Origin of the sequence: Paenibacillus roseus (genome assembly GCF_016424485.1) — a bacterium.
Lineage (GTDB): Bacteria > Bacillota > Bacilli > Paenibacillales > Paenibacillaceae > Paenibacillus_D > Paenibacillus_D roseus.
This window is the reverse complement of the sequence record NZ_JAELUP010000117.1, coordinates 1-57,671: the sequence shown is the minus strand read 5'-3', so window position 1 is coordinate 57,671 and position 57,671 is coordinate 1. Positions and strand designations below refer to the sequence as shown.

Annotated in this window: 44 protein-coding genes, 1 rRNA gene and 3 pseudogenes (1 of these 48 running past the window's edge); 43 read left to right on the top strand and 5 right to left on the bottom strand. The window is 51.2% G+C overall.

Annotated features, from left to right (window positions below; all coding sequences use genetic code 11):
• The 23 genes and pseudogenes from JFN88_RS23055 to JFN88_RS22950 form a co-directional block, all read left to right on the top strand.
• Nucleotides 1–1,609: the 3' portion of an SDR family NAD(P)-dependent oxidoreductase gene (locus tag JFN88_RS23055; RefSeq protein WP_199021702.1), read on the top strand. It extends 6,059 nt beyond the left edge of the window; the window shows 1,609 of its 7,668 coding nt (coding positions 6,060–7,668); its start codon lies off the left edge, out of view; it ends in the stop codon at nt 1,607–1,609.
• 4 nt (nt 1,610–1,613) lie between these two features.
• A complete protein-coding gene (locus JFN88_RS23050; RefSeq protein WP_199021701.1) occupies nt 1,614–5,615 on the top strand; it encodes a type I polyketide synthase in 4,002 nt (1,333 codons plus the stop codon).
• 17 nt (nt 5,616–5,632) lie between these two features.
• Nucleotides 5,633–13,438 (top strand): SDR family NAD(P)-dependent oxidoreductase, encoded by a 7,806-nt coding sequence (locus JFN88_RS23045; RefSeq protein WP_199021700.1) that lies wholly within the window; start codon nt 5,633–5,635, stop codon nt 13,436–13,438.
• A gap of 40 nt (nt 13,439–13,478) precedes the next feature.
• Entirely contained in the window at nt 13,479–18,710 is a 5,232-nt protein-coding gene (locus JFN88_RS23040) for an SDR family NAD(P)-dependent oxidoreductase (protein WP_199021699.1), read from the top strand.
• A gap of 40 nt (nt 18,711–18,750) precedes the next feature.
• A complete protein-coding gene (locus tag JFN88_RS23035; protein ID WP_199021698.1) occupies nt 18,751–22,368 on the top strand; it encodes a non-ribosomal peptide synthetase in 3,618 nt (1,205 codons plus the stop codon).
• 44 nt (nt 22,369–22,412) lie between these two features.
• Nucleotides 22,413–23,255 (top strand): 3-hydroxyacyl-CoA dehydrogenase family protein, encoded by an 843-nt coding sequence (locus JFN88_RS23030; protein ID WP_199021697.1) that lies wholly within the window; start codon nt 22,413–22,415, stop codon nt 23,253–23,255.
• Between the two features lie 24 nt (nt 23,256–23,279).
• A complete protein-coding gene (locus tag JFN88_RS23025; RefSeq protein ID WP_233168347.1) occupies nt 23,280–23,534 on the top strand; it encodes an acyl carrier protein in 255 nt (84 codons plus the stop codon).
• Nucleotides 23,535–23,548: 14 nt separating this feature from the next.
• Nucleotides 23,549–24,721, top strand: a complete 1,173-nt coding sequence (locus tag JFN88_RS23020; RefSeq protein ID WP_199021696.1) for an acyl-CoA dehydrogenase family protein — start codon at nt 23,549–23,551, stop codon at nt 24,719–24,721.
• Nucleotides 24,722–24,734: 13 nt separating this feature from the next.
• A complete protein-coding gene (locus JFN88_RS23015; protein WP_199021695.1) occupies nt 24,735–25,796 on the top strand; it encodes an HAD-IIIC family phosphatase in 1,062 nt (353 codons plus the stop codon).
• A gap of 57 nt (nt 25,797–25,853) precedes the next feature.
• Nucleotides 25,854–27,137 (top strand): ACP S-malonyltransferase, encoded by a 1,284-nt coding sequence (fabD, locus tag JFN88_RS23010; protein WP_199021694.1) that lies wholly within the window; start codon nt 25,854–25,856, stop codon nt 27,135–27,137.
• A complete protein-coding gene (locus tag JFN88_RS23005) occupies nt 27,134–27,829 on the top strand; it encodes a 4'-phosphopantetheinyl transferase family protein (RefSeq protein WP_199021693.1) in 696 nt (231 codons plus the stop codon). The genes fabD and JFN88_RS23005 overlap by 4 nt, the downstream gene beginning before the upstream one ends.
• Before the next feature lie 43 nt (nt 27,830–27,872).
• A complete protein-coding gene (locus JFN88_RS23000; RefSeq protein ID WP_199021692.1) occupies nt 27,873–28,640 on the top strand; it encodes an SDR family oxidoreductase in 768 nt (255 codons plus the stop codon).
• 181 nt (nt 28,641–28,821) lie between these two features.
• Entirely contained in the window at nt 28,822–29,169 is a 348-nt protein-coding gene (locus JFN88_RS22995) for a helix-turn-helix domain-containing protein (RefSeq protein WP_199021691.1), read from the top strand.
• A 58-nt stretch (nt 29,170–29,227) separates the two neighbouring features.
• Complete coding sequence (locus tag JFN88_RS22990) at nt 29,228–29,812, top strand: sensor histidine kinase (protein ID WP_199021690.1); 585 nt, start codon at nt 29,228–29,230, stop codon at nt 29,810–29,812.
• Entirely contained in the window at nt 29,809–30,066 is a 258-nt protein-coding gene (locus JFN88_RS22985; protein WP_199021689.1) for a sensor histidine kinase, read from the top strand. The genes JFN88_RS22990 and JFN88_RS22985 overlap by 4 nt, the downstream gene beginning before the upstream one ends.
• Nucleotides 30,063–30,386, top strand: a pseudogene (locus JFN88_RS25530) (response regulator transcription factor); the annotation flags it as partial. The gene JFN88_RS22985 and the pseudogene JFN88_RS25530, both read left to right, overlap by 4 nt.
• A 98-nt stretch (nt 30,387–30,484) precedes the next feature.
• Complete coding sequence (locus JFN88_RS25525; protein WP_369123020.1) at nt 30,485–30,586, top strand: hypothetical protein; 102 nt, start codon at nt 30,485–30,487, stop codon at nt 30,584–30,586.
• Nucleotides 30,587–31,129: 543 nt separating this feature from the next.
• Entirely contained in the window at nt 31,130–31,711 is a 582-nt protein-coding gene (locus JFN88_RS22975) for a TetR/AcrR family transcriptional regulator (protein ID WP_199021687.1), read from the top strand.
• A 57-nt stretch (nt 31,712–31,768) separates the two neighbouring features.
• Complete coding sequence (locus JFN88_RS22970) at nt 31,769–32,239, top strand: HXXEE domain-containing protein (RefSeq protein ID WP_199021686.1); 471 nt, start codon at nt 31,769–31,771, stop codon at nt 32,237–32,239.
• A 5-nt stretch (nt 32,240–32,244) separates the two neighbouring features.
• Complete coding sequence (locus JFN88_RS22965) at nt 32,245–32,607, top strand: DoxX family protein (protein ID WP_199021685.1); 363 nt, start codon at nt 32,245–32,247, stop codon at nt 32,605–32,607.
• 619 nt (nt 32,608–33,226) lie between these two features.
• Complete coding sequence (locus tag JFN88_RS22960) at nt 33,227–33,394, top strand: hypothetical protein (RefSeq protein ID WP_199021684.1); 168 nt, start codon at nt 33,227–33,229, stop codon at nt 33,392–33,394.
• 172 nt (nt 33,395–33,566) lie between these two features.
• Entirely contained in the window at nt 33,567–33,770 is a 204-nt protein-coding gene (locus JFN88_RS22955; RefSeq protein WP_199021683.1) for a recombinase family protein, read from the top strand.
• A 46-nt stretch (nt 33,771–33,816) separates the two neighbouring features.
• The gene (locus tag JFN88_RS22950) at nt 33,817–35,679 is read left to right on the top strand and encodes a recombinase family protein (protein WP_199021682.1); all 1,863 of its coding nucleotides are present in this window, start codon (nt 33,817–33,819) and stop codon (nt 35,677–35,679) included.
• Between the two features lie 8 nt (nt 35,680–35,687).
• Here the strand turns inward: JFN88_RS22950 and JFN88_RS24725 are convergent.
• Together JFN88_RS24725 and JFN88_RS22945 are read right to left on the bottom strand one after the other, a co-directional pair.
• Nucleotides 35,688–35,774: pseudogene (locus JFN88_RS24725) on the bottom strand (helix-turn-helix domain-containing protein); the annotation flags it as partial.
• A gap of 236 nt (nt 35,775–36,010) precedes the next feature.
• Nucleotides 36,011–36,610: a biotin transporter BioY gene (locus tag JFN88_RS22945; RefSeq protein ID WP_199021681.1), complete on the bottom strand. Its 600-nt coding sequence runs from the start codon at nt 36,608–36,610 to the stop codon at nt 36,011–36,013.
• A gap of 83 nt (nt 36,611–36,693) precedes the next feature.
• On the opposite strand from JFN88_RS22945, the gene JFN88_RS22940 reads away from it, so the two are divergent.
• From JFN88_RS22940 to JFN88_RS22890, 11 genes are all read left to right on the top strand, one after another.
• The gene (locus JFN88_RS22940; RefSeq protein WP_199021680.1) at nt 36,694–39,045 is read left to right on the top strand and encodes an ATP-binding cassette domain-containing protein; all 2,352 of its coding nucleotides are present in this window, start codon (nt 36,694–36,696) and stop codon (nt 39,043–39,045) included.
• A gap of 113 nt (nt 39,046–39,158) precedes the next feature.
• Entirely contained in the window at nt 39,159–39,680 is a 522-nt protein-coding gene (lepB, locus tag JFN88_RS22935) for a signal peptidase I (protein ID WP_199021679.1), read from the top strand.
• Nucleotides 39,681–39,739: 59 nt separating this feature from the next.
• Entirely contained in the window at nt 39,740–40,756 is a 1,017-nt protein-coding gene (locus tag JFN88_RS22930) for a DUF4184 family protein (protein WP_199021678.1), read from the top strand.
• 257 nt (nt 40,757–41,013) lie between these two features.
• Nucleotides 41,014–41,817, top strand: coding sequence for an undecaprenyl-diphosphate phosphatase (locus tag JFN88_RS22925; RefSeq protein ID WP_199021677.1), 804 nt, complete (start codon nt 41,014–41,016; stop codon nt 41,815–41,817).
• Nucleotides 41,818–42,204: 387 nt separating this feature from the next.
• Nucleotides 42,205–42,516 carry a YbjQ family protein gene (locus tag JFN88_RS22920; RefSeq protein ID WP_199021676.1) on the top strand — a complete coding sequence of 104 codons (312 nt, stop codon included), beginning with the start codon at nt 42,205–42,207 and terminating at the stop codon, nt 42,514–42,516.
• A 19-nt stretch (nt 42,517–42,535) separates the two neighbouring features.
• A complete protein-coding gene (locus JFN88_RS22915; RefSeq protein WP_199021675.1) occupies nt 42,536–42,850 on the top strand; it encodes a rhodanese-like domain-containing protein in 315 nt (104 codons plus the stop codon).
• Nucleotides 42,851–42,861: 11 nt separating this feature from the next.
• Nucleotides 42,862–43,584: an adenosylcobinamide amidohydrolase gene (locus tag JFN88_RS22910; protein WP_199021674.1), complete on the top strand. Its 723-nt coding sequence runs from the start codon at nt 42,862–42,864 to the stop codon at nt 43,582–43,584.
• A 210-nt stretch (nt 43,585–43,794) separates the two neighbouring features.
• Nucleotides 43,795–44,496: a response regulator transcription factor gene (locus JFN88_RS22905; protein ID WP_199021673.1), complete on the top strand. Its 702-nt coding sequence runs from the start codon at nt 43,795–43,797 to the stop codon at nt 44,494–44,496.
• Nucleotides 44,486–45,577, top strand: a complete 1,092-nt coding sequence (locus JFN88_RS22900) for a sensor histidine kinase (protein ID WP_233168345.1) — start codon at nt 44,486–44,488, stop codon at nt 45,575–45,577. Before JFN88_RS22905 ends, JFN88_RS22900 begins: the two co-directional genes overlap by 11 nt.
• Before the next feature lie 150 nt (nt 45,578–45,727).
• On the top strand, nt 45,728–45,880 hold the full coding sequence (locus tag JFN88_RS22895; protein ID WP_199021672.1) for a hypothetical protein: 153 nt from the start codon (nt 45,728–45,730) through the stop codon (nt 45,878–45,880).
• Between the two features lie 149 nt (nt 45,881–46,029).
• Nucleotides 46,030–46,266 carry a hypothetical protein gene (locus tag JFN88_RS22890; protein ID WP_199021671.1) on the top strand — a complete coding sequence of 79 codons (237 nt, stop codon included), beginning with the start codon at nt 46,030–46,032 and terminating at the stop codon, nt 46,264–46,266.
• 402 nt (nt 46,267–46,668) lie between these two features.
• Here the strand turns inward: JFN88_RS22890 and JFN88_RS22885 are convergent, their stop codons facing one another.
• Nucleotides 46,669–46,944 (bottom strand): hypothetical protein, encoded by a 276-nt coding sequence (locus JFN88_RS22885; protein WP_199021670.1) that lies wholly within the window; start codon nt 46,942–46,944, stop codon nt 46,669–46,671.
• Between the two features lie 446 nt (nt 46,945–47,390).
• Between JFN88_RS22885 and hrpB the strand changes: the two genes are divergently transcribed.
• Nucleotides 47,391–49,886, top strand: a complete 2,496-nt coding sequence (hrpB, locus tag JFN88_RS22880) for an ATP-dependent helicase HrpB (protein WP_199021669.1) — start codon at nt 47,391–47,393, stop codon at nt 49,884–49,886.
• Between the two features lie 13 nt (nt 49,887–49,899).
• On the opposite strand, the gene JFN88_RS22875 is transcribed toward hrpB, so the two are convergent.
• Entirely contained in the window at nt 49,900–51,450 is a 1,551-nt protein-coding gene (locus JFN88_RS22875) for a DEAD/DEAH box helicase (RefSeq protein ID WP_199021668.1), read from the bottom strand.
• Between the two features lie 291 nt (nt 51,451–51,741).
• Between JFN88_RS22875 and JFN88_RS22870 the strand changes: the two genes are divergently transcribed.
• The 4 genes and pseudogenes from JFN88_RS22870 to JFN88_RS22855 all read left to right on the top strand — a co-directional run bounded on the left by JFN88_RS22870 (nt 51,742) and on the right by JFN88_RS22855 (nt 53,791).
• Nucleotides 51,742–51,894 (top strand): hypothetical protein, encoded by a 153-nt coding sequence (locus JFN88_RS22870; protein WP_199021667.1) that lies wholly within the window; start codon nt 51,742–51,744, stop codon nt 51,892–51,894.
• Nucleotides 51,894–52,108 (top strand): annotated as a pseudogene (locus tag JFN88_RS22865) (spore germination protein). The gene JFN88_RS22870 and the pseudogene JFN88_RS22865 overlap by 1 nt, the downstream one beginning before the upstream one ends.
• A gap of 198 nt (nt 52,109–52,306) precedes the next feature.
• Nucleotides 52,307–52,573 carry a restriction endonuclease gene (locus JFN88_RS22860; protein WP_233168343.1) on the top strand — a complete coding sequence of 89 codons (267 nt, stop codon included), beginning with the start codon at nt 52,307–52,309 and terminating at the stop codon, nt 52,571–52,573.
• 123 nt (nt 52,574–52,696) lie between these two features.
• Entirely contained in the window at nt 52,697–53,791 is a 1,095-nt protein-coding gene (locus tag JFN88_RS22855) for a DUF3900 domain-containing protein (RefSeq protein ID WP_199021666.1), read from the top strand.
• Between the two features lie 67 nt (nt 53,792–53,858).
• On the opposite strand, the gene JFN88_RS22850 is transcribed toward JFN88_RS22855, so the two are convergent.
• Nucleotides 53,859–54,152 carry a DUF3817 domain-containing protein gene (locus JFN88_RS22850; protein WP_199021665.1) on the bottom strand — a complete coding sequence of 98 codons (294 nt, stop codon included), beginning with the start codon at nt 54,150–54,152 and terminating at the stop codon, nt 53,859–53,861.
• Between the two features lie 423 nt (nt 54,153–54,575).
• Here JFN88_RS22850 and JFN88_RS22845 point away from each other — a divergent pair, with 423 nt between their 5' ends.
• The 4 genes from JFN88_RS22845 to JFN88_RS22830 all read left to right on the top strand — a co-directional run.
• Nucleotides 54,576–54,845, top strand: a complete 270-nt coding sequence (locus tag JFN88_RS22845; RefSeq protein ID WP_199021664.1) for a hypothetical protein — start codon at nt 54,576–54,578, stop codon at nt 54,843–54,845.
• Between the two features lie 55 nt (nt 54,846–54,900).
• Complete coding sequence (locus JFN88_RS22840) at nt 54,901–56,622, top strand: response regulator (protein ID WP_199021663.1); 1,722 nt, start codon at nt 54,901–54,903, stop codon at nt 56,620–56,622.
• A 134-nt stretch (nt 56,623–56,756) separates the two neighbouring features.
• The gene (locus JFN88_RS22835) at nt 56,757–57,140 is read left to right on the top strand and encodes a WGxxGxxG family protein (protein ID WP_199021662.1); all 384 of its coding nucleotides are present in this window, start codon (nt 56,757–56,759) and stop codon (nt 57,138–57,140) included.
• 459 nt (nt 57,141–57,599) lie between these two features.
• Nucleotides 57,600–57,671, top strand: a 16S ribosomal RNA gene (locus tag JFN88_RS22830); the annotation flags it as partial.

Genomic DNA, 57,671 nt, shown 5'->3' with positions numbered 1-57,671 from the left:
AACTTTGAGTCTGTTCATCCTCATGAAGGCCTGGATAGCAAGCGGCTTCGAGCAAGAGACCGAAGTCATCGTACTGGCCCAGGACACTTACGGTATTACGGGGGAAGAACAGCTTCTCCGACCGGAGAATGCCCCGCTGTTCGGGCTAGCCAAATCGCTCCCGAAGGAGCATCCGAATATCAGATGCCGAGGCATCGATATCGATGAAGCATTGGATCTTGAGGAGTTGCTGTCCGAAATAACTGGAAGTTCCGACTCCAGATTGGTCGCTTACCGCAACGGCAAACGTTATGTAGAGCTGTTTCATCCGCTGAGCGCTCGCGCTGAACCGGAGGCGGGAGAGCTGACCGTACGGTCGGGAGGCGTTTATCTGATTACTGGCGGCACAGGCGGAATCGGAATGGAGACGGCGCGGTGGCTTAGCGGCAAGGGGCGGATCAAGCTGGTGCTCGTCAATCGTTCGCCAATGCCTGAGCGTAGACATTGGGACAGCATACTGGAGCGCAATGAGGATCGCAAGCTTTGCGGGAAAATTGTCTCTATCCGGGACATTGAAGCTGGCGGCTCCGAAGTTATTCTGTACCGATGCGATGTCTCGGATGAAGCAAAGACCGCATCCATGCTGGAAGATATACGTCTGCGACACGGGGACATTAAAGGCATTGTTCATGGTGCGGGAATTGTCCGAACAGAGCCAATCATTGACAAGAGCCTGGACACGTTCCGGCACACCGTCAGCGCCAAAATCTTCGGGACGTGGCTGCTGGACCGGCTGACACAGCAGGATCAGCTTGATTTCTTTATTCTTTATTCCTCGGTTGCAACGATGTTTGAGACAGGGGATCAAAGCGACTATCTCGCGGCCAATGCTTACCTCGATGCTTATTGCGCGGTCCCTTCGACTGACGGAAGACGTAAAGTGACGATAAATTGGACGACTTGGCGGGACAAAGGGATGGCTTCCGATAATAACTTCCAGACGGATACGATTTTCAAAACGATCCATTCCGCCCTGGCGATGGAACTGCTTGACCAGGTCTGGCACATACCGGAGAACAGGGTGTTAATCGGGGAATTGAATATCGAAAGCAGGATGGCCTTGTGGTTAGCCAACTACGGCATTCAGCTTTCCACTGATATTGAAGCCAGCTTGGATACACTTCGCAATCGCTTGGCGCAAGAGTCGGTAAAGACGCCAAGGAGCGCAGGATATGCAGCTGTAAAACTGATCGGCGGAGACTATGATTCTTTCAGCGAGACCGAGCAGCAAGTGGCGCAAGCGTGCAAGGAGGTGCTTGGGTTCGCGGAGATCGACATTTATGAGAATTTTTTTGAGATGGGTGCAGACTCACTCATGATCCGTCAAATCTATCAGAAGCTTTCAAAGGTTTATGTCGAGGAACTAGCCATTACGGATTTGTTCGAATACCCGACTGTACACAAGCTGTCCCGTCACCTCGACAGGGAGCAATCAGAGATGGATGCGGCTCAGCAAGGCAATCGGGCGGCGCTTCAGGATGACGACTTAAACCGGATGTTTGATGAACTTGACAGCGGGGCCATGGATATCGAGCAGGTATTGTCGAAGCTCAGCTCCAAAGAGAGGTGAGGATATGGAGAAGGCATACAAGTATTTGGTAGAGCGTGTTCAGGACAAATCAATAGATCGTCAGGTGGCGATCGACTTAATCAAGCTGCTGGAAACTGAAACAAAAACGGATGTTGGCGACATTGCGATTATCGGAATGGCATCAAAGCTTCCATCCGCAAGCACGATCAAGGAATTTTGGAATATCGTCGAGAACCAGGTGAACTGCATTGCCGACTTCCCGGAGACGCGCAGCCAGGACATTTCCCGCTATCTCGTTTTCAAAGGGTTGTCGGAGGGGGGCATTCGGTATAACAAAAGCGCCTATTTGTCGGAAATCGATAAATTTGATTATCAATTTTTTAAGCTGTCTCCCCGTGAAGCAAGCTTGATGGACCCTTGCCAGCGTCTGTTTCTAGAGACGAGTTGGCAGGCGATTGAGGATGCCGGATACGGGGGGAGCCGACTGGAAGGCTCAAAGACCGGTGTGTTCGTCGGTTATGCGAGTAATTTCCGCGACATGTATGCCAAGATCATCGAGGACATCGATCCGGAGGCGCTGTCGATTGGCTTGGTGGGCAATCTGACGGCGGTTATATCGGGCAGGCTTTCCTATCTGCTTGATTTGAAGGGGACGAGCATGGTCATCGATACCGCCTGTTCCTCCTCGCTTGTTGCCATCGACGCGGCTTGTCAGGCGCTTCGCAGCGGTTCTTGCGAAATGGCCATTGCTGGTGGAATTAACATCAACACGATGCCATTGAATAAGGATTACATGCAGACCGGCATTGAATCGACCGATGGCGTATCGCGCGCGTTCGACAACTATGCCGACGGGTCCGGGGTAGGGGAAGGCATTGGAGCCATCATCTTGAAGCCGCTGAAGGAAGCGCTCAAGGATCATGACCATATCTACGCCGTCATTAAAGGCAGCGCGACAAATCAGGATGGAAGGTCGGCAGGGCTTACCGCACCGAATCCGCAAGCGCAGAGCGAGGTCATCCTGCAGGCATGGGAGAATGCAGGCATTGATCCCGAGACGATTGCCTACATCGAGACGCACGGTACTGGCACCAACCTTGGGGACCCAATTGAAATCCAGGGCATTCACGGTGCTTTCAGAAAGCATACGGGCAACAAGCAGTTTTGCGCAGTCAGCTCCGTAAAAACGAATATCGGACATTTAAGCGAGGCAGCCGGAATCGTGAGCGTGATGAAAGCCGTTATGGCCTTGCAGACGAAACAGCTGCCGCCCACGCTCCATTTTAATGAGCCGAACCGTTCGATCCCGTTCGAGGATTCGTCCGTATACGTGAACACGAAACTACGCCCTTGGGAATCCGGCAGCGAACCGCGCCGATGCGGAGTCAGCGCATTCGGCATTAGCGGAACCAACTGCCATATCGTGCTGGAAGAGGCGCCTGCTTCGGCCCTCGCGGTGCGGGAGCAATTGTTTCCACGGCTGTTTACACTATCAGCCAAATCCAGGCAGGCGCTGCTGGAGTCAATAAGCCTGTACGCGGACTATTTGAAGGATCATGACGAGCTGCATATCGACGATGTTTGTTATACCTCAAATGTCGGCAGAGGCCACTATTCGCACCGGCTGGCATTGATGCCTTCAAGCATTAACGAGTTGTACGAGCAGCTTTCTCGCGTACATCTCGACCTGGTGGAAGGAGCCGATTACGGGGTTCACCGTGTTGTTGACTCTGCCAAGGGAGCGCATAATGCGCATGATTTGACGGTAAAGGAGAAGGAGCGGCTGAGCGCTGAAGCAGCGGATTCAGTGACCGCTTATTGGGATTCGCCCGCTGCGTCCGGCAGCCGGATCGAACAGCTTGCGGGGCTATATCTAAGGGGGGCTGATGTGGATTGGGACAGGCTTGCGGGCAAGGTAAAGCCGTTCAAAGTCCCGCTGCCTACTTATCCGTTTGAACGGAGCAGATGCTGGATCGATGTTCCGCAGCAGCAGCGCGGGCCAGTAGAGGATGGGCAGGAGAAGGGTTTTCTCTACGGCTTTAACTGGATTGATGAACCACTGCCAATGAGCGCTGACCATGCACCGATTAATGAGGTGCTGCTCATCAGAGACGAAGCGGATTCCCCATTCGTTCAAGGAATGATCGACATGCTGCAGGCAAGGGGCAACAGCGTGATTGCGGTTACCCTTGGCAGCGGCTTCGAGCATCATGACAGCGAGCGTTACACGATTGGCAGCAGCGAGAATGACTATGATCAGCTGATGGAAGCGCTCGGCAGCCGCCGGGTGACGCACATCCTCCATATGTGCGGATTGTCAGACCGTCTTGCAGTCCGGACGCTGGATGACCTGACGAACAGCCAACACTACGGCGTATATAGTCTGGTCTATCTAACAAGAGCCATCATGAGGCGCGATTCAAGATCGAAGCTGCACATGCTGCTGTTTACGAAGCTGCTGCATGGGGCAACAGGACAAGAAGAGACGCTCCGTCCAGAATGGGCAACGCTCACAGGGCTTGGGAAGGTCATTCCCCAGGAGTTTGCGCAAATCGTGTGCAAAGCGATTGATCTTGACGAAACGACTCCTGTTGACGCGGTTGTACCGGAGTTGGAGCGGTTTACGAAGCAATATCAGGTATGCTACCGGGATGGCATCAGATATGCGGAAGTGTACGGGCCGGTCGATCTGAAGGAACAAGAGGCATCTGCTACCGAGATCCACACTAGCGGAGTTTATCTCCTAACTGGCGGTACGGGAGGCATCGGACTCGAAACAGCCCAATATCTCGCTTCCAGGGCAAGCGTCAATTTGGCACTGGTAAGCCGTTCACCGCTTCCGCCGAAAGAAGAGTGGCTGCTTGCAATAGCTAACGGCAACGATGAGGAACTGACAGGCAAATTGCGAAAGCTCCAGGAGCTTGAAGCTATGGGTTCTCATGTCACGCTCATCTCCGCGGATGTTGCCGATCTTGCCGCAATGACGTCTGTCATCGACAGGTTGCGAGCCGAATTCGGTCGGATCAACGGGGTTGTGCACGGGGCCGGTATTGCCGGGGCGGGTTATTTGTTCAAGAAGGATATGAGCGTGTTTGAGCGCGTACTTCGGCCCAAGCTGGAAGGAACCTGGATACTGGATATGCTTACTCGGGAGGATCAGCCGGATTTCTTCATCATGCAGTCATCCGGCGTATCGATGATTGGCGAAGCCGGGCAGGGAGACTATGTGGCAGGCAACTCATACTTGGACGCTTTCGCCGCCTACAGAAGAAAGCAGGCCAGCCACGCGCTCGCGATTAACTGGGTTTCATGGAAGGAAGCAGGCATGTCGGTTCGTTACGGCATTAATGTCGACTCGATATATAAGGCGCTCCCGACAGCAAAAGCGATCGAAGGACTTCATACGGCGCTTGAACAGAATATGACAAGAGTGCTTATCGGAGAGATGAATGAAAGTCCGGCTTATTTGTCGCTGCATTTGGCATTCCCTTTCCACTTGTCGGTGGAGCTGAACGAGAGGATTAGCCGGCTATTAACTGGCAGTGCCGGACTCGAAAGCCAAAGCGTCGTATCCAATGGCAACTATGACGCGGCGATGTTGGATAACGGCAGACTGATCATTCTTCCGAAGGGCAGCGCTCCAGCCCGCCAAGGCGCCGAGCCCGTCAAGGCAGCGCTGCGTGGCAAAGGGGGAGATGAATATAATGCGGTAGAGCAGGAGGTAGCGAATATTTTCGGCACGATCCTGGGCTACCCGGAGATTGATATTCACGACACCCTCTTTGAACTCGGCGGCGACTCGCTGCTGTTGATGAGAATTCACAAATTAATCGATTCCCGATATCCCGGCAAAGTCACGATAACGGACATGTTCGAGTTTCCATCCGTTCAACGGCTGGCGCAGCATATTAACAAGGAGGAGCAGGAGCTGGCGCCAGTGATGGAAACGAAGGATGTTCGTCAGGAGGCGAGGGACATTTTCGGCAAGCTTGCGGAAGGAACGATGAGTCTGGAGGACGCGATTCACGTCCTTGAGGACCTGTAACAGAACGGGGGAGAATTGTGCAGAACAATCCGAACAATATCTATTCGTTTATCGTGAATCAGACGACAAGCGGAAAGATCAACAAGGAAACGGCTATTGAGATGATCGCGATGCTCAAGCAGGGCAACTCAAAGGTTCAGGATGACATTGCGATTATCGGAATGTCCGCCAGACTGCCTGGAGCGGAGGACATTCATGAGTATTGGCGCAATATCGAGAGCGGAATCGACAGCGTCAAACAAGCCCCGCAAAGCCGGCGGGATGATACCGATCTGTATATCAAGTTCAAGCAGATGGACAAGGATCAAGTCATTTATCCGGAATACGGGTACTTGGAGCAGATCGACGGCTTCGACTACGAGTTTTTCCGAATGTCGCCACGGGAGGCGAGTTTGACCGATCCGCATCAGCGCATTTTCCTTGAGCAGGCATGGAAGGCGATCGAGGATGCCGGGTATGGGGGAGACAGGCTGATCGGCAGCCGGACCGGCGTTTATTTGGGATATACGCAAAGTCCGAAGGACATGTATTGCAAAATGATTTTTGAAACCGATCCGACTCTGATCCCGATTGCTACTGTTGGCAATATGCAGGCGATGGCGGCAACCCGCATTTCCTATTTGCTCAATCTGAAAGGACCTGCGCTCGTTGTCGATACGGCATGTTCCTCAGCCCTGGTGGCAATCGAATTGGCCTGTCAGGCGATTAAGCAGGGGCAGTGCGACCAGGCAATCGCTGGCGGGATCAAGCTGAACATTATTCCGCTAGACGACAAAAATATCCGCATTGGCATTGAGTCGACCGACTGGAGAACCCGGGCTTTCGACGATACGGCCGACGGTTCGGGTGTTGGGGAAGGGGCAGGCGCGGTGCTGCTCAAGCCACTGAAGAAGGCTCTCAGGGACGGGGACCAAGTCTATGCTGTCATCAAAGGAAGCTCGGTCACCCATGATGGCCAAACCGCAGGCATTACCGTTCCGAACCCGGCCTCACAAACGATGGTCATTCAGCAAGCATGGGAGGAAGCCGGCATCGACCCGGAGACGCTCGATTACATCGAGACGCACGGCACAGGCACGAAGCTGGGCGACCCGATTGAAATTAAGGGCATTGAAGGGGCTTTTAAGAAATATACGGACAAAAAGCAGTTCTGCGCGATCAGTTCGGTGAAGACGAATATCGGCCATCTAAGTGAAGCAGCGGGCGTTGCGAGTCTGGTTAAAATGGTGCTTTCTCTCAAGTACAAGAAGCTTCCGCCAACCATCTATTTCCAAAAGCCGCATTCTTCTATCGCATTCGCGGACTCGCCTTTATATGTCAATACGAAGCTTCGCGATTGGGAGACGGACGGGCATCCCCGGCGCGGCGGGATAAGCGGGTTCGGCATGAGCGGGACGAATTGCCACCTCGTACTGGAAGAAGCGCCAGAACAAACTGCGGCAGAGGATGTAGAAGCTGCAGGGCCGGAAGTGTTTACACTGTCGGCGCGAAACGAAAAAGCACTTCAGGAAATGCTGAAATTGTATTTCGATTATTTATATACAAATCATGATATCCCTTCATTATCCAATATTTGCTACACCGCAAATACAGGCCGCAGCGCTTATGCACACCGTCTGGCGTTAATCGTGCAGGATGCAAATGATTTGCGAGATCAAATCGGCGCCATCCTGAAAGCCGGTCTGGAATCCCCCGCTCACCCGCGGGCATTCTATGGTGCTCATCGGGTAGCTCGCGCGAACGTTCCGGCAAAAGCAGGCGAACTGGAAGAGCAGGAGAAGGGTCAGCTTGGCCGCGAGGCCGCGCAGCAGCTGGAAAATTGGATGCACTCCGGCAAAACGGACCAGCAGGCTCTACAGGCACTGTGTCTTGCGTATGTAAGTGGCGGCGATGTCGACTGGACCGGTCTCTATGCCGATGAGCGGAGACAGCGAGTCAGTTTGCCGACCTATCCGCTGCAGAATGCCAAATGCTGGCTGGAGTTTCCCGAGCAGGCTGTACTGGATAGTGCGGAAGAGGAAGGCTTCTATTTTAGGCCGGCCTGGATAGCTGAAGAGCGCAGCTCCAATGCTTCCACACCGCTTGCCGGGAGCATTTTGCTCCTTGGCGGACAAGATGCGAGCAGTCCGCTAGCCGAATTACTGGCGGAAGGGTACACACAGGATAACCGGCAATCGATAACGGTTGCGCTCGGTGATCAGTTTGTCAGGCATCATGAAGGCTCTTATACCATTCGCAACACCCAGGAGGATTTCAGCCGACTGTTCAACGAAGTTGATGGCGCGCTGACGCAAATCGTCCATATGCTCAATCTGGACAGCGCCGGTCCGATTGATCATCTTGAGCAGTTGGAAGAAAGTCAAAACCGCGGACTTTACAGCCTCTTTTATTTGTATCAAGCATGGGTGCAAACGAAAGGCCAACAGAAAGTGGACCTTGTCGTCCTCACAGACAGCGCGCAGGAGGCAAGCGGTCTGGAGCAGCAGATTCATCCAGAGCACGCCACTGCCATCGGCTTCGGGAAGGTGTTGGGGAAGGAGCATCCGCAGTTCGAATACAGGAGCATCGATATCGATCCAGAGACGGCCCCGGAGCAGATCGCAGACGAAATTATGCATGGCTCAGGAATATCGCCATCCGGTGTCTCATTCCGGGCAGGCGTACGGTATGTGGAGCAGTTTGAACAAATCGCGATTGAAAGCGTCGAAGACGAACCGATCCAAATCAAGGACCATGGCGTTTACCTGATTACCGGGGGAGTTGGAGGAATCGGTCTTGAGACAGCCAAATCGCTGGCTTCCAGCGCATCCTCGGTCAACCTCGTTCTCATCAGCCGAACCCCGCTGCCGGAGCGAGAGCATTGGGACGCGATTGTTGCAGCAGGCGCGGATGATCGTGCGGCGTCCAAAATTCAGGCGATCCGGGAGATTGAAGCAGCCGGAGGCCATGTAAAGGTCGTTTCGGCGAACATCTCCGATGAGCAGGAACTGACGGCTCTATTGTCCGAAGTCCGCCGTGAATTCGGCAAAATCGACGGCGTCATCCACGGCGCAGGCGTAGCCATTGATCAACTGCTCAAGGACAAGCAGGAGAGCGTCATGCGCGAGGTGCTCCTGCCGAAAGTGAAAGGGACATGGCTGCTGGATCGATTGACGGCGGAAGATCAGCTGGATTTCTTTGTCCTGTTCTCGTCTGTCGCGACCATTTACTATGGTTCAACCCAGAGCGACTACGTGGCTGCGAACGCTTATATGGATTCGTTCGCCCATTATAGAAGCAAGCAGGGCAAGAAGACGGTAACGATCAACTGGACGACCTGGAAAGAAACCGGTATGGCTAAAAATTCTGGAGTTGCAGTGGATACGATTTTCCGTACGCTACCGACGTCAAGCGGTATTAATGGGCTGATGACGGTGCTGAATAAACGAATCTCCAGAGCGTTGATCGGCACGTTCAACTACGACAAATTCGGTATGATGCTGCTTGAGAAAGCGACCGTACGTCTGTCGGAGTCGCTGCAACGCAGATTTGAGCGGAATAAGCAGCAGCTTGCCGACTCAGCGAAAACCGCGAAGTCGAAGGAAACGGCAAAGAGCGGCGACGTGCAGCTTTCAGGCAAAGACGGCGCGGCATATAATGAGACCGAGAAGGCGCTTGCTGCTGTCTGTAAAGAAGTGTTGGGCTATTCCGAAATCGACGTCTACGACAACTTTTTCGAACTTGGGGCCGACTCGATTTTGCTCATGCGTATTCATATGGAGTTGGAGAAGCGTTATCCGGGCGTGCTTTCGATTGCGGACATGTTCGAGTATTCCACGATCTCCAAGCTGGCGGAATATATCGTTCAGCAGGATACCAGCAGCAGCGGACCCACACAGACGATCACCGCCCGCGAGTTGTCGACGGATCGTGATATCGCGATTATCGGGGTGTCGCTCCAGTTCCCGAAAGCCGGGACAGCGGAGGAATTCTGGAGCGCGCTGCAAGCTGGAGTTGACCAGGGCAGCGGGTATCCGGATGCAAGAAAACGCGATATGGAGAAGTACGTCACCTTCAAAGGTTGGCCGCTGAATGCAGTCGATTACGAAATGGGGAGTTACCTGGACGAAATCGACAAGTTCGACTATCGCTTTTTCCGGATGTCGCCGAAGGAAGCGAGCATGGCCGACCCGAACCATCGTTTGTTCTTGCAGACGGCCTGGCATGCGATTGAAGACGCCGGTTACGGCGGCAAGAAGATTTACGGCACGAATACCGGGGTGTACCTTGGATTCGCGTCCAATATGGTCTATTTCCACCGTATCATTAGCGAAGTCGAGCCGCAGTCGGAAGGGGCGGCGCTGGTCGGCAACACCGCTTCGGTGGCGACGGGCAGAGTTTCCTATCTGTTTGATTTAAAAGGTCCGAGCGTCGTCGTCGATACGGCTTGCTCGTCTTCCTTGACGGCGATCCATCTGGCGTGCAAATCGATCCGTATGGGCGATTGCGAAATGGCGATTGCCGGCGGAGTGCGGCTGAACATGATGCCGATCTTCAAGAAAGGATCGCCAAGGGGCATTGGCATGGAGTCGACAGACGGCAGGACGAGGGCGTTCGACGAACTGTCTGAAGGAACCGGAACTGGAGAAGGAGTGGCGGCAATATTGCTGAAGCCGCTACAGCAGGCGATTGCCGACCGGGACAATATTTATGCCGTTATCAAGGGCAGCGCGTCCAATCAGGATGGAAGCTCGGCAGGCCTGACTGCTCCGAATCCGGCGGCCCAGGAGGAGGTTATCATTCAAGCCTGGGAGGACGCGGGCCTTAATCCGGAGACCGTGACGTATATCGAGACGCATGGCACCGGCACCCAGCTCGGAGACCCGATCGAGATACAGGGCATTCAAAGCGCATTCAAGCGATACACCCATAAGAAGCAGTTTTGTGCAGTCGGCTCGTCCAAGACCAATCTGACGCATTTGTCGGAAGCGGCGGGTATTGCGGGGGTAATTAAAGCGGTGCTGACACTCAAACATAAGGAGTTGCCGCCGAACCTCTACTTCAACCGTCCAAATCGGAAAATCGATTTTATGAACTCTCCGGTCTATGTAAATGCAACCCGCCAACGGTGGGAGACGGATGGCCATCCGCGCAGATGCGGCGTTAGCGGCTTTGGCATGAGCGGTACGAACTGCCATGTGGTGATGGAAGAATATACGGGTGATGAGCGTGCGGATAATTCGGGCGCAGGAACGGATGACCGTCCGAAGCTGTTTACTCTATCGGCCTTGACGGAAACCGCGCTGCGCCGGCTCGTCGTCACCTACAAATCACAGCGCATCGGCGACGGCTCTGCGGCTGCTTTCCATAATGCCTGCTACACCGCAAGTACCGGGCGCGGCCACTATGCATATCGGTTGGCTGTAATTGCAAGCGATATGGAAGATTTGCAGCGCAAGCTTGCGGAGGTGGACGAATACGGAACGGGCGAACTGAAACGAGCCTGGTTGTTCTATGGCTACCATAAGATTGTATCGGAAACGAAGGCGAAAAAAGCTGACGGCGAAATTTCGGAAAGCCGGCGCATCGATATGAGCAAGCAAAGCACGGAGCTTGTGGTCGAACACACAAGCGCTGACCGGGCGGATGACAGCCGCCTGCCGCTGATTGGCGAGCTGTACGTACAGGGCGCGGACGTCGATTGGGAGCAGCTGTATGTCAGAGAAGGGTTGTACAAAATTTCTTTGCCAACCTATCCGTTTGAGCGGGAACGGTGCTGGATCGAAATTCCTGAATATGAATCGGCTGTAACCGAAGTGGCATCCGGCGGCCTCTATTACGGCGGACAATGGGAACGGCAGGATCAACTGCCTGCCGAGCGGGTCAGTCAGGAAGGGCCAGTTCTTCTCCTGATGGACGAGAAAGGATTCGGAGAAGCCCTTGCTGAACGCTTTGAGCGGCTTGGCTTCGAAACCGTCAAGGCATATCTGCGCTCACACTATGCAAAGCAAGACGCAGGCAACTACCACGTGAGCGGTACAGTGGACGATTACGTAAGGCTGCTCAAGGATAACAAGGGGAAGAAGTGGAGCAAAATTATCCACCTGTTCAGCATTGTGGAGGAAGGGCTGGAACGCGATTGGGACGGCTTTAATGAGACGCAGCGCCGAGGCGTATACAGCCTGTTCTACCTTAGCAAGGCAGTCGCCCAGGTGGGGCTGGGCGCAGCAGCCGATACGGTGATCATCTCCGACTATCTCGATGTTGTGGACGGACGCGAAGCGCGCATTAACCCATGGAACACACCGCTTGCGGCCCTTGGCAAATCTGTCCGGCAGGAACTGCCGAGCCTGGTTTGCAGGTCCATTGATATTGACCATGCGACTAGCGTGGACACGGTTATGGGCGAGCTGATGGCAGCGCCTTCGATCTATGCGGTCGCCTTCCGCGACAATTATCGGTTCGTTGAACAATTCAAGGAATACCGGGTGCAAGAGGCGGAGGAGCAACCGATCGAGGTGCACGAGGCAGGGGTTTATGTCATTACTGGCGGTACTGGCGGTATGGGTATTGAAACGGCCAAATATTTGGCTGCGCGCAGTAAAGTGAATATTGCGCTGCTTAATCGCACGCCACTGCCGGATAGAGCGGCATGGAACCAGATTATCGAGCAGAACAGCAGGATGGACCGCAAGACCATTGAGCGGATAAAGGCCGTCCGCGAAATCGAGGCTCTGGGCGCTAACGTCGAATTCTACAGCATCAATGTCGCCGATTTGCCGGAGATGGAAGCTCTCATCCACAATTTACGGAGCCGCTACGGGCGTATTAACGGGATTGTTCATGGCGCCGGCGTCGGCGGGGACGGCTTCCTGTATGTGAAGGAAGAGGAAGTATTTAATGCGGTTGTCCATCCGAAGATTTACGGCACATGGATTCTTGAGAAGCTTACTGAGCAGGACCAGCCTGACTTCTTCCTTATGTTTTCCTCGATGAGCTCGCGGTTTGCTGTGCCTGGCCAGGGCGATTATTGTGCGGCGAATACGTTTTTGGACATCTTTTCCAAATATAAAATGATGAGACAGCAAAAATCACTGTCGATTAACTGGGTTGCCTGGAAGGAAACCGGTATGGCTGTTGAGTTCGGCGTCAATGCAGACGGTGCCTTCAAGGCGCTTCCAACTGCAGTAGCGATGCGCGGACTTGATGAAGCATTGAACAGAAAGGTCGCGAATGTGCTGATCGGTGAGCTGAACTATGGTTCGGAGCTGCTGTGGGAGCTTGGTCTTGTGCCGATGCTGATGGATGTGCCGATCGAAGCGGCGGTTACGCAATCCCGCAAGAGATGGGAAGCCAGGCAGCAGGCCGCACAGCGACGTCTTGAAGGCGAGATCAAGCTGACGGGGAAAGATGGCGACATTACCGAACTGGAAACGAAGCTGGCGGAAATCTACTGCGAGGTGCTCGGCTTCAACGAAATTGACGTAGACGATAACTTCTTCGAGCTTGGAGGCGACTCGATTTCTCTCGGTCGGATTCACGCAGCATTGGAGAAGCATTACCCCGGGAAGATTCGACTGCTGGAATTGTTCGAATATACCTCGGTTACCAAACTATACGAGCATATGCGAGAGGAAATGGACGAACAAGACGAGATTATTCACGAGGATAGCGCCGGCCGCGAGATATCCGAAGTATTGGCGCAAGTGAGCGCAGGCGCGGAGCTTGAGGAAGATACGATGCGGCTGATGGAGGAACTGGACAAGGGGACACTTTCTATTGAGGATGCTCTTGAACAACTGATGAAGCCGGGGCAAGGGAACAGCAGCGCAAGGAAAAAGTAATTGGCGGGAGCAACTTGGGCCGCCTGGAGGGTTAACGGTTATGGACAAGCTATACCATTATATTCTCAAGAGAGCTACCGAAGGGAAAATTGAAAAAGAAGATGCCGTGCGTATGGTTACGTTGCTTCGCCAGACACAAGCAGAGCAGGAGGAGACCCGCAAGGAGGACATCGCAATTATCGGGATGTCCTCCCACATTGCAGGTACGGAATCTCCGGAAGAGTTCTGGAGGAACATCGAAGCCGGAATCGATCTGACAGGCTCTTTTCCGCAGGAGCGAAGTGCAGACATCGAAAGTTATGTAGCGGATATGCTGGCTGACATGGGCTGGGAAGTGAAATATTCGCCAGGCGCATATTTGCATGATATCGCCTCCTTCGATTACAGCTTCTTCCGCATTACGCCGAATGAGGCCAGCCTCATGGACCCCTCCCAGCGGGTATTTTTGCAGACGGCCTGGGAGGCCATTGAGGACGCTGGCTATGGAGGGAAAAAACTGACCGGCACTCAAACAGGGGTTTATGTCGGTTACTCGAGCAGTTCGCTCTACCACACGATGATACTGGATACGGACCCGGAAGCGGCGGCAACGGCACTGACAGGCAACATTGCCGCCATGCTGCCGACAAGAATCTCCTACATGCTGGATCTGAAAGGGCCGACACTCATCCTGGACACCGCCTGTTCTTCTTCATCGGTTGCCATTCATCTCGCCTGCAAGGCGATCCAAAACGGCGATTGTCAGATGGCGCTGGCAGGCGGGATTCGAATCAACTTGCTGCCCATCGACAATTCGGGCCTTAAGCTCGGGGTCGAAGCGGCGGACGGGCGTACGCGGACATTCGACGCTGAAGCCGAAGGAGCCGGCTGGGGGGAGGGTAGCGCTGCTGTGCTGCTTAAGCCCCTCAGCAAAGCGGTGCAGGATGGCGATCGGATTTATGCGGTTATCAAAGGGACGGCGGTCAACCAGGACGGCGCTTCAATAGGCATTACGGCTCCGAATGCGAACGCGCAGGCGGATGTGCTCCAGAAGGCATGGAAGGATGCGGGCATTCATCCGGAGACGCTCTCCTATATTGAAGTGCATGGCACAGCGACGAGACTCGGCGATCCGCTCGAAATTGAAGGGCTATACAAGGCGTTCAAAAAGCATACGCGCAAAAAGCAATTTTGCGCTGTCAGTACGCTGAAGACCAACGTAGGCCATCTCTATGAATGCGCCGGCATTGCCGGTGTGATCAAGGCTGCTCTTTCATTAAAGCATCGTAAACTGCCCGCTGCGTTGAACTTCAATCGGCCGAATGCAACGATTGGCTTTAGCGAATCCCCGGTTTATGTGAACACACATACACGAGATTGGGATGCTGGTGACCATCCGCGCAGATGCGGGATCAGCGCCTTCGGCCTAAGCGGTACCAACTGCCATATCGTATTGGAAGAATATGCTCCTGAGCAGCAGACGGACAGAGAGGATGAGGAACCTCGCATCCTGCCCAATTTGCTGACGATTTCGGCTAAAAGCAAAGCTTCGCTGAGCGGCATCGTCAACCGATATGAGCAGCTTTTGAACCGTGAAGCAATTGCAGCCGCTTCGCTGCGTGATCTATGCTACACAGCCAATACGGGCAGAGGTCACTATGCGCACCGAATTGCCGTTACCTTCGAAGACGAAGCCGACCTCAGGCAGAAGATCACCTTGCTTGCCGGCAGTTCGTTGGAAGAACTCTCGCATGACGACATTCGCTATGGACGGCATAAGGTAGTTTCCGGGAACAAGCAGCAGCTTGAGGATGGCGAAATCAAAGAAGCCAAACGCGCAGAGCTGACCCGTAAGTCGTCCGAGAAGATTGTGCAATTGGCAGGCGTCGGCAATACGGAAAAACAGCTTCTCAATGAAATTGGCAACTTGTATGTCTGCGGGGCGGATGTCAATTGGGAGGAACTGTATAGCGGCGAAAGCCGAAGCAAGACTCATGTCCCGGTCTATGCATTCGAGAAGCATCACTGCTGGCTTGACTTGCCCGAGCCGGGATCAAGGATCAAGGCGGAAGAACCGCTGTTTTATGAGATGCGGTGGCGCAAGTGCGAACGTATTCCTGAGGCCGCAGGTACGAATGGGGCAGCCATTATTTTGATGGACTCCACCGGTATCGGCGAGAACATCGCGGCAACTTTCAGAGAGGGCGGCAGACAAGTAATTGAGGTCGAACTTGTGAAACTTCCGGAAACTGCGGGTTCTCCCGCTTGTATTCCTACCCGAGAAGGCTATCGGATCGATGGCTCGAAGGAAAGTTATGTTCAGCTCATTCAGGCACTGAAGCATGTTGCGCCAAGTCAGATTGTGCATTTGTTTTCGCTGGATAAGCAGGAAGCCAGCGACTCGCTGGAAACGTTGAAGCAGCGGCAGCAACGCGGCGCTTACAGTCTGTTTTATTTGACGAGAGCGCTCTCCGAGGGGGACAACTCCCTTGCCCTGCATATTCTCACCCGCAATACAATTCAGGCTTCCGGGGAAGAGGGGCTGCTTAACCCGGATCATGCTCCTGTTCACGGCATGGGGAAGGTAATCCCCAAGGAACTGCCGGGCGTTTTCTGCAAAATGATCGATTTGGACGACAACGTCCCAATCGAACTGCTGCTGCGTGAGCTTCAGGCAGCGGACGGCGCTTATTCGGTTGCACTTCGAGGAAACGACCGCTATATCGAAGTTTTCTCTGAGCTTGCCGGTATGACTGGAGACAGCGGCTCCCTGACCCTGAAAGAGAATGGCGTATACCTGATCACCGGCGGGCTCGGCGGCATCGGGCTGGAAATGGCCAAGTGGTTCGCCGCTTCCGCTTCGGGCAAGGTAAATCTGGCTCTCATCAACAGGACCCCGCTGCCGCCGCGCGCGCAGTGGCAGACAATTGTTGATGACAGCAATACCTCGGACAAGCTGAAGAAGCGGCTCGGCTCGCTGATGGAGCTGGAGACGCTTGGAGCAAATGTCGAATGCATCAGCGCCGACGTGTCCGATTACGACTTCATGTCGCAGGCAATTTCCCAATTGAAGAGCAAGTATGGAGCCATTCTGGGGGTCGTACACGGTGCAGGCGTTTCCAGCGATGGTCCGCTCGCGGACAGAAGCGATGCCATGTTCGATGCCATTTATGCGCCCAAGGTTTACGGCACATGGGTGCTTGACGCACTTACCCGGGGAGAGGCGCTGGATTTCTTCATTATGTTCTCATCGGTTGCTACAATCTTCACGGCCCGCGGTCAAGGGGATTATGCGGCCGCGAATGCGTACCTGGACGCCTATGCTGCTTATCGGCAAGGAAGAGCCGGACGAACGCTCACCGTCAACTGGACGACATGGAAGGAAACAGGCATGGCCTTTGACGGCGGTCATGTGTTCGATACCATCTTCAAAACCTTGCCGACTGATCAAGGCTTGGAAGGATTGTCCTTGCTGCTGCGGCACAATTCGAGCAGAGCGCTGATCGGACAAGTCCACTATGACGGAGCCGGAGCCATGCTGCTGGAGCGCTCAGGAGTAGCTTGCTCGGATTCGATCAGGCAACGCATTGCCGCGAAGAAAGAGCAGAAGAAAAAGCCAAGCGGCGGCGGAGCGCAGAAGAGCACGCGCAGCGCCGATGGCGTTACTCTGCTTGGCCGCGGAGAAGGCCCGTATTCCGAGTTGGAGCAGAAGCTTGCGTTATGTTGCAAACATGTCTTCGGCTACGAAGAGATCGACATCTATGACAATTTCTTCGAAATGGGAGCTGACTCGCTCGTCTTGATGAAGCTTCAGGGCGAGATAGAAACGCATACGTTTGAAGCGGTGCAAATGAGTGAATTATTCGAGCATACCACTGTCGCTCAATTGGCGGAGCATTTGAGCAATCAAGCCGCTGGCAAGGAGCCTGCCCGCTTCTACTCGTATCCGCCAATGCAGAAGGCAGAGGATAAGCCTTATTATCCTGCATCCCACGCCCAAAGACGAATGTTTCTCGCTTTCAAGCGGCAGCCACAGAATACGAGCAACAATCAATTCCGCGTTTCTTTATTGAACATACGAATTGAGCCTGAACGGATGGAGCTGGCAGTGCGTCGCTTGATCGATCGTCATGAGGTGCTCCGTACGGCCGTCACAAGCATGGACGGGGAAATCGTGCAACTCATTCGGGATCAGGCGGACTTTCAGCTCGCTTACTGGCAGGCCGACGAGGAAGAGGCGCAAGAGATTATATACCGGTTCAGGCAGCCGTTCGATTTGAACGCACCGCCGCTGTTCAGGCTTGGTCTGGTGAAGGTGGAGGAAGATAAGTACTACTTGCTGTATGATGCCCATCACATTATTACAGACGGCATATCGATGGAGATTTTCATGCGGGAGCTTATACAGCTGTACAAGGGTGAAGCGCTGCCTGCTCTTGCCTATCAGTACAAGGACGCAGTGGAATGGCAACTGTCGTTGTTGCATTCGGAGGGGATGAAGCATCAACAGGAATTTTGGCAGCATGCTTTTGCGGACGGCATTCCAACGTTGCAGTTGCCTTTGGATTTCGGCAGACCGGAGCAATTGGCATTCGAAAGCGGATTAACACTGCGCCTTGCAGACAGGGAGCTGACAGATAAGCTTAAAAAGCTGGCAGGGAGTACGGGGACGACCATGTATATGCTGCTGCTTGCCGCTTATGCTTTGCTGCTGTCGAAGTATACCGCACAGGACGACCTGGTTATCGGCTCGCCGGTTACCGGCCGGCCAAGGCGGGAGATGGACAAAATTGTCGGCATGTTTATCAATATGATTGCGATGCGGGTTAAGCCGCAGAGGGAGCTGACATTCCTGAACTGCCTGGAGCAGGTAAAAGCGAGTGCAGTCCTGGCTTTCAACAATCAGGATTACCCGCTCGATGAACTCATCTATCAGTTGGACGTACAGCGAACTCCAAACAGGCGCCTGGTATTTGATACGGTCTTTATCTATCAGAATATTCAGGTTGAAGAAAGGTCAATTGGGCGATCGCTTGAGCATATTTACAATCTGACCGATTACGACCTGACATTGGAGGCAATGGACAAGGGCGGTCAGCTTCAGCTGAGATTGGAATACAATACGCTGCTGTTCCGTCCACAGACGGCTGAGCGGATGCTCGAAGACTATTTGAGCATATTGGTGTCCATTGCTGCTGCGCCACAGACACGGTTGCAGGATATTGAGCTGGCAAGCTTGGGAGCCTTGAACCCGGCATATGAGGAAGACGAGGAAATTTCCTTTAACTTGTAGATTTCTACCGTATGAGTGGAAGTGATGGGAGGGACATGGCGTGGGAATAGATTCCTATTCGGACAACTTGCTCCTGACGAGCGGCAAGTGGGAGGAGGAGCGGGAGTATTGGCTTGGAAAACTCGATCCTGACTCCTTGCCTTCGGGCTTTGAGGGGGATCTGAGGGAGCAGAAGTCGCGTACCGGAGTGCCCGAGTTGGTCAACTGCAGGCTCCCGGCAGCTTTGACAGAAAAGCTGTTGTCGGCAAGCAGTGGTTCCCATCAGGGAATATATGCGCTGCTTTTGTCCGGGGTGCTTTATGTGCTTCACCGATATACAGGAGAGCAAACGGTGACCGTCGGCATGCCGTCCGGGCGTCGAACGGGAGAGAGCAGCGTCCCCGATCAGTTGACCGCGTTGCAAATGGACGTGGACGAGGCGCTTTCTTTCAAATCTTATATAAGGCATGTCAGCCAAACTGTCCAGGAAGCGAGGAAGTACAAGCATATCTCTTATTCTGCCGTGATCAGGCTGATCAAGCAGGATGCTGAAGCGGCAGCGCCCGCTTTCAAGACGGTCGTTGCGATGAATACGCTGCATGCTCCGATCTATCTCCAGGACGCGCAGGCGACGGTTACCTTTTATTTTTCTTTGGAGGAAGATCGTCTCCTGCTGGAGTTGCTGTATGAACGATCGATGTATTCCCGGCGTTTTATAGAACGCATCGGCCGCCATTTCATCAGCTTTTTGGACGAGGCGCTCCAAGACAGCAGTATGCCGTTAAGCCATGTGAAGATGCTCTTGCCGGAGGAGGTCGACGAGCTCGAAGCGCTCAACTCCACAGCGGTTTGTTATCCAAAGGATAAAACGATTCATGAGCTGTTTGACCATCAGGCACAGAGGACGCCCGAATGGACGGCTCTGCGGTTTGCCAGTCAAGAGCTCACTTACGGCCAACTGAAGGAACGCTCGGATCGACTTGCCTGCCTGCTCCGGACAAAAGGGATCGGACGGCAGCAGGTTGCCGCCATTATGACGAACCGGTCACCGGAGATGATCGTTGCGATTCTGGCGGTCTTAAAGGCCGGGGGCGCTTATGTACCGATTGATCCAACCTATCCGTCCGATCGGATTGCGCACATGTTGAATGATAGCGGATCAGCCGTATTGCTAACGCAGAGCGGGTTTGTGGAGACGGTTCCCTTTCAGGGTGCGGTGTTGGATGTGGACGACAGCTCGATCTATGAAGAGAGCGGATTTATGTTGTTCGATGTCAGTGCTCCCGAAGATGCCGCCTATTTGATCTACACATCCGGCTCGACCGGCTTGCCGAAGGGGGTGCTTGTTCCGCACCGGTCGGTGGTCAATTTCATCACCGGCATTACCGAGTGTATCCCCTCATTCACCGAAGGCAAGAGGATTGCTGCCGTGACGACGCTCTCCTTTGATATTTTCGTACTGGAGACGCTGCTGCCATTAACTCAGGGCCTCACTGTCGTCATCGCTGGCGAACAAGAGCAGCAAAGTCCGGCTTTGTTAAACAGATGGCTTGCAGATCATCAAATTCAGCTGTTTCAGGCAACCCCGTCACGGGTGCAGCTGCTGCTGAACGATGAAGCTGCGGAGGCAGGACTCGCACACGTGACAACATTGATGCTTGGCGGCGAAGCGTTCCCGGAGGAACTGCTTCGCAAGCTCCGGGAACGGTGCGGACAAGCGGACATTTACAATATGTACGGCCCGACGGAAACAACGGTGTGGTCTGCCGTGAAGAATGTTACGCATGCATCCTCTATTACCCTTGGGACGCCCATTGCCAATACGCAACTGTATATTGTCGATTCGCGAATGCGGCAACTGCCTGAGGGAGTAGCAGGCGAACTATGCATTGCGGGGGACGGTATGGCCATCGGTTACTGGCAGCGCGAGCAACTGACAGCCGAGCGGTTCGTACCCTGCCCTTTTGGAGGGGGCAGAATGTACCGGACTGGTGATTTAGCCAGACGGCTGCCGGATGGAGAAATCGAGTTTTTAGGACGCATCGACAATCAAGTGAAAATCAGGGGCTTTCGGGTGGAACTCGGGGAGATCGAGTCTGCGCTTCTCGGTATGCGAGAAGTAAAGGCGGCGGTCTGCCAAGCAAAGGAGGACGGTCAGGGCAACCGGATTTTATGCGCCTATTACGTTTCCCAGACCCGTATAACCGCTGATGAGCTAAGAAGTGCGATCGCCTCCAAACTGCCGGATTATATGCTGCCATCGTTCTACATTCCGCTTGACGAGCTTCCATATACGCCGAATGGCAAAATCGATCGAAAGCAATTGCCTGACCCGTATGCGTTGTCCGACAGGCTGTTTATCGGAGAGCCGCCTGCCAGCGAGCAGGAGGAGCGGCTGCTGCTTATCTGGAAGTCGGTGCTGGAAGTAGAGGGAATCGGTGTGACCGATGATTTCTTCAATGCGGGCGGCCATTCCCTGAAGGCGCTGCGCCTGGAGGTAGAGCTGGAGAAGGCAGGATTCGCTTTTGATGGCGAAGATCTGTACCGTTATCCGACAATTAGAGGATTCCTGAACAGGATAAAGGACGCCCCGACAGGCAATGTTGCAGAGGACGCCAGCTTGCCAGCCGGTATTGAAGCGTTCGCCGGCGCAACATGGGTGAAAGTCGCGCATGATGAGCGGATTGAGCCGTTCAACGATGTCTTTTACAAGGAATGTTTCTATCATTCGCTGTTTCCGTCTATCCGCTATTTTGAGAGAAGCCTGCTGCCTCTTCTGGTCAATGATACGGTTGTATACAAGTTTGATGAGGCAAACGTACATTTTCAGGTCGGGTACGAGTCTGCAGTGCCGCTGTACAATTTGTTGGGCAGCATGGGAATTGCGATGGATATGAGAATGGCGGGCCGGGACGTCGTCGGGGAAATCAAGCAGGCCGTCCGCAGCAATAAGCTGGCAATCGTGCGGATTGACTGCTACTATGCCACAGACCGGACGGAAACCTATCAAACGAAGCATTGGCCGCATTCCTGGCTGGTGTTCGGCTTCGACGATTCAAGGCAAGTGTTCAGCGTGATCGAGCACGACCATATTGAAAATTTAACGTACCGGAAGCGCTGGGTCAGCTATGAGGACACCCTGCAAGGCCATTTGGGCTATCTGGACGAGTTTGGCAGCGAGGAGCCGGTTTATTACGAGCTGTCCGCAGCCGCTGGCAAGGATGAGTCCTCGGATGTGAACCGTTTAATCGCTTCCAGCGTTGCGGCCGGGGAACGGCGGCGGATGATCAGCGCCAGCATGTCCGCCCTGGAACGATTTATTCAAGTAGTTAGCCAAAAGATGCGAGACGAACGTTTCCTTGCACAAGACGGTGAGCGTCTGCTTGACGCGCTGAATCAAATCGTCAACGCGAAGCTGTTTGACAAGTATCGCTACGAGCAGCTGCTTGGCCCTTACCTTCAGCTCCAGCCTGATGTGGACTCCATTCTGGAAGTGTGGAAGCAAATCCGCGCCAAGGTGGCCAAGTCAGTGTTTTCCGCCAAACTAAGGCCGGAAACGGTAACGCTGCTATGCGGGCAGTTTGATCTGGCATTCGCGCTGGAGCGTGAATATGCGGACAAACTGGCCGGGATCATTCCTGATCACGATGAATTGGAAAAAATTACAACGTCTGGCTAGGAAAAAGTTTGCAAAAATTCAATGTAGAAAGAAGTGGGAGCGCAGTGAGAGTAGGAGTAATCGGAGCAGGTGTGATGGGAAGCGGGGTTGCCCAAGCACTGGCCCAATCAGGGTTATCGGTTGTGGTGGTTGATATTGATCAAGCGAAGCTTGAGCATACGAGAGCGGAAATAGCAAACCAGCTGCGTTTTCGAGCCCTATTCGGCTCCTCTGAAAAGGTAGAGGCCGCGGAGCAGATTATGGGACGCATTCAATTTACAACAGAGCACCAGATGCTTGCCGATGTCAACTTTGTCATTGAAAATGCGACGGAAAACTGGGAGGTGAAGCGGGGTATCTACGAGCTTATCGACGACATATGCCGTGAGGATTGCATTTTTATGATCAATACGTCCTGTATCTCCATTACGAAGCTCGCTGCGGTCACAAGCCGGGCGTCGCAAGTTATCGGTACGCATTTCATGAACCCGGTGCCGTTGAAAAAGACCGTCGAGGTTATCCGGGGCTATTATACGTCGGATGAATGTATACGTGCGGTCGAGGAACTGCTGGGCTTGATGGGCAAGGAAATGATTCTCGTAAACGATTATCCGGGCTTTGTGTCCAATCGGATTTCCCATTTGTTCATGAATGAAGCCGCCTTTGTGGTGCAGGATCAGGTGGCGACAGCCGAGGAAGTGGACGATATTTTCAAAAAATGCTATGGACATGCGATGGGACCGTTGGAAACAGCTGATTTGATCGGACTGGATACGGTTGTGCATTCACTGCACGTTCTCTATGAGAGCTACCAGGACCCCAAATTCCGCTGTTGTCCGCTGCTGCAAAAGATGGTGGACGCGGGGCTGCACGGCAAAAAGAGCGGCCAAGGCTTTTATACGTACTAATTTAAAATGACAAGGAGAGTGTCAATGATGGAAGAGAACAAAGTGAAAATCAAAAAATTTTTATCCCGGTTTTTCCGCAAACATGAGCTTGCGGACGATGAGGATATTTTTGCGCTCGGCTTCGTCAATTCATTGTTCGCCATGCAGCTTGTAATGTTTCTGGAGAAGGAGTTTGCAGTCACTATCGACAGCAAAGATATGGATTTGGACAATTTCCGGACGATTAACCGGATGGCAGCTTTAATTGAAGAGAAAACAGTGGTTGACCAACAATTGTAGCGGGAGGAATTACGATGAAGCTGGAGCTAACGCCGGAGCAGAGCCAATGGCAGGAACAATTTGACGCGTTTGTGGATGAGCATATTGTTCCGCTTGCTGATCGAAATGACCGCGAGGAGCGCATCCACCCGGATATGCTCAAAAGCATGATCGATGCTGGCTATTTAGGTTCAATGCTGCCGAAAAACTATGGCGGTATGGGACTGGATAATGTGACATGCGGCATTCTTAACGAGGAAATCGGGCGCGGCTGCTCTTCAGCCAGAAGCCTGTTGACCGTACATGGAATGGTATCCCTGGCTATATTGCGCTGGGGTACGGAGCAGCAGCGGAACCAGTGGCTGCCCCAACTGGCCTCAGGCGGGGTGTTGGCAGCGTTCGGACTGACAGAGCCAGGCGCCGGCAGCGATGCCAAAAGCATCGAGACGACAGCCGTTCTGGACGGAGACGAGTATGTGCTGACAGGAACGAAGAAATGGATCACCGTCGCCCAAATCGCGAATCTTTTCCTCATTTTTGCAAAGTGCAACGGCAAGCCTGCGGCCTTTCTCGTTGAGCGGGAACGCCCCGGGCTGACCGTCTCGCCCATGTTTGGCCTGCTTGGCGCCAGAGGCTCGATGATTGCGGAAGTTGTAATGACCGAATGCCGAATCCCAAAACAAAACTTGCTTGGGCAAGTCGGCATGGGGCTGACCCATATTGCGTTGCCATGCCTGGATTATGGCAGATATACAATAGCTTGCGGCTGCGTTGGATTGGCCCAGGCTTGTCTGGAGGCAGCGGTGGAGTATGGAAGCACAAGAATCCAGTTCGGCCGGCCGCTGCGAGACAATCAGCTTATTCAGAAGATGGTATCCGAAATGGCGGTGCAGGTAAAGGCTGCGCGGCTGCTGTGCTACAAAGCAGGCTATTTGCGGGATATTGGAGACCCGGACAGCATTATGGAAACGTGGACGGCTAAATATTTTGCTTCGACGATGCTTGGCAAAATTGTCGGCGACACGGTGCAGATCCATGGCGCCAACGGCTGCCATGATGGATATCCGGTCGAGCGTTATTTCCGGGATGCAAAAATCAATGAAATTATCGAGGGAACAACTCAGATGCACGAAATGCTTATTGCCGAGCAGGAGTTCGTGACGGGCCGCCGGACAGTCCAGCCGAAATCCGAAACTGTTTATTCCTAAGGAGATGATGCGCATGTCTTACCAGATTGAGGAGAAGAAGAAGACGTCCAAGCGGAAAATCAAATGTGTCGTGTGGGATTTGGATCATACGATTTGGAATGGCATTTTAATGGAGGATGCCTCGGTTGAGCTACGGGGGGATATTGTCCATGTGATCAAGACGTTAGATGAGCGGGGGATTCTGCAATCGATCGCAAGCCGCAATGAACACGAGGTTGCGATGGCAAAATTGCAGGAGCTCGGAATTGATGAATATTTCATCTATCCGCAAATTAACTGGAACCGCAAGTCGGCCTCGATCAAGACAATTGTAGAATCCATTAATATCGGTATGGACACCATTGCCTTTATCGACGATCAGCCGTTCGAACGGGAGGAGGTCAGCTTCAACCATCCGGATGTTCTCTGCATCGACGCCATTGAAACGGACAAACTGCTCGATCTGCCAGAATTCAACCCTACTTTTGTAACCGAGGATTCCCGCAATCGCAGGCGCTTGTACATGAGCGATATTGTAAGGAATGAAGAGGAGTCCAGTTTTGAGGGCTCCCAGGAAGAGTTTCTCGCTTCGCTCGGCATGGTGTTTACCGTGTCTCCGGTGGAAGGGGACGACCTGAAACGGGCCGAGGAGCTGACTGTAAGAACTCATCAACTGAATGCGACGGGCTATACCTATTCCTATGAGGAACTGGATGCGTTCCGCCATTCATCGGATCACCTGCTGCTAATTTCCGATCTGGAAGATAAATATGGCGACTACGGCAAAATCGGCTTGACGCTGCTGGAGCGCAATGGCAGTATCTGGACGCTTAAGCTGCTCTTAATGTCCTGCCGCGTCATGTCCCGGGGAGTCGGCAGCATTATGCTGAATTATGTCGCCAAACTGGCGCATGAAGCCAATGCGGTGCTGCGCGCCGAATTCGTACCTACCGACCGCAATCGAATGATGCTTCTCACCTACAAGTTTGCCGGATTTAAGGAAATCGAGCACAATGAGGGACTTATTATTTTCGAGCATGATCCGGCTTACATTCAAAGCGTTCCGGATTATGTAACACTGATCAGCCGCGTCTGATGCGGGAAACTCAGGTTTCAATGATGAATATCTGCTACTACGATACAGGAGGATGTAATGATGGAGAAAATGGCGTTTTTATTCCCGGGGCAAGGTTCTCATTTTGTAGGTATGTCGAAAGGTCTGTACGATCAATATACGATCGTGAAGCAAACGTTTGAGGAAGCAAACGATGTGCTGGGGTACGATTTGGCCAAGCTTTGTTTTGAGGGAACGCTGGCCGAACTGTCCAAGGCGAAAAATTCCCAGCCAGCCATTCTCGTATCCAGTGTAGCGAGCTTCCGTGCCTATATGCAGGAGCTTGGAATCGTTCCGCAGTTTCTCGCCGGCCACAGTCTCGGTGAGTATGCGGCATTTACATGCGCCGGAGCAATCCGGTTCCCTGACGCCGTACAGTTGCTTCATGAACGCGGAACGCTGACCGACGAGGTTGCGGCGAGCGGGGTCGGGGCGATGTCCATCGTGGATGGAGTCGAGAGCAGGCTTGTTGAACAAGCGTGTCAAGAGATGGTGCAGGAAGGTCGTCAGGTTTCGGTTAGCTGCTATAATACGCCGAATCAGACTGCAATTTCTGGCGACAGCGATGCCGTTATGGAACTGGAGGACCGGTTGACCGAGCAAGGCGGTCTGGCGACCCCGCTCCTTGCCAGTGCTCCGTTCCACTGCAGCTATATGCAGCCCATGGCAGACCTGTTGCTGGAGAAGCTGTCCCGGCTCCCGTACGGCTTTTTCAAATATCCGGTCATCACCAATCGCAATGCCGAGCCTATGGCGCATTCGGAGAAGGTCGCGAACAATCTGGCGCTTCATCTGACGCAACCGGTTCAGTGGGAGCGGACGATGCAATATTTTAAACATAAAGGCGTTACGCTGGCAATCGAGATGGGCCCGAAAAATGTTTTAACCAATATGGTGAAGGCGAATGTGGAAGGGATCGAAGCGCTTTGCTACGGCGCCAAGGAAGACCGTAAAAAAATCGAGCAAATTTTGTCTGCTTATCCCGGCCTTAAAAAGCATATCCCGACGATCATTACGCGGTCGCTGGCGGTAGCAGTCGCTACGCCTAACCGGAACTGGGACAACGAGGAGTACCAGGAGAAGGTGGTCAAATCGTATCGAAAAATTCAGGGAATTCAGGACAGTCTTGAGGAGAGCGGTGCAAAGCCCACCCTGGAGCAAATGAGAGAAGCGCTTGATTTGCTCAAAATTATTCTGGACACCAAGCAGGTGCCTGAGGAAGAGCAGACACACTGGTACAACCAGATTATTGACGAAACGGGCACGTACTATGAATTGAATGAATATCTTGCTCCTGCTCGTCTGGCCGAAAAAATCTCATGATTGAGGTATATATGCTGCAGCTGGATGAAAAGAAGGCTGCAGCGCTTTACCCGACGTTGCTGAATTATGTTTCGGCAGAAAGACGGGAGGCTGTCCGCCGATTCCGCAAATCAGCCGATGCTTATCGATCGCTGACCGGGGAAATGATGGTACGATTGGCGGCTTGCAGACGGTGGCAGGTACGGAATAATGAGTTGTCATTCAGCAGGAATGAGTTCGGGAAGCCCTTGCTGGACAAGCCGTCTGGCTGTTACTTCAATGTGTCGCATGCCGGGGATTGGGTCGTTTGCGCGTTTGGCGATTGCCCGGTTGGTATCGATGTTGAACGTATAAAACTGATCGATATATCCGTTGCGGAATGGTTCTGCGTAGAGGAAGAATATGACGCGCTTATGGGCCTACCCGCCAGCCGTCAACTAACCTACTTCTACCGGCTGTGGACATTGAAGGAAAGCTATATTAAGGCTGTAGGCAAAGGCTTGTCGATTCCGCTGGATTCGTTCTCTTTCGCGATTGGCGAGGACGGAGAGGTGACGGCACACTTGGGTGCGGAGGCCGCTCCCGCTTATTTTCGGCAATATGTAGTGGATGAGTCCCATGTGATGACACTATGCACGTTCCGTGATGCCGTGCCGACCATGCGTCAGCTGGAATATGGCGAATTGGAGGGGCTGCTTCCTTTGCTGGGCTGACTTTTCCACAATGATTTTGTATGCGTCTTGTGAGGAGAAATGAATGATGCTGATAGAGGGTCAGACGATTGTTGTATCAGGGGTTGCCAACGAAAAGAGTTTGGCCTGGGGAGTGGCACAATCGCTTCACCGGGAAGGCGCCAACCTGGTGTTTACGTACCGCAAGGAGAAATCGCTGCGAAAATTAACGAAGCTGCTCAAGGAGTCCGACATTGAAGCGGCTGCCGTAGTGCCGTGTGACATACTGGATGATGCAAGCCTGGGAGAAGCCTTCAGCCGCATTGGAGATCAAGTTGGCACGATTCATGGACTCGTTCATTCCATTGCCTATGCTGAACTTCTGCAGGGTGAATATATCGATACGACGCGGGAAGGGTACCTGTTGGCGCAAAGCGCCAGCTCTTACTCTTTCGTGGCGATGGCCAAGCATGCACGCAGCTTGATGAAGGATGGGGGAAGCATGGTCACGCAAACCTATTTAGGTTCCGAACGGGTCGTAAAAAACTACCATGTGATGGGCGTCGCCAAGGCGGCCCTTGAAGCCAGTGTGCGTTATTTGTCAGAGGATTTGGGGCGGTATGCCATTCGCGTGAACGCCGTATCGGCCGGTCCTGTACTGACCTCTGCGGCGGCGGCAATTTCAGGCATCCATGATTTGTTGTCAGAGATCGAGCGGCGCGCTCCTCTTCGCCGCAACGTTCAACAGGATGAAATAGGCGACGCGACGCTATTTTTATTAAGCCGTCTGTCGAGAGGGGTTACTGGCGAAGTTCTCCACGTTGACTCGGGATACCATATTCTGGGACCCTAGCAGACTGGCTGAAAAGATACATGCAAAGAACCTCTGCTCGCGTTATGATTTGAAGTGTTCTCGTCAAGTAGACAGTGAAAAAAAGAAAAAGAATCGACACTCGCCGTATTGATATGCTCCCATCATAGTAGACAGTAGAAAAAACAAAACGTCTACTGCTACCATGATGGGAGTTTTTGGGATGTCGAAAAGGAGTCCAATTTCATTAGATGTAAAACTACAGGTTGTCAGAAGATGCTTGCAGCATGATTCAAATCCGCATTATGAAGGAAAGAAACTGGGGATCGACAATCAGACCGTTCGGGATTGGATAAGGAAATACAAAGCAGATGGCTATGAAGGGTTGAAGGAATCCAAAGCCTGGAAACCGTACTCACATGAGCTCAAGCAAACCGCGATTCGTGACGTTCTATCCGGAAAGTACTCCGTCCGAGAAGCGACAAAGCAGCATGGCATTTCAAGTAAAAGTGTGTTGGAGAGCGCCTTCGAAAAAAAGTTGGCAGAGATCCGGCGAAGACGTACACGCTAACCCTCGTTCGACATGTAGACTTGTATCAAGCGACCAACTCCAGCAGGCCAATGACTCTGTGGAGAAATGCATCAAGGCACGCACGCGACAATTACTCGAGGTGAACGAGCAGTTAGAGCAAGCCAATGAAAAGATGAAGCAGAGCGAAAGCTTCAGAATCAAGCTGCTTGCCAATATCTCTCATGAGCTAGGCACACCGATGACCGCGATCAAAGGCTACGCCAAGGCACTCAAGGATGGCATCATTACGGCAAATGCCCCCAAATATGCCGAACGCATCTACGAACGCTCCGCCCTGCTGCAACGGCTGATAGAGGATCTGCTTGAGCTGACCAAACTGGAAACCCGACAAATCGAATTCCAAATCAAAGATGTGCTGATCATCCCGTATATCGAGCAATTTTATTTAAAATACGAATGGGAAGCTAACGCGAAACAGATTCAGTTTTTGCTGGATCTTCCTGTTATGTCAGACGAAACGGAGCTCGTGATCGCGCACATCGATCCGTTGCGGATGGAGCAGGTATTGGCCAATTTGTTGTCCAACGCGCTTAAATTCACGCCGGCGAACGGCGTTATCCGCATAGCGCTGGATATCAACGCGCTGAAGCATCTGATTCCGGTCAGGCCGTTATTCATATGAACGACTCCGGCATCGGCATCCCCCAATCCGAGCAAGAGCATATCTTTGAACGTTTTTATCAGATTGCCAATGGTTCGGGAAAAAAGGAGGGATCCGGCCTGGGACTTGTCATTTCCCGTGAAATCGTTCATGTTCATCATGGTTCCATCCGGGTAGAGAGCGACCAGGGGAGCGGGAGCGATTTTCAAGTGACGCTTCCGCTACGCTTCGAACCCGCAAACCAGAATCATGCCTCGGAGGGAGTGCACAATTGACAACCATTTTAATCGTTGAAGACGATCCGGATATCGCAGAGCTGCTGTCGATTTATATAAACAATGAGGGCTATCAGGCTATCATCGCTACCCGTGTGCAGGAAGCCCTCCAGCTATTCCGTCAGCATGCGCCGGATTTGCTGCTGTGCGACATCATGCTTCCCGACGGCGACGGCATGGAGTTGTCCGCCCGCGTGCGCCAACAGTCCGACCTCCCCATCATCTTGATCAGCAGCAACCGGGAAAGCGGACAGGTTCTAACGGGCTTCGAAATAGGGGGAGATGATTATATTACCAAGCCATTCGATCCCGACATCGTCATGGCACGCATCAAAGCCCAACTGCGCCGTCATAGTCAACGGAATGATCCAGCGGCAGCCGAGCGCAGCAGCCCGGACAAGTTTTTTCCGTCAATCAACTGTACGATCAAATCTGGGGATTGGACGGCTGGAGCGACAGCCGCACCGTCATGGTGCATATTCACAAGCTGCGCAAAATGCAGGTGAAGCTCAGCCGCTAAAGATACTTGATCGGCTGCAGCGATTAGAAGTCCGGTCTGCTGTTGCAGATTATCCTCTCGATCTGTACGCGCTTGTTCACGGAGCGTCTTACTTTGTTCGGCCAACATGGTCAACATCTCCGTGTAATTGTTGCTTGCGATTTTATAAGCACCAGTGCTCGCCTTGGACAGGTCCAAGTCTGCAGATGCATAGCTTTCAGCCGAAGTACCGATTATCCCGATGACAACAGAAGCAGTTAAAGCAATGACCATTTTTTCGTAATGTTCCCTCCACAATGATTTTTATCGATATAACCTGCAAATTCCTTCGCATGCCTCAACGTTATCACAGGAAGTTTAATTCTTGTTTAAGTTTGCTTTTTTTCATCAAATATTTCAGCCATCCTGCATACACGTCTTCCCTTCGCCAGCCAACACAGCCGGTTTCTGTTCGAGCCGTTGCCTTCGAATTTAATCGAGGTGTTTGAAAATTCATGATACTATTGACATTTCCGTTTCGTATGTTATATTTTGTTTGAACGTTCAAACAGGGTGGCGATGAAGATGAAAGGTGCAACTGGCGATACGAAAAGAAAAATTGTTGAGGCTGCATATCGGGTCTTGGCTGAGCAAGGTTTCGAAAAGACGTCGACAAAAGAAATTGCCAAGCAAGCTGGCATATCACAAGGACTGATCAATTATTATTTTGTGAGCAAAGAGGATTTAATGTTTGAGATCTTTCATTTGGAAAGTGTCCGCTATATGGAAGAAATGCACAAGATTTCGGAAATTACGTTGGATAAAAATTTCATACGCCATGCGTTAGCTGTGCCTCAAAACATGGTGCATGAATATCCAGATTGGCATCGCCTGCGCTTTGAATTATTTGCGATAGGTTTGAGGAGCGAGGCCGGTCGCAAAAAAATCCGGCAAAGCCTTGAGGCAGGTAAAGGAGAAGTACTGAAAACGCTGAGTCTGCTGCCGCTGAAGGAGGGCGTTAATCAAAAGGCGCTGGCATCGATTATTAATATAACAATCGATGGTCTGGCCCTTGAGAAGATGGCTGACCCTGATTTCGATATGGACGCCGCCTACCTGACTTTAAGCGAGCTATTAGAAGCCTATTTGGATTTCGAGAATTCATAATTTTTTTCGATTATTATTGTTTGATCGTTCAAACAATAGTTTGGGGAGGTTGTTTCATTGACATTCAATTTTGTTTTCTGGTTGCCTTACGTCGTTTTACTCATCCATACGATCGAAGAGATACCGGGATTTTCGAAGTGGGCGACACGGCATTTTGCTCCCATGACCGCTCAAAGGCATGTCATGCTTCAAGTCGGCATAATTCTAGTCGTTCTGCTAGTCTCTTACCAAGCGTCAACCCAAGGGAATCACAGACTTTGGATCATTCTGGCTGCTGCATTTCAATTGCATCTTGGCATTAACGCTGTTTTCCACGTGGTTACTACGATTATTTATAAAGAGTATTCCCCTGGTCTGTTAACTGCCGTAACCTTATCGATTCCAGCTACCCTGTACTTTTTCCATGAAATATGTACAAGCGGGAAAATATCGAGCACAGAGCTCGTCCTCTCACTACTTGCAGGAACCATTATTGGGACAAGTGCGATCGCCGCGTTATTTCTTAAACAAACAGCAGGAAGAGGATGATAGGGATGACAATAACTGCTGCAATCGTACAGACCATTCTGCTTGTTACTTTTTTGATTTCAGGTGCTGGCAAGATATATGGGTTGCCCAGTCATATCCACAACTTCGAAAGGCTTCAGCTACCGCAATGGCTTCGTGTCGTAACTGGAATGGTTCAACTCATCGGGTCAGCAGGGTTAGCTGTAGGCTACTTCTATTCTCACTGGGCGACAATGGCGGCTATATACCTGACTCTCACTATGATTGGTGCGATAATGGCTCATATGCGGATCAAGGATAGGGTGAAGCAAACGGCGCCTGCGATTGTTCTGTTGTTCATCACCGTGATATTTTCAGTTTATACGCTGTCCGATAGCTTGAACCTCTAAATGATGTATGGGATTCCTAAAGATCGGCTTGCGTCAGAGTCGGCCTGCCAATATCACCGACAACCTGGATTCCTGTCCCACGGCTCCCTCTGTTTCGGGCTGGCTACCGTTGTTAGGCTGACTTTTTCTGTGGGCTCCAAGGTAGAACGTGTTTTTTTATACTCTTAGCAGCACGACAATTCAAACGAGTCATCATGAAACTCAAATCATGTTTTACTTGTGCCCAGTCATATCTCAATTTACTTAGAACAAAACATGATTGAAGTCCGGAAAATCGGTACAATCCCCGGTTTTTTAGGGTTGAAAACAGAACTAAAGCGATTCTGGGCAATTTGTGGATATTATGCCTGTCGGCATCAAAGCCGGTTTCAGTAAAAAGCCGTTATAGCATTCTATAGCGGCTTTTTGCTGTCCGGATAGGACTGGAGAAAAAAGCTTCTTTCTACCCTACCCGGTTTTGCCTGGAAAATGAACAGGCTTATAGAAAGAGAAATTCGATGCTGCTTCCTGTTTCAGAGTACAACAGGATTACAGTGAGGAGGAATGCACGATAGATGACAGCAAGCATTCGTCCCCGTTTTCTTCTTCGACCGACTTGACGGGAGATAAAAAACGGAGATTGAAGGAAGGGCGCATGGTGATGGAATGCGGACAAACACGCGAGGTTCAATTGGGACAAAGCCGATACATCGTGCAAAGTCATTATAGAGGAACGGATATCTTTCGGGAGAAGCTCAGGCGACTGGTGCTAAGAGACTGGGAGGAGGAACAGCATAAGAGCACATGAGGGGAATCCGAGCGATTCCCCTCTTTGTACTGAATGAGTCTTTTCGATTAAGAGTGGCGGTTGAGAACGAGCATCTTGCTTGGACGATAACTGCAACAATGGCACACTACTGTCGATCTCGAAAATCCATTATACTAAAATCAGCCGATTTATTGCTGGGAAAGGATGGGACATGAAAAAACAGCAAACAACTCGAACCGCGATCTATCGCCGATTGAGCCGGGATGATGAGCAGAGCGGCGAGAGCATGAGTATTGAAAATCAACGGATTTTGCTGGAACGATATGCAAAGGAAACGGTTTTGATGTGGTGGAGATTTACACGGACGACGGCTGGAGCGGCACCAACTTTGACCGTCCCGATTTTCAGCGGATGAACGGGATATCGAACTTGGTAAGATCGACATTGTTCTGGTCAAGGACTTGAGTCGCCTGGGACGAAACCAGATTGAAACGAGCCTGTGCATTCAAGTATTTTTCCCCGAGCATGATGTACGGTTTGTTGCCGTCAGCGAAAACATTGACACCGCCAAGGGCGAAGATGATTTTATGGAACTTCGCAATCTGTTTAACGAATGGTTTGTCCGCGATACGAGTCGAAAGGTCAAAAACGGCTACCGCCAACGGGCATTGAACGGTGACTACACCGGTCCTTATGCTCCCTATGGATACAGCAAAGATGAGCAAAATAAGCACAAGTTAGTTCGGGATGAGCAAACCGCTCCGGTTGTCCAACGCATCTTTCAATTGGCGGTAGAAGGATACAGTCCTTATAAAATAGGCCGCATGCTCCGTGCGGATCAAATCCTTGCTCCACGTGCTTATCTAGCCGAGAAGCATCAGCGCTACCTGAAGGTTGTCAATTATAAGCATCCCTGCGATTGGGGAGCCACTACAATCACTGTCATTCTCCAAAATCGTGTTTATCTGGGACATATGGTTGGACATAAGGTTACCAAGCCATCCTTCAAGAATAAGCGTATCGTTGCTGTCCCAGAGGATGAGTGGATCGAGGTCAAGAATACGCACGAACCCTTGATTGATGCGGAAACCTTTACTTTAGCGCAAAAGGTCATTCGCGTGAAGAAGCGCCCGACCAAAGAAGGGGAGCATCAAATCTTTTCAGGGTTACTGAAATGCTCGACCTGCGGACAAGGGCTGTCTTTTGCTCGCGGAGGTAATAGTAAGACCGCCGGTGGTAAGGGAGGGCGCGGAAGCTTCGCTTGTAATCAAGCGAGAACACGCGGCAGTGGGTATTGCTCATTTCATTATATTAGCTACGTCGACGTGTACGAGATCTTATTGGCAGATATTCGTCGCCATGCCCACACGGCAGGGGAACAGGAAAGTGAATTTGTGGAAATGCTTGCTGATCAACATCAGAGTCAACAGAAGAAGCAATGGGGAGCGGCGCTCAAAGAACGAGATCAACTGAAGAAAAGAGAAGTTGAATTGCAGACCATTGTCCGGAAGCTTTACGAGGATAATGCGTTAGGCCGAATATCGGATGAACAATATGTATCGCTGTCGAGAGATTTCATAGATGAACAAGCTAAAATGAAGGAACGCTTCAAACTCCTTGTATACACTGATCCCACAGGACATTGTGGTTTTAGGAGCTGGGGAGATTTCGGGGATTGCGTTCTAGATTTCACTCCTTTTGTAAGGGCAGCTAAAAGTGTACAAGAAGCCATGACAGGGAAAAACTGGGTTACAGGAGAACAACTTTCTGGTTTTGATAGAGCAATTGGTTTGTTAGGCGTCATTCCAGGAGGGAAAGTTGCATCCAAAGCCACTAAAACTGTGACGAAAGAAATCAGCGCAGCTGTTAAGGTTGAAAAGCAAAGTAAAAAGGTAATATTAGGATGCAATTGCTTTACTGCCGGAACTAAGGTACTCACAGACGAAGGGGAGAAACCGATTGAGGAAATTGAAGTCGGGGATAGGGTTCTTGCTAAGGATGAACTCAACCCGGATGGAGAGTTAGCTTACAAGGAAGTAACGGCTTTATACCGCAACCAGCGTGATGATATAATCAAGCTGTACGTTGAGGAGCAAATCATCGAGACGACCGACAATCATCCGTTTTGGGTTGAAGGTAAGGGATGGGTCTTCGCCGATGAACTTCAAGAGGGCGACAAACTGCAAAAGGCTGACGGAAGTAAAATGAGAGACCTTGTTGGAATAAAATCCTTCAAGGTCTTTCTTTTACCCCGCCCAGTGCCGAATGAATTGGAGAATACAGTGGGAATATCACGTATGCTCCAGCTTTTAAACTTGCAGTAGTGGAAGCTAAAGTTTATATTCTGCCGTTTATAATTTACCAGTTCGCTAAGCATCGCATGACGGATATCTGTTAATCTAGAAAATTCATGGAGGCTATGAGAAGCAGGAAGAAGTCCTTTGGGTTAGCCATTGAGCAGCTAAATGATCCCCACGAAGATATTTCCAATTGTTGCGGTTCGATCTGGTCCTGAAATTTTGGATTTGTGGGTATAAAAATGCTCCTCCTTGCAGTAAACAGTTTTTATTAATTCAACTGTTTACTGCAAGGAGGAGCGTATCATTAGCGAGAGCAGGGGCTTTTTGCGCTGGTAGGTATTCAGTCGCGGTGTTACTAAGCTTGCGAACCGGAGGCCGCGGGCTTGGCGCGATGGAGACCAGGCATGTAAGCATACAATGCAGAGGTTACAATGGCGGCGACTGCGGCTTTAATGAGGTCGCCAGGCAGGAACGGATACATCCCAACTGTCAATGACTTCGCTATAGACAAATTCGCTGCATAGGCAAGCCATGGGACGCCGCCAACGTAGGACAGCAGCGAGCCAAAGATCATAAAAACAGCAAATAAAGCGAGCAATCTCAGCTTTTTATTCCGTCCCAGCGCAGACGATGAAAGGACCTTTCGCGAGAAGTAGCCTACTGTCAAAGCGCATAGAGGGAACATCCAGATAAAGCCGCCTGTCGCTCCGAACACAACGGCAAGGCCGCCTTCGCCGCCCAATAGCGGCAAACCGAGCGCGGTTAGAATACAAACAAACAGGATGCTCAAAAAGCCGTAACGCGCACCGAGGAAAGCCCCGGCCAGCATCAGCGCCAGATTTTGCAGTGTAATCGGAACCGGAGAAAATCCTAGTGGAAGCTTGATTGCGCTCATCACAATAAATAAAGCGGAGAATAGCGCGGTGTACACGATACTGCGAATGGGACTGGACATTATGTAATCTCTCCTTTATTCTATTGTTAACCACAAACAAAAGTTTTGGTTAACAAAAAAATCGTATCACAGGTTGATTGGGAATGGAAGAGGTAGATGCTGTTTTGCAAAAAAAAATATTATTCGCCTTAGACCACGTTAAAGTAACCGCAGCAGCGGAGCAGAAGACCAGACAAATCCTTTATGTAGACAAGCTGGCCGTTCACGCGGGCGAATGGATACATATTGTTGGAGATAACGGAAGCGGGAAAAGCACCTTTGTCAAGCTGATTACGGACCAGCTTGGAATGGACTGCTTTGCAGAGGGAGAGGTGTACCGTTCGGCAGAGCTGGAGGGGCTCTTCCCGTACGTCAGACAGAATCCGGAGGTCGCTATCGTTGGGTCGACGCCATGGGAGGATTTGCTGATCGCCCTCGAGCAGACAGGGATTCCGGCGGAGCAGGTTCAGCCGGAAATTGAAGCGGCGCTCAAGATGGCAGGGCTGTTCGACAGGCGAGACCAGCTCATATCGACGATGTCAGGCGGGCAAAAGCAATTGGTGGCGATCGCAGGCTGTCTCGCGGCCCATGCGCCGCTGCTTGTCCTTGATGAAGCGGCGTCCATGCTGGATACGGCCTCCCGCAAGCTTGTGCTGGAAGCAGTACGGGAGCAGCACCGGCAGGGGATGACCGTAATTTGGGTCACGCATAGTATGCAGGGCCGAGAGCCGCAGGATCGTTTGGTAGTTTTTGATAAAGGTCAAATCACATATGACGGGATCGTTGGGGGACAGTCTGGTCATGGCGAGAAGCACGATGAAGAGCTGTCCCCTGTGGGCGAATGGGCGGTGTACGAGCATAATCATAGACAGGAGCGGGACAATAGGCCGGCGGCAGATGGAGGCTGGAGTCTGGAAAATGTGATGATCAAGCAACATGCCAAGCAGGGCAAGCCTATATTGGACATTCCGCAGCTGCATATTCCTGCTGGCGGCCTGACACTGATTGCCGGCCGCAATGGAGCAGGCAAAACAACGCTGCTTGAAACCATCGCCGGTCTTGCACAACCTTCCGAAGGAACGATACGGCTTGACGGGGAACCGTTATGGAACGGGCGCAAGCTGAACAGGCAGGTGCTTCTGAAATTCGGCGTATCGTTTCAGCACAGCGAGTCCCAATGGTTCTTGCCTCAGGCGAAGGATGAAGTCCTCTATTCACTTCGTCCGTATTCGCTTGCTTCGGACGAACAGGAGGAGAGAGCAGCCGGGGCAATGGAAGCGGCAGGACTGGACCGGGACTTGGCGCCGCTCAATCCGTGGTCGCTTAGCGGGGGCCAGCAGCGGAGGCTTGCTTGGGCATGTCTGCTGGCTGCAAAGCCCGCATGGCTGCTGCTGGATGAGCCTACAGCGGGTCTGGATGCCAAAGGAATCGCATATTTGCTGGATGGCTTGTCCCGGCATTTGGAACAAGGCGGCAGCGCTATAATCGTTACCCATGACGTCGGACTGTTCCGGGCGCTCGCGAACCGGATTCTGGTGATTGAGGACGGGCGACTGGCGGGTTCATGGGTGGAAGAAGAATCAGAGGAGGCGCCTGAGGCATTTGGGGCATTCGGGCAAGCTGGGTCTGCGCAGATGCTGGAGCCTGGCGGGCAGCTTCCGGCTGCCGTACAGAATGACTCGCCGCCCGGGCCGGAGCAGGGATCGGGGTCTGAAAATGAGAAGAGCAAAGGACTGAGGTGGAGCCAATACGACCCGCGTGCATTATGGTTGTCCTATGTGCTGCTGGCTGCGGGAATTTTGCTGCAGCACGACTGGCAGGGACTGATAGTATCGGGGCTAATCACAATTGCTGCCCTCTGGATCGGCAAGGCTGATCTTCGTCCATGGCTGCGGTTAAGCGGCTTCTACGTCATCATGTTTATTTTCTTTTCGTTTGTTTCCGGGCTCAGCATTTATCCGTCACGGTTTGATTTTGGCAATGCAGGCAAAACTTTGTTCTATTTTTGCAAGCTGTTTCTGGTCATGCTGCTTGGTCTTGGAATGGCTTCAGCTGTCACTCCATTCAGGTTGCAGCGCGCATTGGAGCAGGCAATCCGGCCGCTGGAGCGGTTTGGAGTACCGGTAGAGCGCATTTCGTTGACAATATCACTCATATTCCGCTTCATTCCGCTCCTGCTCTCCGAATGGTCCAAGCTGTCCCGAATTGTCCAGGCAAGAGGCAAGCGGGCGACTGCCGCCGGCAAGGTTCCCGCGAAGGATCTGCACCGGGTCGTGCTGCCTTATATCATGCTGCTGCTCAGAATGGCGGAGCAGATGTCAGAGGCGCTGGAGGCCAGAGGCTTTGGCAAGCGGGGAATGAAGGCGACAAGAGCCTGGACATTGAGGCTTGCGCGTACGGATTATTTTCTGACCGCGGGAGCCGCAGCTTTATTCCTTCTGCTTGCCTTGCTATAGTCTGTTGCTATGAAAAAAACGAAACTTTGCTTTAATTGAGACGTAATGCATTTATAATTATAATAGATTATGATGAAAGGATACCTTATATTTGGCAGGAGAGGAGTGCAGGAATGAATAAAGGCTGGAAGAAGGAAATAAAGGACTGGGCTTTAACGATAGCAGGGGCATTCGGAATCTCCCTGTTGATTCAAAGTTACGCTTTTGCACAGACGGAAGTCCAAAATATTTCCATGGAGGGGACGCTAATCGAAGGTCAGCGTCTGATCGAGGACAAAGTTTCCTATGTATTGACCCAGCCGAAGCGTGGAGATATTGTGATCATTAACGGACCGGAGAGTGAGCTGAGGCTGATCAAGCGGTTGATCGGACTCCCCGGAGACATCATAGATATGAAGGACGGCAAGCTTTATTTGAACGGCAAGCAGATTGAAGAGTCTTATACAAGAGGGTTGACGGAGCCTCGCGGTCTTGCCTTGCCTTATGTCGTGCCGGAAGGAAAAGTATTCGTTATGGGAGATAATCGGGAGCACAGTATGGATAGCCGGGAACTCGGACCGATTGCATTTTCGAGCCTTGAGGGCAAAGCTGTGTTCCGCCTGTGGCCGCTTGACAAGTTTGGCAATTTGCATTAGCAAAAGCAGCGGCCCGGGCAGACGTTTGCCCGGGCCGCTGCTTGGAGAGGAGGCCTCATTTGCCCTACACGTTAGCCCATCCGCTGTATGCTGTTCCGCTGAAACACCTGGCGCCTCGATACTTGTGTACGACAGGTCTTTTGCTTGGGAGCATGGCGCCTGATCTGGAATATTTTGTAGCTTTTGAATCCAATAAAACAATCGGTCATTCCGTGGCAGGCTTCTTTTTGCTGGGACTGCCGCTATGTACAGCTTTCGCCATTGCATTTCACAGGCTGATGAAGCCTTCCCTTGTTCAACTGCTTCCTTCTGCGTTTGGATTGGACAAATTCGCCCGTGAACACGCTGCTCCCTGGGGTCTGAGGACGGGAAGGGATTGGTTGTTGTTTATCTTTTCGCTATTTATCGGATTTTGGACTCATATTTTCATGGACGCCTTGTCGCACCGCAACAGCTTCATCGTCACGCGCATTCCCTTTCTGCAAAAGTATATCCATGGAGAGTTTGTTTACCACTGGCTGCAATATGCTCTCTCTATACTGGGTCTGGGGGTTATATTTGTATATCTTCTGATCAAGTGGAGCAGATGGAGCAGCACTAGACGGGAGCCGTTCGCTGCGGATCAGGTGAGGTTCAGATGGGGAATGAGATTGCTCGTTTTTGCGATTTCAGGCGTATTGTTCTTTATCAAGCTGAAATCAGACCCGAGTATGACTGGATATGGATTTACAATGGTTGCTCCAATATCTTCTCTGGCGGTTGGTTGGTTTGTCGCCTCCGCTTTGCAATTTGCAGTGATTCAGCAGAAATTGGCGCAGTTGATGGGATTGCTCGGCGTTTTTGCAGGTTCAGTCGTCGCCTTCCAATTGGCTCAGAAATTGCCGTTTACCTCTGTGTATCAGCACCTGGGGTGGGTTGAAACGATTCTCAACAAGCTTGGCCCTGCCCGTTGGGAGCTTGCGGTGTGGATTGGCTTTATCTGGCTGTGGTCTTTTATTATTATTGCAATCAGCATGCAGAGACAATTGAGAAGCCGGCGGCCTTATGCTTTTGAGCAATATACTTCCGGGCGTTAGACAAGACAGAAGACGGGCCGACGGCCTGTCTTTTTCCTTGGCATTAGGCGGATATGTCTTTGGGGTAGGCCAGTCTGCCTGTTTGATGATCAACTTTTCAGGACTTGCCGCCCGGATGTGTGACTTTCGTCAGATTTTATTCGGTCCCGCGTTTTTTCAACAGGAATTTTATCCGGGTACAGCGAAGAATAAACAAGCGTACAACAAGAATAAGATAGACAAGTACGAATTCTGATGGAGACAGGAGTGCAAACGGCTTGGAGGATCTGATTAAAGCCATCATACTGGGTATTGTAGAGGGATTGACGGAGTTTTTGCCTGTTTCCTCGACAGGGCACATGATTTTGACTGCTGATCTGCTCAATTTTACAGGAGAGCGCGCTAAAAGCTTTGAGATTGTCGTTCAGCTTGGAGCTGTGCTGGCTGTATTGGTGCTGTATTGGAGAAGGTTCACGGGCATTATTGTAGATGTGCTGAAGTTTGATCTGATGCATAAGAGAGGGATCAATCCGATGCATCTGATTTTGGCTATGGTGCCGGCTGTTATCGTAGGGCTGCTGCTGCACGGTTTTATCAAGGAATATTTGTTCAGTCCCCAGACGGTGTTGATTGGTCTGGTGCTCGGCGGTATTCTGATGATTGTTGCTGAACGCGCGAAGGTGAAAGTAACGGCTGAGAACGTGGACGGCATTACGTACAAGCAGGCGTTCGGCATTGGATTGTTCCAACTGCTCGCGCTGTGGCCCGGATTCTCCCGCTCCGGCTCGACGATTTCCGGAGGGCTTCTGATTGGAACCAGCCAGAAGGCAGCCGCGGAATTTACCTTTATTGTTTCCGTGCCGGTCATGTTCGGCGCGACACTGCTTGATTTGGTGAAGAGCCGGGATATTCTGACGACACAGGACCTTCCGGTGTTCCTCGTCGGACTAGCTGCCGCATTTATTGTGGCTATGCTTGCGGTGGTTACCTTTTTGAATCTGATCAAAAAGCTGAAATTGTCGTGGTTTGCGGTTTACCGTTTTGCGCTCGCCGCTATTTTTCTTATTTTTGTTGTGCTGTAACATTCCAAATGATTTTTAAAATATAAGCATGTATAAACGTTCTTTTTATAATGGCTTATATTTCTCCGCGAAACGAAGTTTTTGCCCGTCAAAGGACGGCAAAGCCGTTTACGCTTGGCCCGTTTCGGTCTAGGACCGGCGGGTTTTTTTGAAATATAGGGATAAAACCGAAGCTGTTTTCACCCTGATTTTTGGGCTTGGCTGCTTGTCAATTGCAGGTGGCGGGTCAACTGGACGCGGATAGCGTCCAGCAGTTATAATCGGGTTAGCAACGATGGATCTCGCCCGGGTAAACGGTAAGCGTATGGGGGATGGAGCGGCTATGAGCCATATCGTACTCTATCAGTCTGCTTATTCCAAATAGAATTTATTTTTGGGGGAATTCATATGTTAATCAGCACAACTCCGACGCTGGAAGGCCGTCCGATTCAGGACTACATCGGCATTGTGAACGGCGAGGCTATCATGGGCGCCAATATTGTCAGAGATTTTCTTGCCTCCATCACAGATGTCGTAGGGGGGCGCTCCGGCGCTTACGAGGACAAGCTCAAGGAGGCGAGAGACGTCGCTTTCGAAGAAATGAAAGAACAGGCCCGCCGCATGGGCGCCAACGGAATTGTCGGCATTGACATCGATTATGAGATTATTCGCGATGGTATGCTGATGGTGGCGGTCAGCGGGACGGCTGTAAGAATCTAATGGACAGGAGAAGTGAAAGATGAGTTATCCGGAATGGACGACAGAAGAGCTGGCTGCCAAGCTTGCAGACGGGGAGAAAGTCAATCTGGTCGATGTAAGAGAAGTTGAGGAATGGGAGGAAGGCCACATCCAAGAGGCGCGCCTCATTCCGCTGTCAGAGCTGACAGAGCGGCTGGATGAACTGAAGCAGGATGAACCGCCGATCGTGCTGATTTGCCGGAGCGGTAATCGCAGCGGCAAAGCCAGCGCCTATCTGGCGAGTCAAGGCTATAATGTTGTCAATATTGCGGGCGGCATGCTGGACTGGTCCGGTGATGTCGTGACCGGAAGCTAGGAGGCAAGCCGATGGCGCTGCCCTTCTTGACTTCAACGACTTATCAGTCCCAAGTATGGCCATTGTTTCGACTGGAGCATCGTGACAGCCATATCATTGCCTATGGCGGGGGCGCGCTGGAGTGTCTGAGCAGCGCGGTTTATAATGGCGGCCTGCGAACAGCGGACTCCTTTATGAACTGGCAGGTGCAGCCTGATTATGATTGCTCCGACCCTGTGGGCGATCTTAAGCGAACATTGGCCGCGTCCGGCTATCCAGCCTCCACAGTCGGCCTGATCACAGCCGCCCCTGTGGAGCATGCTTCTGTACTCGAAGGTTCTGGTGACCGATTCGAATGGATTTGCTGTACGACGCTTGGTCTGGGCGGCGCTGCCCGTGGAGGGCAAAAGCGGAACGTGTATCCTTCTTATATCCCGGGAACGATCAATACGATGCTGTTCATACGGGGGCGGGTATCACAGGCTGCACTCGTCAATCTGGTGATTACAGCTGCCGAAGCTAAAGCTGCGGCATTGGCGGATATGAATGTCAACGATAAGGAACTGGGGCTGCCCGCCACGGGAACGCCTACCGATGCGATCATAATTGGCGCCAGCCAGACTGGCCCGGTGCCTGAAATTCATGAATATACAGGCCTTGCCACCACGCTGGGCAATGCGGTCAGTTGTGCGGTCTATGATTCGATATGCGAGGCGGCCGCTGATTATTTCAAGCGATTACAAGTAGAAGTGTGAAATGCGTCATTATGGTTTACACTTGGCCGTACAGGCGGCATACATACAGCACGTGCAAGAACCTTCTTAACCGCCTCATGGCGGCCAGGAAGGTTCTTTTTGCTTAAGAAATCTTAAAAATCATAAACTTACCTTTAAGTTTGGGACAAAGTTTGTACCAATCGTGTATAGTAAAAGCAACTCAAAAGAATAGGTAAAAGGGGTCACACAATGAGCCAGCGGCGGTTGTTAATTGTCGATGATGACAAAGAGATTGCAGATCTGATTGAAATATATTTGAAGAATGAAGGCTTTGAGGTGATAAAGGCCTATAACGGCGAGGAGGCGCTGCACAAGCTGGAGGAATCGGCATTCCATCTGGTTGTGCTCGATATCATGATGCCGAAGGTGGACGGTCTGGAGGTCTGCCGAACGATACGCAAGGACAAAGCGATACCGATTCTCATGCTGAGCGCAAAGGCAGAGGATATGGATAAAATTATGGGCCTGATGACCGGAGCGGATGACTATATGGTCAAGCCCTTCAATCCGCTGGAGCTGGTTGCCCGCATCAAGTCGCTGCTGCGCCGGTCGTATCAGTACAGTACCACGACGTCTTCGTCGGAGCAGGGGGAGAATACCCTCGTATTGGGCCCGCTGAAAATCGGGAGGTTTACGCATACGGTTGAGGTGGAGGGGAGGCCGCTTCATTTGACAAGCACTGAATTCGGCATTCTGTTCCTGCTTGCCAGCCATCCGGGCAGAGTATTCAGTGCCGAGGATATTTTTCAGCAAGTGTGGAAGGAAAAATATTTTGAATCGAATAATACGGTCATGGTGCATATTAGCAAGCTGCGGGACAAGCTGGAGCATGAGCTTGGCGACAAGCTGATCGTGACTGTGTGGGGGGTCGGCTACAAAATTGAAGGGTAATGTGACAGCAGGCATGACGATCCGATTTCTCGGGACTGTCATTGCCGCCGCTTTTTTGGGTTTGATCACCTTCTATCTTCTTGTTGTATTAGGGGCGTCAGTATTAAGCGACTTCCCGTTAATCGGACAGATCGCCAGATTCGTAATGAATATTTTCAACGGAAGTCTGTTTGTTTTTATAGGCTGGTTTTTCTTCTTTATCGTATATCTTGTGCTGCTGCAATGGCGGCGTTTCCGCTATTTCGGAGAGGTTAGCGAAGCGGTGATGCATATTTCCGAAGGAAACTTTGATTATAAAGTTCCGGTGAGACAGCGCAACGAGTATGGTGATCTGGCTTCTTTCACGAACAGGCTTGTCACTCAGCTCAAAACTTCCATGGACGAAGAACGCCGCGCCGAGCAGACTAAAAATGAGCTGGTTACGAATGTTTCCCACGATCTGCGGACACCGCTCACCTCGATTATCGGTTATTTGGGTCTGATTGAACAGGATCGGTACAGGGATGAGGTAGAGCTAAGGCACTACATTCAGATTGCTTATGAGAAGTCGCTTCGGCTTAATGTGTTGATTAATGATCTGTTTGAATATACACGGATGCGCAACAATACTTCGCCGATTCGTCTCGTTACGTTCAATGTAGTGGAAATGCTGCAGCAATTGCTTGAGCAATACCGTCTGACGCTGGAGGAAGCGGGAATGAGAGGGACGTTGCAGTCTGATTCAAGCAAAGTCCCCGTCACAGGTGATCCGAACAAGGTCGTTCGGATATTTGAGAATTTGTTGTCCAATTCGGTACATTATGGGAAATCCGGCAAGCGGGTGGACATTCGCATCTATCTGAATCAGGCGGATGCTGTCGTGGAAGTGACCAATTATGGAGAGGCCATTCCGGAGATTGATTTGCCGTATTTGTTTGACCGCTTTTACCGGGTGGACAAGTCCCGTTCCGCACATGACGGAGGGTCCGGTCTTGGCCTCGCGATTGCCAAAAATATCGTGGAGAAGCATGGGGGCACAATTGAAGCAGTCAGTGATTCGGATATGACAACCTTTAAAGTGAAGCTGCCGCTTGCGGACTGAATGGCTCCTGGAAAAAATGAACTTTCCCCACGCTTGTTTCGTCCTTTTTATATAAATTTAAGAAAAATTTATGATTTCATTAGGATGAATTTAAACACGCTCCGTTACAATGAAGCACAATCAGATTTTTAGAGCGGGGAGTGGTTGATAGTGAAGGGATTGGTTGTTCTGATGGTGCTGTTGCTGGTGGGGCTTTGGATATATGGCAAGTTCGGTGCGTCTGAAACTTCTCAAGCGCTGTCCATGCCAGCAGGGCATGCTGCAGAAGAAAATTCGCCGGCGAACCTTTCGAACAAATCATGAAATAGGCTTAAGGCCGAAATTGGTTTCGCTTGAAATATAAGAATTTATAAGTTTTACATTCATAAATAACTTATATTTCTACGCGAAACGAAACTTGTAGCCACCAGAGGATGGCAAAGCCGTTTACGCTTGGGGAGGAAGAATAGAGCATGGATTTTCAAAGCAAAATCAAGATCCTTAAGCAATATGAGGCGGAATGCTATCAGGTTTGCTTTTACTTGACAGACGATAGCGAAGCGGCAGGGAGAGCAGCAGAGGAAACGATCGTGGATCTGTTTGCCAGCGCTACGTTCTGGAGTGCCGATGAGGCAGTTCGGCGCAAAGCGATTCGTGCTGCGGCGTTTCGTCGATGTGTCGAGCTCCTCAAGCGGGCTGTAGCTGTATAAAGGTTTACATACTACCAATAAGCGTAGCTATTATAGTAAAAATTAAATCAGGTATTGGCTATCTGCTTCAAGTCCGCACATGAAAAAAGCGACCTGCATAGTGAGATCGCTTGAATATTACAATTTCTTTAGAGTGTGAAATTTAAGTTAGCAGAGATTTCTTTGGTTGCAATAGTACCAATGCCTTCAAAGAAAATTACAAGAGACAGGTCTCCAGAGATACGAGCAGTTCCGCCTGTTCTAGCTGAGTTTAAGTTGACATATGATCTGGTTGAGCTATGCGTCCAAACATTACCCGGGTGAAATCCATACATTTGACTATCCGTTGTAGTCGATGTGATTTTCCCGTTTGAAACTTCTCCGATTATAAATCCCTTGATCCAGGAAATACCGAGAGGGTCCTCAGAGATAACAGCTTCCCACATTAGCTACTTCGTCTGTGATATAAAACAAAAGTGCTGCATGTTCATCAATACTACTGACTTGGATACCGCTCGTTGGTTCAACTGTTACTTCTGAAGAAGAGGTAAATCCTGTAGCTTGTTGAACTTCTTCTATAGTAGAGAATTTCCCTGCATATTCCTCAAAGTAACTAGCTGGAACAATATCCCATACTGAGGTGCCTGAATGTTTTTCGGCTGCACTAATAGGTACTGCAAGCACAAACAAAAGAACCAAAGACAACAACCCAAACTGACCATTTTTTTAAAAATCTTAACATTAAATCACTTTCCCTTCCAATAAATTTAGTTTATAGTAAAATATGTGAGTACAAAAGAGGTGTTAGAATTTATGGGAACATCATTTACACAGGGATTGCGATGTGGCTAGTAATTATTGCAATACTGTCACTTTTGGTTTGGGCACTAATCAAATACATTAAAAAGAGATAGTTTAACTTTTTTCTAAAATACCAAAATCACCTGGCTGTTTAGACTTGTACGGTGTTTTGATCCCTGTCTCGAAAACGGAGGTCAGTTCCAGCAGTAGTTGTTCGGGCTCTTCCAGCTCAAACCGCGTTCGAGGAATCTCTTTTAGAAAAACAAGGTTTTATCCTTGAATCAATTGTGATCATAGCGTACACTACGTGAAAATAGCTAATATTTTTGAAGGAGCTTTTCACTATGCACTCATTTCCAATTGATTCACTTATACCGAAGTTGAAGGAAGCCCTGATGGCATCCTCCGGTGCGGTGCTTGCCGCCGATCCGGGAGCGGGGAAGACGACCAGGGTTCCGCTCGCGCTGATGGATGAAGTGTGGCTGCAGGGCAAAAAAATAGTAATGCTCGAGCCACGCAGGCTTGCTGCCCGGGCGGCAGCCCGCTACATGGCGGCATCTCTTGAGGAACCATGCGGCGATACGGTCGGCTACCGGGTTCGCAATGATACATGCGCCGGGCCCAATACCCGGATTGAGGTTGTAACCGAAGGGGTGCTTACCCGGATGTTGCAGCGTGATCAGGCGCTTGAGGATACGGGGCTGATCATCTTCGATGAATTTCATGAACGCAGTCTTCACGCAGATTTGGGTCTGGCGCTCAGCCTTCAGTCCCAGCAGCTTTTGCGACCGGAGCTGCGTATTTTGGTGATGTCCGCAACTTTACATACCGGACCTGTCTCGGCGCTGCTCGGGAATGTTCCCATTCTGCACAGCGAGGGACGGGTCTATCCTGTGCAGACCATTTATTCAGAGCAGCGGCAAGCTGCCAGAGTGGAGGAGAGGGCGGCCGCAGCCGTCAGGAGGGCACTTGCCCAACAGCCGGAAGGAGACATATTGGTGTTCTTGCCGGGAACCGGAGAGATAGCGCGCACAGCAGGTTATCTTCGCTCGGCCAGTCTGCCTGCGAGCACCGTAATTCGTCCGCTTCACGGCAATCTTCCGCTGGAAGAGCAGGATCACGCCATTACCCCTGACCAACAAGGAAGGCGTAAAATCGTGCTTTCAACTTCAATTGCCGAATCGTCATTGACGGTGCAGGGAGTTCGTATCGTTATCGACGGCGGGCTAATGCGGGTGTCCAGGTTTTCCCCGCGGACAGGACTGTCCCGTCTGGAGACGGTCACTGTATCCCGGGCGTCTGCGGATCAGCGCAGAGGACGGGCAGGCAGATTAGCCCCCGGAGTCTGTTACCGGCTGTGGACGGAGGAAGAAGACCGGCAGCTTGCGCCATTCAGCAGGCCTGAGATGATGGATGCCGATCTGTCGGCGCTCGCGCTGGAACTGGCTGCCTGGGGAGTCCGTGACCCGCAGGAACTGGACTGGCTGGATGTCCCGCCTGGCCCGGCGTTCCGTCAGGGAAGCGATGTGCTTGAGCAACTCGGAGCGCTTGACGAAGCAGGCAGGTTGACCGCTCACGGAGAGTTGCTGGCAGAGTCGGGCCTCCACCCCCGTCTTGGCAGTATGATCATACATGGGAGGCAACGTGGATACGGCGCGGAGGCCTGTCTGCTCGCCGGAATATTGTCCGAGCGTGATGTGCTCCGCAAGGAAGAGGGTCGTACCGAAGCCGACATTCGCTTGCGCATGGAGGCGCTGTGTGGCGGCGGTCTGTCCGGCTACCGGCTTGATCCCGGCAGAAGTGCCGGCATTCTCGCCGAGTACCGTCGTTACCAGTCCCAGTTCGGGATGGGGGCAACGAAGCTGGCGGATATTCGGACGGATGCCGCAGGCTTGCTGCTCGCCTTCGCCTACCCGGACCGAATTGCCAAACAGCGTTCCCACGGCAAGTTTTTGCTGCGCAGCGGCCGGGGAGCTGCGCTTGCTGAACTCCAGCCGCTCTCGGTCGAGCCCTACCTTGTTGTGGCAGAGTTGGATGATCAGGGTACTGAGAGCCGGATTCAATTGGCTGCTGCGATTGCATTGGAACAAATAATTGAAAGCGCCGGAGCGGAAATGAGGAAGGAATCGACCGTGGAATGGAGCCGCGATGATCAGGCTGTACGCGCGCGCACCCGGACCCGGTTGGGCGAGCTTGTGCTGGAGGAGAAACCGCTGGCTAGACCGGATGCCCAGCTGGTTGCTAGTGCGCTTGCTGATGGCATCCGACAACATGGACTTGTTCTGCTTCCGTGGACGAAGCCTCTTCGCCAGCTTCAGCAGCGGCTTGAGTTTATGCACGGCCAGGATGCGCGCTGGCCGGGCGCTGATGATGCAGCGCTGCTGGAGTCGCTGAGTGAATGGCTTGTTCCCCATCTGTACGGCATGCGAAATCTGCAGGAATTGAAGCGGGTAAATTTGAAGCATGCGCTGGAGTCCATACTGACATGGGAGCAGCAACGACAGCTGGATCAAGAAGCGCCAACGCATATAACCGTACCCAGCGGCTCACGCATTGCAGTCGATTATAGCGAACCGGCGGCTCCGGTATTAGCTGTCCGCTTGCAGGAGCTGTTCGGCTTGCTGGATACTCCGCGGATTGGCACGCAAAAAATCCCGCTCACGCTGCATTTGCTATCTCCGGCAGGGAGGCCGGTGCAGGTAACACGGGATCTGAAACATTTTTGGAGCTCAACTTATTTTGATGTCAAAAAGGATTTGAAAGGACGCTATCCGAAGCACTATTGGCCGGATGACCCGTTTGCAGCCCTACCGACCAGCCGCGTCCGTCCAAGGACTTAGCGGGGGATGGCGGCTATCTGCCGCGGCGCCCGCCAGAGCGTCCCCCTGTCTGTCCCCTGCCGCCGGGACGCGAAGAAGCTTGTCCGCCGCGTCCACTGCCTTGACTTGTACCGGTACGGCCACGCTGATCTTGTCTGCTGCCGCCTTGATTATTGCCCCGGGCCTCAGCTTGCTGAAGGCCTTCTTGGCGCTTGCCCGTTCCGCCGCGCCCGTTCCTGCCGCCTGTACTTCTTCCTCCCGCAGAATCTGACGCGTTCCGGCTGCCGATGCGCCCGTCCGAACGAGAGCTACGCTGCTCAGAACGCCCGCCCCGTCCTCCGGAGCGTCCCTGTGAACGTCCATCGGAGCGTCCAGCCCCCCGCTCACCAGCAGACAATCCGGCACCTCTTCCGCGCCCGTTGCGGGATGGAGTTTCATCGAATTCCGCCGCCGTCTCAGTATTCTCCACGTAAGCCGACATTGGCTGCCGTTCAAGCGTCGCATGGATACCGCGCTCGATTGCGAGCAGATTCATCCGGTCTCGCGGCGAGGCGAAGGTGACCGCCGTGCCGCTCTGGCCGGCGCGTCCTGTACGTCCGATCCGGTGGATGTAAGTTTCCGCATCCTGAGGGATATCGTAGTTGATGACATGGGTGACGCCTTCTACGTCCAGTCCGCGAGCGGCAACGTCCGTTGCTACCAGCACTTGCAGCTTGGCACTGCGGAACCGGCGCATGACTTGCTCGCGCTTGGCTTGCGTCAGATCGCCGTGCAGCTCATCAACCTCAATCCCTTCCTCTTGCAAAGATGCGGTCAGCTTCTTTGCCCGTATTTTAGTCCGACAAAATACTACCGCCAGATAGGGTCGCTGTCTGTTGATTAGACCTACTAGCGTGCCAAGCTTGCCCCGATCTGTCGTATCGACGACAATCTGTTTGATCGAATCCAGCGTAACCCGCTCGCTGCGGATGCGGATATCCTCGGACTCCAGCATATAGGAAGAAGCAAGCCTGCGCACAGAATCCGGCATTGTCGCCGAGAATAGCAGTGTCTGCTTGTTTTTTGATGTTTGCGACAGGATTTCCTCGACTTCATTGAGAAAGCCCATATGGAGCATCTGATCCGCTTCATCCAGCACAAGCATGTTCAGTTTCCAAAATTGCAGCGTGCCGCGGCGCAGATGATCCAGCAGCCGCCCTGGCGTACCGACCACAATTTGCACGGCACCTTGGGTTTTGCGAATTTGTGCCTCCACATCCTGCCCGCCGTATGCGGCCAGCACATTGTATCCGAGCGAATCGGCCAACTTGCTGATTTCCTTTGTAATCTGAATGGCAAGCTCACGGGTCGGGGTAATGATCAATCCCTGCACATTCAGGTTCGCGGGCTGTATTTTCTCCAGCATCGGGAGTGCGAAGGCAAGTGTCTTGCCTGTACCGGTTTGAGCCTGAGCGATGACGTCCTTACCGCGAAGTACTACCGGGATTGTCTGCTCCTGCACCGGAGTCGGCTTCACGATACCGCCGGATCTCAGAATAGCTGCCAGGGAAGGGCGAATCCCCAAGGATTGAAAAGTAGATGACATTATGCATGGCCTCATTTCTTTAAGTTATGTATTCATATCAATCGCCTTCTATACAGGAAGCCTTGCGCTTTATCGGCATGGATGGCGCGCGTTAATGGCTGTTTTCGTTTGAAATGTATTCTTAGTATACCAGAGTCTGCATTCGTTTGCAGAGCGGAGGAACTTTTTGTTGTATAGATGGATAGGAAAGAATAAATGAATACTATTATTTTACATAAAATGTAAAAATATATAAAAAGAAATATTTATGAGACACTACTTCGTAACATCACATAAAGGAGAGAAGGTCTCATGCCAAACGAGGAGTTGCAGAGCAAGTTGGATCTTACGCCAGAAGAGCTGCTTTCCCAGTTTGCCGACGAGCCTTGCCCGGATTCTATTTCGAAACTGTTGGATAGAGTCGGGCTTATTATGGGCAGAATTATTCCCCTTTTCCCCAGGTGATGAGCACAGGGAAGCCGGTTAAGGCTGTTGCCAATATGCTGGAGGGACGCATTGTCATTCTGACAGACGGTTCCCCCTTTGTCTTGTTGTGCCTGCTGTATTTGCCCAGTTTCTCCAGACGACAGAAGATTATGCAACCCGATTCCTCCAGGGAAGCTTCGTTAGAATGGCTCGTGCCGCAGGAGCAAAAGGAAGCAACGGGAGGATGAACTAGATAATTTCTTGAAGGTATCAGTATTGTTTGTTGGATGGCTTTCGTACTATCTTAGTAAATCCATACAAGTGGCAGGAGTGGTGACAGGGGCATATTTAGTATTGCTTATTGTCATAGCCATTATCATTTGGCAGCAGCGCATGGAGAGGCTGCGCAACTCAGGAATTAAAGATATTGACAAGATGGAAGGGCGACAATTTGAGCAATACTTATAGTAAGAATGTAGGAGTTAAGGCAGTCCAAGAGGTTCAGACTTCTGTGGCCTATTATGGGGCGTCTGAAGCCTGGGTGATAACAAATGTTGATTATACCGAACAAGCCTATATACTAGCTAAATCAAACTCTGTACGGCTTATAAATCGTGAAGAACTGATTGAGATGATTCTAAGAATAAAGTCAGCGGGTAAAGCTAAGAGTCAGGCAAAAGCAGTCGATACAACATATCATACCAACCACAACAGTTGAAAGAATAAAAAATCAGCTAATCTAAAAAAACAAAATGATCGCCTTTTACAGGGGCGACAAAAAACGTTTGGATTGGTACAATAAATCGGTACATCAAGCTTGAGTAAAAGGAGCACCAATCTGATGCAATTCAATGTGAATTATTTATCTTTCTTCGTTATTATGACGGATGCCGCGGACTCAGAGTCCGGGAGAAAATATAAACATTTTCAGACGCTGGATGAGGATGATTATAGTGAGAGTGAACTGAAGTCATTTTTGGATGGCGAGTTCGTAAAAATATGCAAGCGCAAGGTAGAGAAAAACCCGAGTACCGATGCGGTCCCTACGAAAATCGGACGATTCATTGTTGAGCCGGGATATGATCTTGGCAGCAATCCTAATTTCAACTTGATGCAGCGGCTTAGAGAGGCGCAGGACAAAGAGGAGTTTCTTGGGCTGGCCGACGAAATGCTGCGTATCTATATGGAAACTAGCGCAGTTCGCGGAGGCGCCTTTATTGTCGCGGATGTTCAAGTTTACCCTTACTTTGACCAACCGCTGCTATTTGTGATGAAATGTGATTTCGAATCTAAAATCGCTCGCATTTCTGATGAACGCAGTCTGATCTCTCATGTGGAGATGGCGATTAGCGCCCGCAATATCAAATCCATTCAATATCCGCATATGCCGGAGGAAGGAATGCTCGACGAATGGGAACTCAAGATTCATCAGGCCTCTCATGCCCGTTATTTTGAAGACTTTCTCAAGTTTGTTACCTATGAAAAGCCAATGCCGGAAATTATCAATGAGCAGGTGTTTTCCATGGTGCAGCAGTATATGGAAGAAAAGTGGGAGGCTGCGCCGGACAATGAGCAGGGGAGGCATGAGGAGGAGCAGAGTCTTGAGATATGGGCCGCAAGTGACAAGCGAGAGCTTCAGGAAAAATGGTCGCATGATCTTGTAGTTGAAGCTGCATCGCAGCTCACCCAGCATAAGCCGGATCTGGATTTGCGCTTCAAGGTTGGAGGAGTGGCGGTAAAGGGGCAGCTTGCGGACTATGGGGCAAGCATTCATCTGGCCCGTCATAATGGACGTTATATAGCCGTTATCGAAGGGGATGCTGTGGAGTTCGAGAAGGGCAAGTCACCGGTAGAACTGCTGCATCCGCAGGAGTTGATGGATATCATCGAATTAATCGGGAATAAGCGGGGCGAAGAAGATCAAGAGGCAGACTAACCCCTCCCCCCGCTGGCGAAAATCTACATATATTGCAGCCTTCAAAAGAGCCCGGGGCGGGCCGTTTTTAAGGAGATTGTTTTTTGAGACGCGATTCAAGAATAAAGGTAGCGAACGGGATAATAGAAGCTATGACGGCAAACGCTATTGCGTCCATTTTCCACTTTTTCTGATAGGCAACCTGGGCCAATGCCAGCATATAAAGCACAAACAGCAAACCATGAATGCCGCCAACTATGGTGACAGGCTGGGGGATATCCATCCAGTATTTCATCGGCATAGCGATAATCAACAGTACAAGGTATGAGATGCCTTCATACAGAGCAATTATCCGAAAGCGGCCCAAGGCAGTTTTCAACATATGCAACCTCCTTCCATAAAAAATAATGATCTGGACGTATCCATTATAGTCGGAAACAGATTTCGATAGAGTAAGTACCGTGATAATTCAAAATAAATTCACATAATGCCAACAGAATCACTACGTCAAACTTTTGCCCATCACAGGACGACAAAGTCATTTACGCTTGAATTATTTTTCAGTTTTTGAGCCAGCAATAGAGTGCCTTTCGGGAAGATGTTATATAATAGGGTAGTAGCTTGTTGTTCTGAAAAAATCTGTGGTCGATAGCGGCAACGTACAGCCGAGAAACTTGGTTAAATCCAGTCTGTAAACCGGCCGAGCCAAAAAAGTGATGGTTTCTGGAACTTCGTGATGATAAAATTATGATACATATCATAGAGAATAAGCGTTATAATAACTATTATTTTGAAGGAGGCACCTATGAACGCAACAATCATTGAAGCGCACATGAGCTGGAGTAAAGAGGAGGGTTATACCGGACAAGTAAAATTTACAATTGAGGGCCATAGTCGTGCTTATGAGATAACGCTGCAAAAAAAGCGGGGCAATGACTGGATGTATGGATTGCTTTTTGCCGATGGTATGGGGAAAGAAGAGGAGATTATGCTTTTGGAGGAACAGTTGGAAGAAAACGATGAATTGTTTGACACTCTTGTTGAAGCTGCCAAAAGCACCTTGGAGAAAGAGTGAGGCCATTCTGGCCAACGAACAAAACTAGAGTGCAAAAAGGCGGTAGGTGGGAGAAATGAGACATCCGGGCAACGAGAGCCTGCGGTCTGGCGGGAGCCAGAGAGGGGAACAACTAATTAAAGAAGGCAGGAGAAGGTTTCTCTCTGAGTTTCAAAAATATATTCGTGAACTGGAGTGCCTTCTTGAAACATGCAGCACTGGCGATGAGGGGAGCAGGGTCAAGCTGCGTACAATTGCTCATACCATGAAAGGCAGCGCACCCGTATTTGGCTTGAACCGAATCGGTGAAATTTCCGCGCGTTTGCTTGACTTGTGGGAGGAGGACAGCGCTTCTCTGACTGATAAGACAAAAGTTCGCACTTTGCTGCAGCCGAGCCGTCAGCTCCTGAGCGAATTACATATGGAATATGAGATTTACCGCAAAGAGCTGGAGTTGGAAGGCGCCGACTCCCGGAGAAGCCAGGGCGTTCTTGCTACCCAAAGCCGCCTTCTAATCATTGACGATGATCCTGTACTGCGCTCATACCTGCTTCGGAGTCTGCAATATGATGGATATGAGGTGATGGAAGCCTCGGATGTGGAGAGCGGCAAGCGTCTGTTGCGGCAGCATCACTTCGATCTGATTATTTTGGACTTGATGATGTATCCGCAGTCAGGATATGAGTTGTTTGATTTTTTGAAGGAAGACCCCACTTTTAAATGGCTCCCACTTATCGTGCTGTCAGGGCGCGGTGATCTGCAGGATAAAGTACAATGTTTCTTCCTGGGCGCGGATGATTATGTAACCAAACCTTTCCAGTATGAAGAGCTCGCCGCAAGAATATACAGTCTGCTGCACAGAAACAAAGGCTTCGAGCAGATGGCATTTCGCGACCCTCTGACTGGCGTTTTTAATCGTCGTTATATGGATCAACAGCTGCAGCGCGAATTGCAGCGGATCGAGCGTTATCCGACGCCAATTACGATGGCATTCATTGATATTGACCGGTTTAAATCCATTAATGACACATTCGGTCATTCTGCGGGAGATGTCGTGTTGCAGGGGCTGGCGAATGTGCTGCAGAATCGGATGCGTGTGACCGACCTGATTGCCCGGTTTGGGGGAGAGGAGTTCGTCGTCGTCATGCCGAACACGACGGCTGAGGAAGGAGAGCGGGTGCTTGGCGAGGCGCTGCAGGTTGTGCGCGAAACGGCTGTTGCCCGTGATGAAGTCCGGGAATACCGGATTACGTTCTCTGCAGGAGTGGCACAATGGCGTGAAGGGCTGACGGCTGAGCAATGGATCAGGCTGGCAGATACGGCGATGTATAATTCCAAGGCCAACGGACGCAACCGCATTACGAGAATTTACCAGGATGAAAAGCAGCTTCCTTTGAAGGAAGAACAACGCAAGCTTAAAAAGCTCCTTGTTGCCGATGATGACGAAATTATCCGCTCCTTTATTGTAAATACATTGAACCATCTGCCAATTGAAATCATTCAGGCTGTGGACGGTCGGGATGCGCTTGATAAACTTCGAACCGAAGAGGTAGACCTGTGCATTCTGGATGGCATGATGCCTCGGATGGACGGGCTGACGCTGCTGCATGAGCTGCGTCGCGACAAGAGCCTGGCTGGCCATCAGGCGAAGGTTATTATGTTGACGGCCAGGAAGAAGGAAGAGGATATGCAACAAGGATTGCTGCTGGGAGCAGAGGAATATATGGCAAAACCATTTTCCATTGTAGAGCTGGAAATCCGGGTCAAGCGGCTGCTGGATATAACGGATCAAGCGTAACATGGCTGTAACGGCTGAGCATGGGAATACAGCTATCTTTACCCATGTATTATGTTTCGTGCGTGCGGGAAAAACAAGTACGAGCCAGAAGCGAGCTTCCAGGTTCTAAAAACTTGAAGGGAATGACGCACAGCATGAAACGTCTTGCAGCCTGCTTTATGCTAATTGCTTCACTGATGTTGATTCTGTCAGTACCGGCTTTCGCCAACACGGCAACGAGAATGGGTACAGATGTTGGAAGCTACGGTACTACTACTTATGACAGATACAACACGACTTATGATACCAATCGTATAGATCGTGGTGTACGTCCCTATGGTACTACAGGTTATGACCGTGTAACCACAGACGGTAACTACCATAATTACAATTTGCGGTCTGTTGATGGAACAACGACAACTGCAAGTCGCTACCGTGCTGCAGCTACAACGAATAACAACATGAGCTGGGGCTGGCTTGGTCTGTTGGGTCTGTTTGGCCTGATCGGCATGCGCGGACGCAACCGGGAAACATCCTAGAAAACCTGCTGTTGCATCTACAAATGCCATTCCTCTGAAAATTTTCAGAGCGAATGGCATTTGGTTTTTTACACATGGGGCTTGGTATCTGAACGTATGACGGTACAGGACTCCAAGATTAGGGAATGATTTTATCTGTTAAAGGAAAGCAGAGTCGTTTTCGCTTGTTGTAATAATGTAATAGGATCTAGCCCTTGCATGTCAAGGGCGCAAGCCAGAATATAAAGAATTCTTGTCGAAATTTGAAAAAAGATGTTGCAATTATAAAGGCTTTGTAGTAAAGTTAAGTTCTTGCCAGTGAGATGCTCATTGACAAGATGAGAAAGAAAAGAAAAAGCTTGCATTAATTTCTCATTGATGTTACAATCTAATTCTGAGCTTGAAATTGCCCTTTGAAAACTGAACAATAAGCGAATGAGTCAACGTTTGAAATATGAGCTAACAAGCTGATCTATAACTTTTATGGAGAGTTTGATCCTGGCTCAGGACGAACGCTGGCGGCGTGCCTAATACATGCAAGTCGAGCGGACT

Bases quoted from the DNA above. Each gene is read 5' to 3' on its own strand.
- JFN88_RS23025 (WP_233168347.1), top strand. From the start codon at position 23,280: ATGATGGAAGAGAACAAAGTGAAAATCAAAAAATTTTTATCCCGGTTT.
- JFN88_RS22920 (WP_199021676.1), top strand. From the start codon at position 42,205: ATGTTAATCAGCACAACTCCGACGCTGGAAGGCCGTCCGATTCAGGAC.
- JFN88_RS23050 (WP_199021701.1), top strand. From the start codon at position 1,614: ATGGAGAAGGCATACAAGTATTTGGTAGAGCGTGTTCAGGACAAATCA.
- JFN88_RS22890 (WP_199021671.1), top strand. From the start codon at position 46,030: ATGGATTTTCAAAGCAAAATCAAGATCCTTAAGCAATATGAGGCGGAA.
- JFN88_RS22945 (WP_199021681.1), bottom strand. From the start codon at position 36,610: ATGTCCAGTCCCATTCGCAGTATCGTGTACACCGCGCTATTCTCCGCT.
- JFN88_RS23005 (WP_199021693.1), top strand. From the start codon at position 27,134: ATGATTGAGGTATATATGCTGCAGCTGGATGAAAAGAAGGCTGCAGCG.
- JFN88_RS23000 (WP_199021692.1), top strand. From the start codon at position 27,873: ATGATGCTGATAGAGGGTCAGACGATTGTTGTATCAGGGGTTGCCAAC.
- JFN88_RS22955 (WP_199021683.1), top strand. From the start codon at position 33,567: ATGAAAAAACAGCAAACAACTCGAACCGCGATCTATCGCCGATTGAGC.
- JFN88_RS22850 (WP_199021665.1), bottom strand. From the start codon at position 54,152: ATGTTGAAAACTGCCTTGGGCCGCTTTCGGATAATTGCTCTGTATGAA.
- JFN88_RS22845 (WP_199021664.1), top strand. From the start codon at position 54,576: ATGAACGCAACAATCATTGAAGCGCACATGAGCTGGAGTAAAGAGGAG.
- JFN88_RS22855 (WP_199021666.1), top strand. From the start codon at position 52,697: ATGCAATTCAATGTGAATTATTTATCTTTCTTCGTTATTATGACGGAT.
- JFN88_RS23020 (WP_199021696.1), top strand. From the start codon at position 23,549: ATGAAGCTGGAGCTAACGCCGGAGCAGAGCCAATGGCAGGAACAATTT.
- JFN88_RS22995 (WP_199021691.1), top strand. From the start codon at position 28,822: ATGTCGAAAAGGAGTCCAATTTCATTAGATGTAAAACTACAGGTTGTC.
- JFN88_RS22985 (WP_199021689.1), top strand. From the start codon at position 29,809: ATGAACGACTCCGGCATCGGCATCCCCCAATCCGAGCAAGAGCATATC.
- JFN88_RS22870 (WP_199021667.1), top strand. From the start codon at position 51,742: ATGCCAAACGAGGAGTTGCAGAGCAAGTTGGATCTTACGCCAGAAGAG.
- JFN88_RS22975 (WP_199021687.1), top strand. From the start codon at position 31,130: ATGAAAGGTGCAACTGGCGATACGAAAAGAAAAATTGTTGAGGCTGCA.
- JFN88_RS23015 (WP_199021695.1), top strand. From the start codon at position 24,735: ATGTCTTACCAGATTGAGGAGAAGAAGAAGACGTCCAAGCGGAAAATC.
- JFN88_RS22835 (WP_199021662.1), top strand. From the start codon at position 56,757: ATGAAACGTCTTGCAGCCTGCTTTATGCTAATTGCTTCACTGATGTTG.
- JFN88_RS22915 (WP_199021675.1), top strand. From the start codon at position 42,536: ATGAGTTATCCGGAATGGACGACAGAAGAGCTGGCTGCCAAGCTTGCA.
- fabD (WP_199021694.1), top strand. From the start codon at position 25,854: ATGATGGAGAAAATGGCGTTTTTATTCCCGGGGCAAGGTTCTCATTTT.
- hrpB (WP_199021669.1), top strand. From the start codon at position 47,391: ATGCACTCATTTCCAATTGATTCACTTATACCGAAGTTGAAGGAAGCC.
- JFN88_RS22965 (WP_199021685.1), top strand. From the start codon at position 32,245: ATGACAATAACTGCTGCAATCGTACAGACCATTCTGCTTGTTACTTTT.
- JFN88_RS22840 (WP_199021663.1), top strand. From the start codon at position 54,901: ATGAGACATCCGGGCAACGAGAGCCTGCGGTCTGGCGGGAGCCAGAGA.
- lepB (WP_199021679.1), top strand. From the start codon at position 39,159: ATGAATAAAGGCTGGAAGAAGGAAATAAAGGACTGGGCTTTAACGATA.
- JFN88_RS22940 (WP_199021680.1), top strand. From the start codon at position 36,694: ATGGAAGAGGTAGATGCTGTTTTGCAAAAAAAAATATTATTCGCCTTA.
- JFN88_RS22905 (WP_199021673.1), top strand. From the start codon at position 43,795: ATGAGCCAGCGGCGGTTGTTAATTGTCGATGATGACAAAGAGATTGCA.
- JFN88_RS22910 (WP_199021674.1), top strand. From the start codon at position 42,862: ATGGCGCTGCCCTTCTTGACTTCAACGACTTATCAGTCCCAAGTATGG.
- JFN88_RS23040 (WP_199021699.1), top strand. From the start codon at position 13,479: ATGGACAAGCTATACCATTATATTCTCAAGAGAGCTACCGAAGGGAAA.
- JFN88_RS22875 (WP_199021668.1), bottom strand. From the start codon at position 51,450: ATGTCATCTACTTTTCAATCCTTGGGGATTCGCCCTTCCCTGGCAGCT.